The organism is Caloramator sp. E03, assembly GCF_006016075.1.
In the GTDB taxonomy this organism is placed as follows: Bacteria; Bacillota; Clostridia; order Clostridiales; family Caloramatoraceae; genus Caloramator_B.
In genome coordinates, this window is record NZ_CP040093.1 from 1,441,787 (window position 1) to 1,499,457 (window position 57,671).

59 protein-coding genes, 1 tRNA gene, 1 riboswitch and 1 other annotated feature (2 of these 62 running past the window's edge) are annotated in these 57,671 nt (G+C 31.7%); of the genes, 32 read left to right on the forward strand and 28 right to left on the reverse strand.

The window, feature by feature from the left end; all coding sequences use genetic code 11:
• From FDN13_RS07145 to FDN13_RS07150, 3 genes are all read right to left on the reverse strand, one after another.
• Positions 1–192: the 5' portion of a hypothetical protein gene (locus tag FDN13_RS07145; RefSeq protein WP_138979579.1), read on the reverse strand. Its footprint begins 78 nt before the window's first position; only the first 192 of its 270 coding nucleotides appear in the window; its start codon is at positions 190–192; its stop codon lies off the left edge, out of view.
• A gap of 22 nt (positions 193–214) precedes the next feature.
• Positions 215–388 carry a hypothetical protein gene (locus FDN13_RS14200; RefSeq protein ID WP_168190103.1) on the reverse strand — a complete coding sequence of 58 codons (174 nt, stop codon included), beginning with the start codon at positions 386–388 and terminating at the stop codon, positions 215–217.
• 147 nt (positions 389–535) lie between these two features.
• Positions 536–742 carry a helix-turn-helix transcriptional regulator gene (locus tag FDN13_RS07150; protein ID WP_168190104.1) on the reverse strand — a complete coding sequence of 69 codons (207 nt, stop codon included), beginning with the start codon at positions 740–742 and terminating at the stop codon, positions 536–538.
• Positions 743–875: 133 nt separating this feature from the next.
• Between FDN13_RS07150 and FDN13_RS07155 the strand changes: the two genes are divergently transcribed.
• The 4 genes from FDN13_RS07155 to FDN13_RS07170 all read left to right on the forward strand — a co-directional run bounded on the left by FDN13_RS07155 (position 876) and on the right by FDN13_RS07170 (position 4,565).
• Positions 876–1,712 (forward strand): helix-turn-helix domain-containing protein, encoded by an 837-nt coding sequence (locus tag FDN13_RS07155; RefSeq protein ID WP_168190105.1) that lies wholly within the window; start codon positions 876–878, stop codon positions 1,710–1,712.
• A 779-nt stretch (positions 1,713–2,491) separates the two neighbouring features.
• Entirely contained in the window at positions 2,492–3,070 is a 579-nt protein-coding gene (locus tag FDN13_RS07160; protein WP_138979582.1) for a Uma2 family endonuclease, read from the forward strand.
• Positions 3,071–4,255 (forward strand): tyrosine-type recombinase/integrase, encoded by a 1,185-nt coding sequence (locus tag FDN13_RS07165; RefSeq protein WP_138979583.1) that lies wholly within the window; start codon positions 3,071–3,073, stop codon positions 4,253–4,255.
• 61 nt (positions 4,256–4,316) lie between these two features.
• Positions 4,317–4,565: a hypothetical protein gene (locus FDN13_RS07170; RefSeq protein ID WP_138979584.1), complete on the forward strand. Its 249-nt coding sequence runs from the start codon at positions 4,317–4,319 to the stop codon at positions 4,563–4,565.
• Between the two features lie 652 nt (positions 4,566–5,217).
• Here the strand turns inward: FDN13_RS07170 and FDN13_RS07175 are convergent.
• The 4 genes from FDN13_RS07175 to hcp all read right to left on the reverse strand — a co-directional run bounded on the left by FDN13_RS07175 (position 5,218) and on the right by hcp (position 7,638).
• A tRNA-Arg gene (locus FDN13_RS07175) sits at positions 5,218–5,294 on the reverse strand.
• A 24-nt stretch (positions 5,295–5,318) separates the two neighbouring features.
• Positions 5,319–5,456: a hypothetical protein gene (locus FDN13_RS14205; RefSeq protein ID WP_168190106.1), complete on the reverse strand. Its 138-nt coding sequence runs from the start codon at positions 5,454–5,456 to the stop codon at positions 5,319–5,321.
• A gap of 93 nt (positions 5,457–5,549) precedes the next feature.
• Positions 5,550–6,278, reverse strand: a complete 729-nt coding sequence (locus tag FDN13_RS07180; protein WP_138979585.1) for a 4Fe-4S binding protein — start codon at positions 6,276–6,278, stop codon at positions 5,550–5,552.
• A gap of 67 nt (positions 6,279–6,345) precedes the next feature.
• Positions 6,346–7,638 carry a hydroxylamine reductase gene (gene hcp, locus FDN13_RS07185; RefSeq protein ID WP_138981047.1) on the reverse strand — a complete coding sequence of 431 codons (1,293 nt, stop codon included), beginning with the start codon at positions 7,636–7,638 and terminating at the stop codon, positions 6,346–6,348.
• A gap of 111 nt (positions 7,639–7,749) precedes the next feature.
• Here hcp and FDN13_RS07190 point away from each other — a divergent pair, with 111 nt between their 5' ends.
• Positions 7,750–8,433, forward strand: a complete 684-nt coding sequence (locus FDN13_RS07190; RefSeq protein ID WP_138979586.1) for a Crp/Fnr family transcriptional regulator — start codon at positions 7,750–7,752, stop codon at positions 8,431–8,433.
• A 40-nt stretch (positions 8,434–8,473) separates the two neighbouring features.
• Here FDN13_RS07190 and lepB read toward each other — a convergent pair whose 3' ends face one another.
• Positions 8,474–8,992, reverse strand: a complete 519-nt coding sequence (lepB, locus tag FDN13_RS07195) for a signal peptidase I (RefSeq protein ID WP_243120282.1) — start codon at positions 8,990–8,992, stop codon at positions 8,474–8,476.
• Positions 8,993–9,172: 180 nt separating this feature from the next.
• Here lepB and FDN13_RS07200 point away from each other — a divergent pair, with 180 nt between their 5' ends.
• A complete protein-coding gene (locus FDN13_RS07200; protein WP_138979588.1) occupies positions 9,173–10,060 on the forward strand; it encodes a DUF2156 domain-containing protein in 888 nt (295 codons plus the stop codon).
• Positions 10,061–10,074: 14 nt separating this feature from the next.
• Here FDN13_RS07200 and FDN13_RS14315 read toward each other — a convergent pair whose 3' ends face one another.
• On the reverse strand, positions 10,075–10,473 hold the full coding sequence (locus FDN13_RS14315; protein ID WP_207670916.1) for a hypothetical protein: 399 nt from the start codon (positions 10,471–10,473) through the stop codon (positions 10,075–10,077).
• 72 nt (positions 10,474–10,545) lie between these two features.
• Entirely contained in the window at positions 10,546–11,049 is a 504-nt protein-coding gene (locus tag FDN13_RS07210; RefSeq protein ID WP_138979589.1) for an SEC-C metal-binding domain-containing protein, read from the reverse strand.
• Positions 11,050–11,185: 136 nt separating this feature from the next.
• Here FDN13_RS07210 and FDN13_RS07215 point away from each other — a divergent pair, with 136 nt between their 5' ends.
• Positions 11,186–11,845 (forward strand): DUF4397 domain-containing protein, encoded by a 660-nt coding sequence (locus FDN13_RS07215; protein ID WP_256372273.1) that lies wholly within the window; start codon positions 11,186–11,188, stop codon positions 11,843–11,845.
• 16 nt (positions 11,846–11,861) lie between these two features.
• On the opposite strand, the gene FDN13_RS07220 is transcribed toward FDN13_RS07215, so the two are convergent.
• A complete protein-coding gene (locus FDN13_RS07220) occupies positions 11,862–12,449 on the reverse strand; it encodes a hypothetical protein (RefSeq protein ID WP_138979590.1) in 588 nt (195 codons plus the stop codon).
• Positions 12,450–12,545: 96 nt separating this feature from the next.
• On the opposite strand from FDN13_RS07220, the gene FDN13_RS07225 reads away from it, so the two are divergent.
• Positions 12,546–13,016: a methylated-DNA--[protein]-cysteine S-methyltransferase gene (locus tag FDN13_RS07225; protein ID WP_207670917.1), complete on the forward strand. Its 471-nt coding sequence runs from the start codon at positions 12,546–12,548 to the stop codon at positions 13,014–13,016.
• Here the strand turns inward: FDN13_RS07225 and FDN13_RS07230 are convergent.
• Positions 13,013–14,371: an MATE family efflux transporter gene (locus tag FDN13_RS07230; protein WP_138979591.1), complete on the reverse strand. Its 1,359-nt coding sequence runs from the start codon at positions 14,369–14,371 to the stop codon at positions 13,013–13,015. The two genes, FDN13_RS07225 and FDN13_RS07230, sit on opposite strands and share 4 nt — an antisense overlap.
• Positions 14,372–14,467: 96 nt before the next feature.
• Positions 14,468–15,703, reverse strand: coding sequence for an MFS transporter (locus tag FDN13_RS07235; RefSeq protein WP_138979592.1), 1,236 nt, complete (start codon positions 15,701–15,703; stop codon positions 14,468–14,470).
• Positions 15,704–15,983: 280 nt separating this feature from the next.
• On the opposite strand from FDN13_RS07235, the gene FDN13_RS07240 reads away from it, so the two are divergent.
• The 3 genes from FDN13_RS07240 to FDN13_RS07250 all read left to right on the forward strand — a co-directional run bounded on the left by FDN13_RS07240 (position 15,984) and on the right by FDN13_RS07250 (position 18,485).
• Positions 15,984–16,580 carry a metallophosphoesterase gene (locus tag FDN13_RS07240; RefSeq protein ID WP_138979593.1) on the forward strand — a complete coding sequence of 199 codons (597 nt, stop codon included), beginning with the start codon at positions 15,984–15,986 and terminating at the stop codon, positions 16,578–16,580.
• 10 nt (positions 16,581–16,590) lie between these two features.
• Positions 16,591–17,601: a hypothetical protein gene (locus FDN13_RS07245; protein WP_138979594.1), complete on the forward strand. Its 1,011-nt coding sequence runs from the start codon at positions 16,591–16,593 to the stop codon at positions 17,599–17,601.
• A 326-nt stretch (positions 17,602–17,927) separates the two neighbouring features.
• Positions 17,928–18,485, forward strand: coding sequence for a hypothetical protein (locus tag FDN13_RS07250; protein WP_138979595.1), 558 nt, complete (start codon positions 17,928–17,930; stop codon positions 18,483–18,485).
• Between the two features lie 18 nt (positions 18,486–18,503).
• On the opposite strand, the gene FDN13_RS07255 is transcribed toward FDN13_RS07250, so the two are convergent.
• The 4 genes from FDN13_RS07255 to FDN13_RS07270 form a co-directional block, all read right to left on the reverse strand.
• Positions 18,504–19,052: a DUF5317 domain-containing protein gene (locus tag FDN13_RS07255; RefSeq protein ID WP_138979596.1), complete on the reverse strand. Its 549-nt coding sequence runs from the start codon at positions 19,050–19,052 to the stop codon at positions 18,504–18,506.
• Positions 19,053–19,061: 9 nt separating this feature from the next.
• Positions 19,062–20,315 (reverse strand): HD-GYP domain-containing protein, encoded by a 1,254-nt coding sequence (locus FDN13_RS07260; RefSeq protein ID WP_168190107.1) that lies wholly within the window; start codon positions 20,313–20,315, stop codon positions 19,062–19,064.
• A 220-nt stretch (positions 20,316–20,535) separates the two neighbouring features.
• Positions 20,536–21,153 carry a hypothetical protein gene (locus tag FDN13_RS07265; protein WP_138979598.1) on the reverse strand — a complete coding sequence of 206 codons (618 nt, stop codon included), beginning with the start codon at positions 21,151–21,153 and terminating at the stop codon, positions 20,536–20,538.
• Between the two features lie 91 nt (positions 21,154–21,244).
• A complete protein-coding gene (locus tag FDN13_RS07270) occupies positions 21,245–22,396 on the reverse strand; it encodes a DUF362 domain-containing protein (RefSeq protein WP_138979599.1) in 1,152 nt (383 codons plus the stop codon).
• A gap of 280 nt (positions 22,397–22,676) precedes the next feature.
• Between FDN13_RS07270 and FDN13_RS07275 the strand changes: the two genes are divergently transcribed.
• Complete coding sequence (locus FDN13_RS07275; protein ID WP_138979600.1) at positions 22,677–24,599, forward strand: carboxypeptidase regulatory-like domain-containing protein; 1,923 nt, start codon at positions 22,677–22,679, stop codon at positions 24,597–24,599.
• Between the two features lie 19 nt (positions 24,600–24,618).
• Here FDN13_RS07275 and FDN13_RS07280 read toward each other — a convergent pair whose 3' ends face one another.
• Positions 24,619–25,497, reverse strand: a complete 879-nt coding sequence (locus FDN13_RS07280; protein WP_138979601.1) for an MSCRAMM family protein — start codon at positions 25,495–25,497, stop codon at positions 24,619–24,621.
• A gap of 136 nt (positions 25,498–25,633) precedes the next feature.
• Here FDN13_RS07280 and FDN13_RS07285 point away from each other — a divergent pair, with 136 nt between their 5' ends.
• The 6 genes from FDN13_RS07285 (at position 25,634) to FDN13_RS07310 (ending at position 33,977) form a co-directional block, all read left to right on the forward strand.
• The gene (locus tag FDN13_RS07285) at positions 25,634–29,053 is read left to right on the forward strand and encodes an isopeptide-forming domain-containing fimbrial protein (RefSeq protein ID WP_138979602.1); all 3,420 of its coding nucleotides are present in this window, start codon (positions 25,634–25,636) and stop codon (positions 29,051–29,053) included.
• Between the two features lie 13 nt (positions 29,054–29,066).
• The gene (locus tag FDN13_RS07290) at positions 29,067–29,876 is read left to right on the forward strand and encodes a beta-sandwich domain-containing protein (RefSeq protein WP_138979603.1); all 810 of its coding nucleotides are present in this window, start codon (positions 29,067–29,069) and stop codon (positions 29,874–29,876) included.
• Positions 29,877–29,987: 111 nt separating this feature from the next.
• Positions 29,988–31,511: a spore germination protein gene (locus FDN13_RS07295; RefSeq protein WP_138979604.1), complete on the forward strand. Its 1,524-nt coding sequence runs from the start codon at positions 29,988–29,990 to the stop codon at positions 31,509–31,511.
• Between the two features lie 2 nt (positions 31,512–31,513).
• A complete protein-coding gene (locus FDN13_RS07300) occupies positions 31,514–32,656 on the forward strand; it encodes a Ger(x)C family spore germination protein (RefSeq protein WP_138979605.1) in 1,143 nt (380 codons plus the stop codon).
• Between the two features lie 2 nt (positions 32,657–32,658).
• Positions 32,659–32,892 (forward strand): hypothetical protein, encoded by a 234-nt coding sequence (locus FDN13_RS07305; RefSeq protein WP_138979606.1) that lies wholly within the window; start codon positions 32,659–32,661, stop codon positions 32,890–32,892.
• A complete protein-coding gene (locus FDN13_RS07310) occupies positions 32,889–33,977 on the forward strand; it encodes a GerAB/ArcD/ProY family transporter (RefSeq protein ID WP_138979607.1) in 1,089 nt (362 codons plus the stop codon). The genes FDN13_RS07305 and FDN13_RS07310 overlap by 4 nt, the downstream gene beginning before the upstream one ends.
• A 6-nt stretch (positions 33,978–33,983) precedes the next feature.
• Here FDN13_RS07310 and FDN13_RS07315 read toward each other — a convergent pair whose 3' ends face one another.
• Positions 33,984–34,790, reverse strand: coding sequence for a TPM domain-containing protein (locus FDN13_RS07315; RefSeq protein WP_138979608.1), 807 nt, complete (start codon positions 34,788–34,790; stop codon positions 33,984–33,986).
• Positions 34,791–34,799: 9 nt separating this feature from the next.
• Positions 34,800–35,363 carry a LemA family protein gene (locus FDN13_RS07320; RefSeq protein ID WP_207670918.1) on the reverse strand — a complete coding sequence of 188 codons (564 nt, stop codon included), beginning with the start codon at positions 35,361–35,363 and terminating at the stop codon, positions 34,800–34,802.
• Between the two features lie 233 nt (positions 35,364–35,596).
• On the opposite strand from FDN13_RS07320, the gene FDN13_RS07325 reads away from it, so the two are divergent.
• From FDN13_RS07325 to FDN13_RS07345, 5 genes are read left to right on the forward strand one after another with little or no spacing between them, the layout of a single operon-like run.
• A complete protein-coding gene (locus tag FDN13_RS07325) occupies positions 35,597–36,619 on the forward strand; it encodes a LacI family DNA-binding transcriptional regulator (RefSeq protein WP_138979610.1) in 1,023 nt (340 codons plus the stop codon).
• A complete protein-coding gene (locus FDN13_RS07330) occupies positions 36,600–37,463 on the forward strand; it encodes a carbohydrate ABC transporter permease (protein ID WP_138979611.1) in 864 nt (287 codons plus the stop codon). Before FDN13_RS07325 ends, FDN13_RS07330 begins: the two co-directional genes overlap by 20 nt.
• Positions 37,453–38,274, forward strand: coding sequence for a carbohydrate ABC transporter permease (locus FDN13_RS07335; RefSeq protein ID WP_138979612.1), 822 nt, complete (start codon positions 37,453–37,455; stop codon positions 38,272–38,274). The genes FDN13_RS07330 and FDN13_RS07335 overlap by 11 nt, the downstream gene beginning before the upstream one ends.
• A 44-nt stretch (positions 38,275–38,318) precedes the next feature.
• On the forward strand, positions 38,319–39,545 hold the full coding sequence (locus FDN13_RS07340; RefSeq protein ID WP_138979613.1) for a sugar ABC transporter substrate-binding protein: 1,227 nt from the start codon (positions 38,319–38,321) through the stop codon (positions 39,543–39,545).
• A gap of 53 nt (positions 39,546–39,598) precedes the next feature.
• Positions 39,599–41,929, forward strand: coding sequence for a glycoside hydrolase family 65 protein (locus FDN13_RS07345; RefSeq protein ID WP_138979614.1), 2,331 nt, complete (start codon positions 39,599–39,601; stop codon positions 41,927–41,929).
• Between the two features lie 65 nt (positions 41,930–41,994).
• Here FDN13_RS07345 and FDN13_RS07350 read toward each other — a convergent pair whose 3' ends face one another.
• The 3 genes from FDN13_RS07350 to FDN13_RS07360 all read right to left on the reverse strand — a co-directional run bounded on the left by FDN13_RS07350 (position 41,995) and on the right by FDN13_RS07360 (position 44,763).
• The gene (locus tag FDN13_RS07350) at positions 41,995–42,186 is read right to left on the reverse strand and encodes an aspartyl-phosphate phosphatase Spo0E family protein (protein WP_168190108.1); all 192 of its coding nucleotides are present in this window, start codon (positions 42,184–42,186) and stop codon (positions 41,995–41,997) included.
• A 256-nt stretch (positions 42,187–42,442) separates the two neighbouring features.
• Positions 42,443–43,621, reverse strand: coding sequence for a DegT/DnrJ/EryC1/StrS family aminotransferase (locus tag FDN13_RS07355; RefSeq protein WP_138979616.1), 1,179 nt, complete (start codon positions 43,619–43,621; stop codon positions 42,443–42,445).
• Between the two features lie 20 nt (positions 43,622–43,641).
• Positions 43,642–44,763, reverse strand: coding sequence for a DegT/DnrJ/EryC1/StrS family aminotransferase (locus FDN13_RS07360; RefSeq protein ID WP_138979617.1), 1,122 nt, complete (start codon positions 44,761–44,763; stop codon positions 43,642–43,644).
• A 256-nt stretch (positions 44,764–45,019) separates the two neighbouring features.
• Here FDN13_RS07360 and FDN13_RS07365 point away from each other — a divergent pair, with 256 nt between their 5' ends.
• The 6 genes from FDN13_RS07365 (at position 45,020) to FDN13_RS14585 (ending at position 49,205) form a co-directional block, all read left to right on the forward strand.
• The gene (locus FDN13_RS07365; protein ID WP_207670920.1) at positions 45,020–45,466 is read left to right on the forward strand and encodes a ferritin family protein; all 447 of its coding nucleotides are present in this window, start codon (positions 45,020–45,022) and stop codon (positions 45,464–45,466) included.
• Positions 45,467–45,519: 53 nt separating this feature from the next.
• Positions 45,520–45,617: riboswitch (TPP riboswitch) on the forward strand.
• 72 nt (positions 45,618–45,689) lie between these two features.
• Entirely contained in the window at positions 45,690–46,496 is an 807-nt protein-coding gene (gene thiD / locus FDN13_RS07370; protein ID WP_138979618.1) for a bifunctional hydroxymethylpyrimidine kinase/phosphomethylpyrimidine kinase, read from the forward strand.
• Positions 46,497–46,598: 102 nt separating this feature from the next.
• The gene (thiM, locus tag FDN13_RS07375) at positions 46,599–47,399 is read left to right on the forward strand and encodes a hydroxyethylthiazole kinase (protein WP_138979619.1); all 801 of its coding nucleotides are present in this window, start codon (positions 46,599–46,601) and stop codon (positions 47,397–47,399) included.
• Positions 47,390–48,010, forward strand: coding sequence for a thiamine phosphate synthase (gene thiE, locus FDN13_RS07380; RefSeq protein WP_138979620.1), 621 nt, complete (start codon positions 47,390–47,392; stop codon positions 48,008–48,010). The genes thiM and thiE overlap by 10 nt, the downstream gene beginning before the upstream one ends.
• Positions 48,011–48,082: 72 nt before the next feature.
• The gene (gene ytaF / locus FDN13_RS07385) at positions 48,083–48,694 is read left to right on the forward strand and encodes a sporulation membrane protein YtaF (protein ID WP_138979621.1); all 612 of its coding nucleotides are present in this window, start codon (positions 48,083–48,085) and stop codon (positions 48,692–48,694) included.
• Positions 48,695–48,905: 211 nt separating this feature from the next.
• Positions 48,906–49,205, forward strand: coding sequence for a YmaF family protein (locus tag FDN13_RS14585; protein ID WP_138979622.1), 300 nt, complete (start codon positions 48,906–48,908; stop codon positions 49,203–49,205).
• Positions 49,206–49,370: 165 nt separating this feature from the next.
• On the opposite strand, the gene asnS is transcribed toward FDN13_RS14585, so the two are convergent.
• From asnS to FDN13_RS07410, 4 genes are all read right to left on the reverse strand, one after another.
• Complete coding sequence (gene asnS / locus FDN13_RS07395) at positions 49,371–50,762, reverse strand: asparagine--tRNA ligase (protein WP_138979623.1); 1,392 nt, start codon at positions 50,760–50,762, stop codon at positions 49,371–49,373.
• Positions 50,763–50,809: 47 nt separating this feature from the next.
• Positions 50,810–51,047: a binding site (T-box leader), on the reverse strand.
• Positions 51,048–51,099: 52 nt separating this feature from the next.
• Positions 51,100–51,546: a DUF2383 domain-containing protein gene (locus tag FDN13_RS07400; protein ID WP_138979624.1), complete on the reverse strand. Its 447-nt coding sequence runs from the start codon at positions 51,544–51,546 to the stop codon at positions 51,100–51,102.
• Positions 51,547–51,601: 55 nt separating this feature from the next.
• Entirely contained in the window at positions 51,602–51,862 is a 261-nt protein-coding gene (locus tag FDN13_RS07405) for an alpha/beta-type small acid-soluble spore protein (protein ID WP_138979625.1), read from the reverse strand.
• A gap of 107 nt (positions 51,863–51,969) precedes the next feature.
• On the reverse strand, positions 51,970–52,806 hold the full coding sequence (locus FDN13_RS07410) for a DegV family protein (protein WP_138979626.1): 837 nt from the start codon (positions 52,804–52,806) through the stop codon (positions 51,970–51,972).
• A 290-nt stretch (positions 52,807–53,096) separates the two neighbouring features.
• Between FDN13_RS07410 and FDN13_RS07415 the strand changes: the two genes are divergently transcribed.
• The 3 genes from FDN13_RS07415 to FDN13_RS07425 all read left to right on the forward strand — a co-directional run bounded on the left by FDN13_RS07415 (position 53,097) and on the right by FDN13_RS07425 (position 56,710).
• A complete protein-coding gene (locus FDN13_RS07415) occupies positions 53,097–53,600 on the forward strand; it encodes a nitroreductase family protein (RefSeq protein ID WP_138979627.1) in 504 nt (167 codons plus the stop codon).
• 238 nt (positions 53,601–53,838) lie between these two features.
• Complete coding sequence (locus FDN13_RS07420) at positions 53,839–55,038, forward strand: SH3 domain-containing protein (RefSeq protein ID WP_138979628.1); 1,200 nt, start codon at positions 53,839–53,841, stop codon at positions 55,036–55,038.
• Positions 55,039–55,528: 490 nt separating this feature from the next.
• Complete coding sequence (locus tag FDN13_RS07425; RefSeq protein ID WP_138979629.1) at positions 55,529–56,710, forward strand: O-antigen ligase family protein; 1,182 nt, start codon at positions 55,529–55,531, stop codon at positions 56,708–56,710.
• A 410-nt stretch (positions 56,711–57,120) separates the two neighbouring features.
• Here the strand turns inward: FDN13_RS07425 and araD are convergent, their stop codons facing one another.
• Positions 57,121–57,671, reverse strand: partial view of an L-ribulose-5-phosphate 4-epimerase gene (araD, locus tag FDN13_RS07430; RefSeq protein WP_138979630.1) — the 3' portion only. The gene runs 139 nt beyond the window's last position; 551 of the gene's 690 nt are visible here — the last part of the coding sequence; its start codon lies off the right edge, out of view; its stop codon occupies positions 57,121–57,123.

Genomic DNA, 57,671 nt, shown 5'->3' on the forward strand with positions numbered 1-57,671 from the left:
CCAATTTTTCAATACAATAAAAGTTAATCCCCCATCGCCATTATCTTTTTTAAATTTAACTCCTTCTGGATTCGCCTCTGCATACTTTTTAAGCTTTCTTATCAAAGGCTTATTATAGGTGAAAATTTCTGCTTCCTTGTCCTTCTCGTTAAATATGATAATTGTTTCCTTTTCTTCAAGTGTTAAACTCATGATATAACCTCCCCATTCGCTTTTATTGCTGCTCTTTGCAATGTTCCCCGATATTATCAGATAAGCTTTTTAAATACCTGTTTTCCATCTCTAAGATTTTAAGCCTTATTGTTAATTCTGCATTTTTAGAAGATAATTCCTTGATGTCGTTAATAAGTGCATCAATTATCATATCTTTTCTTTGGCACTCACACATTTTAAACCCTCCTTCCCTTATTTGGGGATTTACAAAATTTTAATTCCTTTGTTTTGCTTTATGATTATGGACAGCGGTGTCGTTAACCATTTTTAAGAATAATTAACTTTCTTCCTGTGATAGCTTGGACACTCCAATTTTGGATACTCATACAATTTTAAATATTTCGTCAAAGTCAACTTCTAATGCCTCAGCTATGGCTTTAGCGGTTTTAGGAAAAATATTTTTTCCCTCCTCCGCTCTAATAATTGATAGATAGCTAATACCTGCTTTTTTACCTAATGCTCTATAAGTAAAGCCCTTTTTAATTCTAATTACCTGCAAATTATTTGGTTTAGCAAGAACTTTCTTCATTTTTATACCTCCTAAATTCTTCATTCTTCATCTTTTATTTTATTATATTCTTCGTTTTTATCACTGTCAATAAAAATGTTTCAATTTTATTCGTTATTGTGATATAATATTCTTAAATGAAGAATTCAAAGGGGTGATAATTATTTTTAAAGAAAGACTTAAACAATTAAGAGAAGAAAAAGGACTAACCCAACAAGGATTAGCAGAAGAACTAAAAATAGGACGTGCTTCAATAAGCAATTATGAATTAGGAACAAGAACGCCAGATATTGAAATTTTATCTAAACTTGCAGACTTTTTCGGCGTAACAACAGATTATTTAATAGGGAAAAGTGATTATAGGACGTGGGAAGAGGAATATATTATAAAAAACTTTGAAAAAAAATATAGTTTTTGTGAATTTGATGATTTTAAATGTAATAACGAAAGAAAAGTTATATTAAATAAAATTATTTTAAATAATATTGAACCTTTAAGTAAAAACATAATAATTTACTTTAAAAATCATTTAGAAATAGAGCAATCAAAAGAACCATTAGAAATTAGCTTACAAATGCAAAAATTAATTAAAGATTTATTAAACTTCTTTGAAAAGTTAAATGAATTTACTAAACATGATAATTATTTTTATGCTATTTCCCCTAATCTTGCAATAAATACATTTAAGAATTATATTAATAGTAATTTTAATAAAACAACTCAAAAAACATATAATGATATTCAATTTTACGAATTTATTGATATGACAAACTTTTTAACTAATAACCTTTACCCATTATCAAAAGAAATTTATTCTGATATACAAAAAATAATAGGTCTTTATATTAGTAATTTATCCGTTAGTTCTAAAATCTTAAATTACATAATCTTAAAAAATTCCGATAATTTGCCCCTAAATTATAAAGAAAAAATAGCTAAAAATATAGAAGAAATTATACAAAAAATTTCAAATGATAAAGAAAATAAATAATTATATTCTTAATGTTTTATACTCTCCCACCCCCTAACCTTTATATACACAGCCCTTTAGCTTTAACTTCTTTTCCCTAAGTATAGAATTAAAAATTTTTTATTATGGCATCGATAACTTATCGACCCCTTATAGTACATTCTACTAAGGTATAGAAGTTAAAAATTTTTTATTATGACTGCAAATACAAAGGAAAACAGGGAAGAAAACAAAGAAGATACTTCTATATTTTCCCCGTGGAAAACTCCGAAGAAACGGGGTAAAGTAAAGTAAACGAAAGTAAATAATAATAAAAAATATTATTATCAATCCCCCAGCTTAAAATGGGAAAAATAATATAATGGTGGGAACGGTGCAAAGGAACTTTTTCCAATAGGGTAACTTATGAAAAAAAGGGGTAATTAAAAATGATATACCCTCAATTTGAGATAGGTTGAAAATTCATCATTTGGTTATTCTCACCGCTGCGAATAATCAAATTTTTTAAACCATTTTTAAAAACTTATCGCAGCAATGCGAAAGGTATTAACTAATTACTCAAACCATATATTAAAATGCTTTTCGCAATGGTGCGAATTGCAGGTATACCAAAAATTGAGAGGACAGGAGATATAAAAAATTTGAGTTTTTTCTCTAATTTGTTCAAGTAACGGATTTTCAAGTACCCACAATTTGTGGGTAGGGGGTATAAAAAAGTTTGAGTTTTTCAGCAATACCGTGCGTCCCCAGCTTCACTTATAAAAAATTTGTAAAATGAAATTTTAAGGGAGGTATTATAAATGCCGCTTATTAACCCTTCACCCATAACCTATAAAGACTATATAAACATGAATGTTAAAGATACACTCGAAGTAATAGACGGTATTCCTTACAATATGTCGCCGTCCCCTTCAAGGATTCATCAAAAAATTATTATTGAACTTGTAACTTTAATAAACAATCACTTAAAGTTGAATAATATGCCCTGTGAAGTCTATTCTTCACCTCTTGATGTTATATTTATTAACGAAAATGAAGATATTTATTCTTCAAGAAACATTGTGCAGCCTGATATTCTTGTTATATGCGATAAAAATAAACTCTCGGATAAAGGAATTATAGGCAGTCCTGATTTTATTATCGAAATTGTATCTCCTTCATCGGCTGCACTTGATTATATTAAAAAGCTTAACCTTTACAATCAATACAAAGTTAAGGAATACTGGATTATTAACCCTGCAACATTAAAAATACTTGTTTATAAGCTCATGGAAAACAATGAATACGGTCAACCTGAACAGTTTACCTTTGATGATATAGTTAAACTGGATCTGCTTAATTTAACTATTGACTTTAACTTAATTAAAGAGGTGTTATAAATGCCTAAAAAAAGAGGAAACAACGAAGGTACTATTTACAGGCGTCCTAATGGGCTTTGGTGTGCCCAAATTACCTTAGGAAGGGACGAAATGGGAAAATTAAAGCGAATGACATTTTACGGGAAAACAAGGCAAGAAGTATCGGAAAAGATTAATAAAGCTTTAACTTCATATTCAGCGGGTATTTTAGTTGAACCTTCACAAATAACCTTAGGGAATTGGCTTAATACTTGGCTGTTTGAGTATAAGAAAAATAGTTTAAGACCTTCAACGCTACAAAGTTATGAATATTTAATTAGATATCATATTAATCCTGCATTAGGACATTATAAATTAAAAGAGTTAAGGTCTGAACATATACAACTTTGTTACAACGAAAAACTTAAAGAAGGTTTATCACCTAAAACTATAAGAAATTTACATAACGTTATAAATGCAGCATTAAAGCAAGCTGTAAAAAATAACTTAATTACCCGTAATGTAACCGAAACAACAAGTTTGCCAAAATACAAGAAAAAAGAAATTAAAGTTTTAACACTTGAAGAACAGGACAAATTCATTAAAGCCCTTGAGGGGGAACGTCTTAAAGCTGCTTTTATTTTAGCACTTTCAACTGGACTTAGGCAAGGTGAATTATTAGCTCTTACATGGGATAATATAGACTTTAAAGAAGGCACTTTAACGGTTAAAAAGTCATTGAAAAGAGTTAAAAACTTTGATAAAAGCATAAAAAAGAATACAGTTTTGATATTTCAAGAACCTAAAACATCATCTGGTATTAGAATTGTACCAATCCCTCCCTCTGTAATTGAAGAACTTAAAGAACACAGGAAGGCACAACTTCAAGAAAAGCTTAAAGCTGGTGAAGTTTACGAAGATAATAACTTAGTCTTTGCAAGTGAATTAGGTCGCCCTATTGAACATAGTCATTTATTAAGAGTTTTTTATAGAATAACTGAAAAAGCTAATATTGATATAAACTTTCATGCTCTGCGTCATACCTACGCTACACGACTTTTAGAAACAAACGAACATCCTAAGGTAGTTCAGGAAATTTTAGGGCATAAAGATATAACAACAACATTAAACATTTATTCCCATGTTATGCCTGAGGTTAAAAAAGCTGCCGCAATGAAAATTAATCACTTATTCGAAATTGATAAGAAAAATAAAAAATCTAATTAATTATTTATACCCTTTACCCTTTGTGTTATAATATAAATACCACTTTCGGAGGTGTTTTAATATGGATAATCAAAATCTTTTGGCTGCAATTGAAGAACTACTTGATAAAAAGCTTGAACCTATTAACAACAAACTTGATAACATGGAGAAAAAATTAAATGCAGTATTTGACCAAGTGGTCGACCTTACAGAGTTTAAAACCGAAGTTAAAGAAAAACTTGATAACATTAGAGATGATATTAATGCTATCGAATATGTAACATCTAAGAACTGGAATGAAATAACTAAGCTTAAAATAAAAGCTGTATAAAAACTAAGCCAAAATTTAGGCTTAGTTTTTTATTTATGTTTTCGAAAGTAAACGCTCGGTTTTATTGTCTTTACTTTTAAATTTAACATAGGATGTCGTAAAACACGACTCCCTTAACCATTTTCCAAGAAATAACTAAAATTGCACCGACCGAAATAGTCGGCACAAATTCAATGACAATAGAAAAGAAATTCAAAAATATTATGCTCTGCAATTCACCCCGTACCTTTTAGTACGATCTCCTTTAACCAATACAAAATTGGATTCGTTTAATTTGTGAACAGTATCCCGTTTTAAGATACCTTTAACCTATGTAATTATATTATATTTCTTAGTTATAAAATTTTAAAAATGAATAGATGACTTTCCAAGTTAGGAAGTCACCTTTGCAAAGGTACTAAGGTATTATCCTAACATTTTCCCCTCTTGTCCATCTATATTAACTCGATTTAGCTAACTTTAAAATCGATTTTAAAGTTATACCTCAATCCCCCTCCAAAGTTATAATTTTAGTTTGCCGATTTAAAAACGGAAAAGCAAAAAATAAAAAAAGCAGGAATGAATTTTATCCTGCATTTTTTGGGTTGCAGTACGGTTGCAGTACTAAGACCATTTTTTGAAATCTCACAATCGTTGCAAGTCTTGATTTATCTGGTGCACCTGACACGATTCGAACGTGCGACACACGGTTTAGGAAACCGTTGCTCTATCCTGCTGAGCTACAGGTGCATATTAAGAACACTTATTATTATATTAATTAATTTTTCTATTGTCAATGTTATATGCAGGAATTTTAAAATTCATTATTCTAATTTTGTTTATTTTTACTCCTTTTAAAATGCTAAAGCCTATAATACTGTTTAATAAACTTTCAGTCTGCTTAAAAAGCATTATTCTTTCCTACAGTATTATAGGCTTAGCATTCTTTATATAAAATATAATCTCCATTTTATATCACTTATAGAAGCAGATTCATATTTTGCTTTATATATATTCTTTACCTATAACTTCACCTTCGATGCCTATTGTCACAACCTTAATAGGTATATTAACACCTGATCTGTCCCTGGCAGTTTTAGCTGCCATTGAAATTCCTCCACAGCATGGAACCTGCATTCTTAGAACTGTTATGCTCTCTAAATCGTTTATCCTTATAATCTCCTCAAGCTTTTCTGTGTAAAATTCTATATCATCAAGCTTCGGACACCCTACTACAACAGCCCTGTCCTTTAGATAATCGTTGTGATAGTTTCCGTAAGCAAAAGGAACACAGGTTGCAGTTATTAATAGATCAGCACTTTCAAAGTAAGGTGCGTTAGGAGGAACTAATGCAAGCTGAACAGGCCACTGTCTTAATTTTGATGAAACCTTCACATTTGAATCATTAGAGTCATTTCTATTAATCTGCCTCATCTGGCTTCCCGGGCACCCCGTATGATGCTTATGTGCGTGTGGTTTTTTTGCATCATCCTTTTTCCCTAAATACTCCTTTACAGCCTCTTCATCAAACTCTGCTGCTTCCCTCTCTATAATTTTTATTGCATCCTTTGGGCAATGTCCAAGACAAGCTCCAAGCCCGTCGCAATAGGTATCGCTAACAAGCCTTGCCTTCCCATCTATAATCTGAATGGCTCCCTCTGCACAGTTTGGCACACAAAGGCCGCAGCCATCACACTTTTCTTCATCTATATGAACTATTTTTCTTTTTGCCATACTAATACCTCCTTTCTTTTATATTAATATAATAAATATTTTACAGGCTAAAAACAACAATTAAGTGTTATCCAAGCATCTTTGCTAAGTCTGCCTTTGCATCACCACTTATAAGGTTGAGGTTGAAAGTTTTAACAAGAACATCTACAACCTGTGGTGATAGGAATTCTGGAGCCTTAGGTCCTATATATATATTTTTAACATTAAGGCTGAAAAGCCCAAGAAGTATTGCAACGGCCTTTTGCTCAAACCATGAAAGAACTATAGTTAAAGGCAAGTCATTTACTGTGCAGTTAAATGCTTCAGCTAGGGCAAGAGCAATTTTAACAGCTGAAATTGAGTTATTGCACTGTCCAAGATCTATATATCTTGGAATATTTGTACCCGGTACTGTTCCATAGTCCACATCGTTAAACCTGAACTTTCCGCAGGATGTTGTAAGAAGTACGCAATCCTTTGGAAGTGATGTTGCAAGCTCCCTATAATAATCCCTTCCCTTTGTTGGTGCATCACAGCCTGCTATTGTAAAGAACCTTCTTATCTTTCCTGTCTTTACTGCATCTATTATTTCAGGTGCTATACTTAAAACTGTGCTATGATGAAAACCTGTAATTAAAGTCTTATCAGATTCTATATTTGCCTTTGGAAGGGATAAAGCCTTTTCAATTATTGGTGTAAAATCGTCGTTTTCTATTTTAGTAACTTCTTCAAGCCCTATCACATCATAAGTGTATATTCTATCTTTATAATTTCCATTTAAAATAGGCATTACACAGTTTGTTGTAACAAGTATTGCCCCTGGAAACTCTTCAAATACTTTTCTCTGATCATACCATGCTTTCCCTACATTGCCTTTAAGGTGAGAAAACTTTTTAAGATGAGGATATCCATGGGCTGGAAACATTTCTGAGTGCGTATACACATTTATTCCTTTGCCTTCAGTCTGTTCTAAAAGCTTTTCAAGTGCATAAAGGTTATGTCCAGTTACAAGTATGCAGTTTCCTTCAACCTTATCCTCTGAAACTACAACCGGAGTTGGGATTCCAAGTTTATCTGTATGAGCTTTATCAAGAAGCTCCATAACCTTAACTGTTGCCTTTCCTACTTTAAGTGCCATATTTATATGATCTTCAAGGTTAAAATTAACATTCGTTAAAGTCGTATAAAGAGCTTCATGAGTTATTGCATCAACCTCTGGATCTGTATATCCCATCTGTCTTGCATGAACTGCATAAGCAGCAACCCCTTTAAGCCCAAGTATTATTGTATCCTGAAGGCTTGCAATTGTTGGGTTCTTGCCGCAGACTCCAAACTTTGTACATCCTCCCTTTGGTGTTTGTTCACATTGATAACAGAACATATCCATTAAAATTCCTCCTTAATTAGTACTTTTCTTTACTTTCTGATTAGATTATAATTAATTCTAAGATTAAACTCGGTAACCGATGTTACCATCAAAAGGAGGATTTTTATGAAGCTTGAAAGATTTATTAGCAGCCTTAAAAACTTCGATCTATTTAAGGAATATGATGAAAAGGGCCTCCTTAAAATATTCAAAGAATTAAACTACAAAATAGTTGAATATAAAAATGAAGATGTGATATTCTTTGAAAATGAAGAATGCAGAAATTTAAGTTTAATACTTGAAGGTGGAGTTAGAATTCAAAAGATAGACTCTTTAGGAAGAGTTCTAACTGTTGCTGAATTTGATGCTTTTGACATTTTCGGCGAAAATCTTATATTTGGAAATAGGGATAAATACCCTATGACTGTTGTTTCTAATGGAAATTCAATAATTTTGCATATTGAAAAGCAGTCTGTAATAAAACTATGCCTTGAAAACCAAAAATTTCACCTTGAATTTTTAAAAACAATTTCAAATAAAGCAATAGTACTAAGTACAAAATTAAAAGAGGTAACTTTAAAAACAATAAGGCAAAGGATTTGTGAATATCTTCTTTGGCAGTACTCAATTCAAAAAACTAATACAATATATATAGGCATGTCTAAAAAAGAATGGGCTGATAAAATAGGGGTTCAAAGACCTTCGCTTTCAAGAGAACTTATAAAAATGAAGGAAGAAGACCTTATTGATTATGATAAGGATACAATAACAATTAAAAATATAAAAGAGCTTGAAAATTATATTGTATAAAAAGCCTATAACTGCACTTATAAGCAGCTATAGGCTTAATTTACTTTAATAATCCCATCCTATTAAATGGGAAAATTATATATATTGCCTTCCCTTCAATTTTATCCGCCTTAATATAGCTATAATTCCAGTACCTGCTGTCCTGTGAATTTGGTCTATTGTCCCCAAGAAAAAAATACTCCCCAGAAGGTACTATAAAGCTTTCCATACTTGTATAATCATCTTTATTTACAACATAGGGCTCATCATACTTTTTACCATTTATATATACAGTTCCATCTTTTATGTCTATTTTATCTCCTGGAAGACCAATAAGCCTTTTAATAAGCCTTTCATGAAGTTCATCAGAATAAAACACAACTATATCCCCTCTTTTAAGTTTCTCAGGATGATAAACCCTTGTAACAAATATTCTGTCCTGTGGCTTTATTGTAGGATACATAGATTCTGTTGGAACTAATATCTTAAAAAATAAAAATTTATTTATTGCAAGTGCAATTATAAAGGCTATTACTATTGGTACAACCCATTCCTTTATAAATAATTTTATATTATCCAATGTCTTTCCTCCTCTTATTGCATTTAAATACTTCATTAATTATCGTACCATTACTTTAAATATTTTGCATCAAAAATTTTACCTTATTTCAATAGTTAATAATTATTTAAAACAATATTCCAAAATTCAACATATTATGATTATATAAAACGACACTAAATAAAAGCAAGGTGATATACCATGCTTCATTTTAAGCCACTATCTTTAGAAGACAAAAAAATATTTGACAAATATACTAATCCCTATAAATTCAAAACAAGCGACTTTTCTTTTATAGACATTTTTATGTGGAGAAATGCATTTGATATTAGTTATTGTATATATGATGATGCTTTAATAATTAAAAAAATAGACTTTGATGGCTCAATTTGTTTTTTGCAGCCTCTTGGCTACCGATGCGATAACCTTGAAAAAATATTAAAAAAACTTGAGGAGCTTAAAAAGTACTATGATTCACCATGGCTTATTAAATATGCAGAAACATCCTTTATAAAGGATTTAACCTATCTATATCCTAACAAATATTTTATCAAAGAAGATAGAGATAGTTTTGATTATATATATGATTCTAAAAAACTTATCTCTCTTTCTGGAAATGTGCTAAGTAAAAAAAGAAACAACTATAACCATTTCATTAAAAACAATAATTATAAAGTTAAGATATACAATAATAAACTATTAGAAGACTGTATTTATATATCTAAAAGCTGGTATGAAAAATGCTCTGAAGTTCCCTATCTATCTTTTGAAGCTGAAACTGTAAGAGAACTTCTTGAAAATTCTTCAACTCTTTCTTTCGAATGTATAGTTATATATGTAGACGATATACCCTGTGGCTTTTCAATTGGTGAAAAATTAAATAAGGATATGGCACTTATCCATATTGAAAAGGCCGATAGAAGTATAAGGGGGCTTTATTCATTTATAAATAAGTGCTTTGTTGAAACTTTCTACAAAAATATACCATATATAAACCGTGAAGAAGATTTAGGAGTTAATAATTTAAGAAAATCTAAACTTTCCTATAATCCACTTTGGCTTGAAAAAAAATACTTTATATGTTCATAGGGTGCTTAGCACCTCTATGAACATATAAAGTATTCAATTCTATCAGTATCTAATCCAAAATAAACCCACCTTCTGCCATTCCATCTCCAGCCTGCAATAGAATTCCTACCAACAAAGGTAAGATACATCCAAAAAGCTCTGCCATTTCTTAACCAAATATATACAAATCTATAAAGGCAGCGCCTAATTGCTCCTGTGTCAACTGCTGATGGAGCAGGCCCAAATCCTGGACCTTTTGGTTTTGCTGGTGCCTGCATAGGGGGTACACTCTTTGGAGGTCCTAAAGGAGAAGCTCCTGGGAATTGACGATAGTTATCCTCCTGTTGTCCATTTAAATTTTCTTCCTCTTCAAACCCTGTTCCAAACCTTTCCATTATATGGCCTATTGGGACTTCATAAAATTCAAAATCCATACTTTCTCCCCTTTTAAATAATTACATTACATAATCATAATATGAAGTAACTATTTAAATGGTTAATAATTTTTATTCATTTTTTCCGCAACACTTTTTATATTTTTTACCGCTTCCACAGGGACATGGTTCATTTCTTCCTATCTTATTTTGATTAACAACTGTATGATCTATGTTGTACTGCTTTCTTATTTGTTTTCTTTTTTCTAATGTTAATATATTATCCCATGATTTTAAATCATAGAGCCAGTTTGCCTTAGCATCAATCATGTTATAATAAAGCTTTTCAAAATTTATATCAAGTTTAAAGCTTGAATCCTCTTCTAAACTTTCAAGATCAAGCATTTCATTTAAACTTGTGTTTATCCCTTGAAGAAATCCTAAAACTTCCTCATTGCTTAAACCATATTTTTCTCCGAATTCCTTTACTGTACTTTCTATTATATTAGCACCATTTTTTAATATGTCGTCATAAATATCCATTTCTTTTTTTAAGTATTCTTCCCAAAACTTATCATATTCTTCCTGTGTTCTTGGCTTTGATGCAAGTTCTTCCCATTTCTTAAATAATCCCATATCTATTCCCCTTTTCTTATAATATTCCTTTGATATTATAACATCTTTTTATTGCTATAACCATTTAATATTTATAATCACATACAAAAAATCTTCACATATAATATTATAGTAAAACAAATTATGAGGTGATCAAATGAATTTTTTCCCATTTGAAGAATGTCATGACTGCCCCTACTATAGGATGAAGTCAGGAATATCTTATATACGAATACTTCATGCCTCTCCTAACTCCCCAGCAGTTGATGTATATGCTAATGATAAACTGATAGCTAAAAATCTCTCCTATAGAGGCTTTACGCCATATATAGGAGTTCCAGAAGGCCAGTACAGAGTTAAAGTTTTTGCAACAGGAACAAAGGAAAAGCCTGTATTAGATACTGAATTAAGTCTTCCCGGCAACGCATCCTACACTATTGCTGCTATTGGGAATCCTAATGAAATAAGCCTTTTTCCTATTGTAGAACACCAAAAATCTTTAAGCCCAGGCAAACTTTTTTTAAGGTTTGCTCATTTATCCCCCAATGCTCCTTCAGTTGATATTGTAACTACTGATGGAAAAAAGCTCTTTGAAGATATATCTTACAAAGAAGTAGATGATTATATAGAAGTTAACCCCGGTACCTATTCAATTAAAATCAATCCTTCTGGTACAAATAATACTGTTCTTTTTGTGCCTAACATTAGACTTTTACCAAATAGGTACTATACTATATATGCTGTAGGTCTTGTTGGCGGTAAACCATCTCTTCAAGTTTTAATACCACTTGATGGTACTTCTTATTTAAGGGAATAGGAATACTCTATTCCCTTCATTTTGTGTTATATTTAAAATATACATCACAGTGTGCAAAACGGTCAAAAACGTTAATTTCGTTTATTATGTCTTTTCTCTTTGAAATAAAAAAGGATATAGCCTCCCATAAAAGAACCCATCCTCCAATATTAAACCCTTCAAGTGCCGTATTTAAAAATATATTTGATTTAAATTGTTTTTCCAATACAAGGGCTGAAAACAAAAGAAAAAAGGAAATCATAGTAAACAAAATTGTTCTCCTATAGGATTGTTTAAGTAACCTTAACTCCCCTCTTAAATATAAGGAATAATAATTTTTAAGCTTTAATGATATCAATCTTTCAGCTTCTTCATTCCTTACCTCATTTGATATGTAAAAGCATATTTCTATATTATGTTTAAAAGGTATATCATAAGAGCAGCTCCTTAAGAAAAAATCAAGGTCTGGATCAAGATCTCTTTTTTGAAATGGTGCATTATCCCAATCATTGAATATATCTGTATACTTATTTAAAGATACTTCAATTATATAATTCCCTGTATTCGGATTTTTCTCATATATTTTTTTTAAATAATCATCCCATTTAAATCTTCTTAATGCCATAAATTCACTCCTTAGGACAAATCATTACAATAGTATATATTTATCTTTTCCATTTTTTAATATAAAATTATATATATAATTTATTGGGGGTATATTATGAAAATATATAAAGCATATTATATGTCAAAAATCGGTATGATTGAAGTTTCCGGAAATGAAGAGGGTATATTATCAGTATCTTTTATTGACATTGAAGGCGTTGCTGAAACCGCAAGGGAAAATATCCACTCAAGTCTTATAAACTGTATAGAACAGCTTGATATGTATTTTAAAGGAAATCTAAAAGAATTTAACATTAAGCTTAATATTAAAGGAACAGAATTCCAGAAAAAGGTTTGGAGTGAACTTTTAAAAATACCCTTTGGTAAAACAGTCAGCTACTTAGATATTGCAAAGGCAATAGGAAATGAAAAGGCTGTAAGGGCTGTTGGCGGGGCAAATAACAAAAACAAAATAGCAATAATCATACCCTGCCATAGAGTAATTGGAAAAAACGGTGAGCTTGTAGGATATGGTGGTGGATTAGATAAAAAGGAATGGCTTTTAAAACATGAAGGGGCACTTTAATGTGCCCCATTTTTTTGAATATGATTAAGGTTTCTTATTTCAACGTATAAAAATATTGCTGTGATAAGAGATGATAAAAAGTCTGCTGAAGGCCCTGCAAGCCATACCCCCTTCAATTTAAATATCCTTGGCAATATAAGCAAAAGCGGTATGAGTATGATTACTTGTCTTGAAAGGCTTAAAAACATTGAATGTTTTGGTTTCCCTACGGCCTGAAAATAGTTTGAGCTAACTATTTGAAAGCCTATTATGGGAAGCATTGCAAGGAAAATCCTTATTCCATTTGAACCAATTTTTATAAGCTCATTATCTGTTCTATTAAAAATACTTATTATTGATACAGGGAATAGCTCAACTATTATAAATCCTACTATACAAATAGAAGTTGCTGCAATTATTGCAAGCTTTAAAGTTTTCTTTACCCTGTCATATTTTTGTGCCCCATAGTTATAGCCTATTATTGGCTGAGCCCCCTGATTTATTCCAAATATAGGCATTAAAATTAGCATTGATACACTGTTTATAATTCCCATTGCAGCTATTGATATATCCCCACCATACTTTGCAAGGCTCCTATTAAGAATTATAGTAACAACGCTTGCTGCAAGCTGCATAGAGAAAGGGGATATGCCGATAGAAAATATTGAAAGGATTATTCTCTTTTTTAAATATAAATTTTTTCTATGAATCTTAAGCATACTTCTTTTGCCAAAGAAATACAACAAAACCCATGCTGCACTTAAAGCCTGGGATATTATTGTGGCAATAGCAGCTCCTTTTATTCCCTGATGGAATACAAATATGAATATAGGGTCAAGTATTGTGTTAGCTATAGCACCTATAAGCATAGTAAACATTGCTGTCTTTGGATTAGCATCTGCTCTTATTAGATTATTCATTCCAAAGCCAACGTTTTGAAATATAACTCCTAATAGTATTATAGTTATATAATCATCTGCATATTTTATTACAGCCTCCCCTGCCCCAAAACTTCTCAATATAGGCCTTTTATATAAAAGTCCAAATACTGTAAGTATCAATGAGATTATAACAAGAAGTATTAAAGCATTGGCTACAATTTTTTCAGCTTCATCTCTTCTTTGCTGCCCAAGCCTTATTGAAACAAGAGCTGTTGATCCTATTCCAACAAGCATTCCAAATGCCATTATCACCGTAGTAATAGGAAAAGTTATTGCTATTCCTGATATAGCAAGGGAACCTACTCCCTGTCCGACAAATATCCTATCTACAATATTATATAAAGCATTTACAATCATTCCTACTATTGCTGGTATAGAAAACTTTAAAAGCAGCCTCCCGATTCTTTCTTCACCAAGTTGTTTTGCTCTATCCATAATTACCTCCTTACATCCAAAATATAAGCAAATGTGTAAACATATACTATAATATCATAAAAACCTATATAATTAAAACTTTACTTTATATCTTTTCTATACATAAGCTGAATTTTTATCATCATAAACCTCAAGGCATCTCATAAATAATGATGCTACAAATACAACTCCTCCAAGTATAATCCATCCATTTTCTATGCTTATATAACTTAAAGCCTTTCCCATTCCCATAGGTCCTAAGGTATGTCCAAGTCCTAAAATCATAGGTAATACTGCATTCATTCTACCTCTATGAGATATTGGAGTATGATTAGCAATAAAAGGAGATACATTTATTGAAAGAATTATTTCTCCTATTGTAAATATGAAAGCTGCAACAAAAAAGAATGGAAGTGATTTAATAAGCCCAAGCATTCCAAACCCCACAGCATACAAAAGGCCTCCATAAAACATACACCTTATATTTTTTATTTTCTCAGTTAATTTTGTCATTATTGGAGTAAAAAGCATAACTATAAGACCATTAAAACTTGCAATTAATCCATAATACCTTGGTCCAGCATCTTTAAAATTCTGACTTGTTTGCATTGGAAGCATAAATGACCATTGGGAATATACAAAATTGTATCCAAAAATAATTAATGCAAAATATAAAAGTATTGGTCTTTTTAAAAGTATTGAAATCGTAGAGCCTTCCTCTCTTTTTTCAAGTATTCTTCTTTCATCATTTATATCCTGTTTTGTAAGATATATTGTTTCCTTTACAAACAATCCTATAAGAATAAGGGATACTATCGTCGTTGCAGCATCTCCTATAAATACTATTGGGAGATGATTTTGGAACAAAAATCCCCCTATAATTGGGCCTACTGCAAAGCCTATATTCCATCCCATGTAAACTAAAGCATAAGCCCCTTTTCTATTCTCAGGGGTTGTAAGGTCTGCAAGAAGGGCATCATAAGCAGGCCCTGAAATCGAATGACATGCACCTGCTGCCATAATAACATACATCATTTTTGTTGAGGGCTCCATAAAACCACATATAATGTACAAAATCGTTCCAAAAAAACCAAAGAACATTATAATGAACTTTCTTCCTATTGTATCTACAAGTTTGCCTCCTATAATTGACATTGGCATAAACAAAAAACCAGCTATACTAATATAAAAACCGGCCTGGGCCTTTGAAAGTCCTATTTTTTGCGTAAGTATAAGTGTCATTAAGGGCATTACAAAACTCCCCATAGAATTTACTATTCTTGATATAAATATTACATATATCTCCTTTGGCAAACCTTTATAGGGATTTAATAGATTCGCTGTTTTTCTCATGATTTTTCCTCCAAATTTTAGATAATCAAAAACTTATATCATAGATATTAAAATAAATTTTGATAGCTCCCCCCTAAAATAAAAGACTATAGATGATTACCGCCACCTATAGCCTTAGTCTTAATATTTAAAATAATAAATTTCTTTCTATGCCTAATGTTAAGTATATGCTATAATATTCTTTTTGTCAACACTTCCTTTTAAAGGAAAAACTTTTTAGTTGATATATATATGTATTCTGCTATAATTTATTTAAATATTCTTTATTTGGGAGAAGTTTATGGATAATATAAAAAAAATATTATTTAATTTAAGTGGAAAAATATACACCCCTAAATATGCGTTAGGTGATTACACTAAAATACTTCATATAAGTGATACTCCAACAACTATATACGGAAGTATTATAAATCTTGCAAAAAAAACAAATCCAGATATATTAATTCATACTGGTGATGTAGCTGATGACATAAAGCTGCAAATGGCCCCTCAGCTTTTAAACAGCTATAGAGTTAAAGTTACAAGATTTTTATCATCATTAACACCATACATTAAAGATAGGATTATAATCGTTCCTGGGAACCATGATAATATAGATATACTAAAATCTATAAATTCAGTTGAAATATTAAAAGAAGGAAGTATATTGAATATAAATGATTTTAAAATTGGGCTTTCCCATAGCTTTAATAATCTCCCAAAGGAATGCACATTTTATCTCTATGGCCATGACAAAACATTATCAAACAAAAAAGAATATTTGAATGGAATCTATTATATTAATATAATAGATATAGAAAGAAAAAAAGTAATAGAACTCAGCTATCCATCAGGGACAGACGCATATAGAACAAGGAAAAAGAAAACAGGTATTTAGGAGGATTTTTATGTTTTCACTTGTAAGAACGGGTCCTAAACTAATAGTTTTTGGCAGCAATAACGTTTGTGATTTGTCAAACTTGTTAAGAGATAATTTTAATGGAGTTGTAATGGGTCTTGACCAGGCCCTTGAAATTTCTCAGGAAGATAGTACTATAATTTTTATTACAGATCCTGATAAAAAAATAGCCCATCTTAGTGACGTAAAATCAATAGTTTTAGTCCCTCAAAGATCTGACTTTCTTTTCTCTTCAATATTAAATTTTAAAGCTTATTCATATATTCAGGATTCCCATATAGCTCCTGGAACAATAATAATGAGAGTATTAGGAGATACACAAAAGATTATTGAAAGCATAAGACAAACCTACGATGGAAAAGTAATGTCAATTTATGAATGCCTTGATAAAGGAATATCAAATCAGTCTATATTGAGCTTTACAGAAAATCCCATAAACAAAAACTTAACCCTTAAGGATTTTAAAAAGGAGCATATACTAATAGATCTTCCCCCACATATACTTCATAAAAGGTTAGTAATTCAAGCATTAAGATTTTTAAACGAAGGTCTTGTTGATAAAGAATGGTATGATCTTCAAATTAAAATATATGATAGATACAGTAAGTACAAGCTTCATTATGAAAGACTCTCAATTATACTTGACAACCTTGAACTTGGTCTAATACTTGGTGAGTCATGGACAAAGGACTATCCAAGGTTTTTAATGAGTGTACTTGTATATCAGGTAAGGCTTTTTACCCTATTAAATCCTATTGAAATTAAAAAGCTACTCCTCGGTATGGAATATCTTGAAGATGGAACAAGGATTTGCGATTTAGACCTTATATATAAGGGGAAAAAGGTTGATTGGGTTGAAACCCTTGACCATTCAACTAAAGGATTAACAAGACAGGAAGTGGGCTTAAAATATAGAGAAGAAATTTATAATAAGCTATCAAATGAATATATAGAAAAGATAAAAAAATATGACCAGGAAATTATTAAAATGAGGGATTAATAAAATTAGAACCTTACTTTTATCAACATGAGCTGTTATTACATCTATTACATTAGGGCTGTCTATTCCATCAATCGGAGGAATAATTGGTTGTGCACCTGTACCAACTATAATATTATCAGCAGTTGCAAGTTCAGGAGTATCCTCTGTGGCCTCAGTAATAAGCCTTATGTCTACGTTTTATTTTTTAATCTCTTTATTTTGTCCAATTTGTAGTTTAAATTTAAATAATAAGTAATTGTCCCTTTTTTGCTTCTATCCTTGGGATGGAAATTATGGTATAATACTCATGTATTTTGAACTTAATAAATAAGGGGAATAAAGATATGAATCCTAACAAAAAATCACTCTTAACTTCTATAATATTAATTTTAATTTACATAGTTACAGTTAAAGCAATGTTAAATAAATCTGTAGATAGAAAGTTAAATGCTTTATTAGATTTATCAGGCTATGGAAGTGACTTTTATATGATAAATGAATATTTTTCAAAGCTGGGATATAAAGCAAAGACTACTAAAATTAAAGATAATATATATAATGTAAAAGTATATTACGGCCCTTTTTCGGTAGATAAGATTTTTAAATGGGATTATTCAACAAATAAAGATGAAGAAAATGATATAAAAAATTTAATTAAAAGTTATTGGGAGAAAAATAAAAATAAAAGCGAAGAAGACAGAATGTATGAAATAGAAAGAATGATGAAAAATTACTATCCGTATAATGGCAATAGTATGTATATTGATGTTAAAAAAGAGAATAACAAAATTATTGTTAAAATGCCAAGTGATCTTTATTCAGGCTTCTCAAAGGAAATAGAAAGAACTAATTTTTTAAAAAGTTATCTATATAAAAGCGTATATATATTTGAAGTAGATTAAAAGCTGCCCTCTGGCAGCTTAATTTGTTTTTTTACCTTTCATGCCCTGTATTATAAACATCATAAATCCAATTGCGGCTATTATATCTCCTATGCTTATAACATAATGCCTAAGATAAGTCTTTGGTATTATATCGCCTAAAAAACAAAGCCTTGTTCCTTCATTTTGAACAACATAAAGCCCCTCAGATGATGCCCTAACAGCATCAATAGAAGGTGCAAGCCCTGCTGCAACAGCAGCTTTTGCACTAACAGGCATAGCGCCACCATTTGAAAAAATTGCAAGGGCATTTAATAAAAATCCAAATCCCATAATTAAAATATATTTATTTTCCCTATTTAAATATATGAATAAAAATATAAGTGCGTATTCAATAATATAAATTAGTGTTGTTAAATATCCCCTTGATAATATTCCTCTTCTTACAAGAGAAAATAAAATAAATTCAACAAAAAATGCCCCAACAGCTAAATACAAAGCCTTTAGTTTTATATCTTCAAAATTTTTAAGGCTTCCTTTTAATATATATCCAATTATTATTCCAATAATTAATGCTTCAAGAAACATAATTTTACCTCACGCTTTTTTACTTTTTATCTTTAAAAAAGTATTTACTATATCCGGATGAAATTGTGTGCCGCTATTTTTAATAAGCTCATCTTTTATTTCATCCCAAGGCATAGCTTTTCTGTATACTCTGTCCGTTGACATAGCATCAACTGCATCGGCAAGCTGAAGTATAAAAACGTCCTTTCCAAGCTCCTCAGCCTTTTTACCCCAGGGATATCCTTTGCCATCGTATCTTTCGTGGTGATATCTTACAAGATGGGGTATATCTCCAAAATCCTTAATATCCTTTAATATGTTGTACCCAATTTCTGGGTGGGATTTTATTAAATTATATTCTTCTTCAGTAAGCTTACCTGGTTTATTTAAAATGCTGTCTTCTATTCCTATTTTTCCTACATCGTGAAGATAGGACGCAATTATTAGCTGCTCTACTCTGCTCTCGCTATAGCCAAGCTCCCTTGCTATATCTTCTACTATCTTTGCAACATTTCTTGAATGTCCCTCGGTGTATTTGTCCCTCGCTTCAACAGCATGCATAAGGGCTTTCACAGTTTCCAAATACTTAGTTTTTACCTCTATATATAAGTAATATGTATATCTTGCAAGAAGAACTGGTACCATAAGTATCAATATTCCTGCTACGTTATAGTTTCTATAAAGATAAGCAAGTAAATATCCAAAGGGTGCCATTGCTATTATATTTAAAAGGCCAAATCTAAATGTGTTAACAAATTCCTGGAGGATGTTGTTGTTTGATAAAGAGTACATAAGTATAGCCATTATTAAACTATTAACCGTTAAAAATACAATTATAAAAGAAAATATCTGCAAAAACTCAAGTATGAATATATTATTACTAAATGAATAACGAATAAAACTATTATAGGCAATAGATGAGCTATATGCAGATATTGCCATATTAGATATATTAAACAATGTTATATATACAGGTGTGTTAAAAACATGTATATATCTGTCAGGTTTCTTATAAATTCTGAATGCCATACCTAAAGATATTATTACCATCGTCCAAAAACCGCCAAAAAGAATAATAGATGCAACTGTAATTGCAAATCCAGAGCTAATCCTAATCTTTTTAAAACCAACAGAAAGGGATTCAGTTATTATTGATAATATAATAAAAAAAGCAATGTCAATTAAATCTACATCAACTTTTAAGTATTTATATGAATTATAAAAAGAATATGCTGCAATTAAATATAACATTGAAAGATATATTACTAATCTTTTATTTTTCATATTTACCTCCATAATAATAAAAAGGCCGATTTATTTATATTATATTCCCCATGAAAAGTGTGATCCACCTGCAAGAACAAGTGTTAAAAGAGCGATTAATAATGGTAAATACTTTTTCACAGCAATTCCCCCTTTATACGTGTTCACAGGGCTTCGCTATAACCTGTGCCAAATTCTCCGCTAAAGGAAGGTAAAAAAATTTAATCGGCCTTTTTTTCAGCTATAAAGTTATTCTCTGTATGCGCCTGTTTATTGCATCGAGTGTTGCCTTTGCTATTGTTTCGTTTATATCCTTTTTAATTATTGCAGATCCTACAAGGGTTTCCTCGTTTCCACCAAGCATTACGTTCACTAAAACTGTAGCTATATTGATATTATTGCTTGAATTTATTATTACATCTTGTACATCGAATATATATGCTTGTCCCAAAATTTGCTCAACAGTTTTTACGGTTGCTGCTGCTACTATTTTCTTCCTGTTTGCTGCTGTATTGATTCCTACTTCCTTTGTTGAATATTCCTTTTCATCATATATTAATGTTACACTACATTCTATAACATTATCCTTCGATATAACTGATACCCCACTAAGCCTTATCCTTTTTACTACTACACAATCTTCACTTTGTATTGCGGCAATGCTTATCTTATTCTTATCTATTCTATAATTAAATTGGGCATATAGGGTTGATTCAATATCCCTTACTATCTGCTTTGGAGAGCGAATATTATTAGCAAGTATATGTATCTCCTGTATTTCTTCTTTTTCTGCAACAACTTTGGAATTTATAACCCCTTCAATTTTATTCAAAATTTCCTGAATTGCATTAATATCCATAATCAAACCCTCTTTCACCAACTTTATTAATATAATAACATATTTTTACATTGCCTACAATTGTTTATATTGTAATTTTAAAGGTAAAATATTATTTATTTTTACCTTCTATTATTCTTCTTATAAATGGAACCTTAATACTAATAGCACTCTCTGGGCAAAGTTCCTGACAGCAATAACACCTTATACATTTTTTATAGTTATGAACTGGAGCTTTCTTTCTGTCATTCTTATCCCAATTTACTGCTTTTGGCTCAACAGGACATATATTAATACATACTCCACATTTTACGCATTTATTTATATCTATATATGGTTTTGGAACAATATAGTTTCTTAAATGCCCCCCTATAAAATTAAGAGGCTTAAAAGGAGTAACAGGAGTTCTATTTACGCTAAAACTATTATCAATAAACTGCTCTAAGTCATCCCCCACAAGTTCAATTTCATTTTCAATATAAGTCCCAAGTCCCATTTCTTTCCCAAACTTTATAGTAGGAACATATTCAGGATTAACATTCACCATCCTGCATACAACACTGTCAAGGGCAACAGGATCAGAGGATATTAGAATAACATTCATCTTTTTAGGAGTTCCTCCCCTGGGGCCGTTTCCTTCCATTGCATATATTCCATCCATTATATAAAGCCTTGGCTTTAAGAATTTATTTAAATCAATAAGCATCTTAGCAAAATCATTTACATTAGGAAGCTTTACATGAAACTCTCCCTTAAGCTTTCCTGGAATACATCCAAACTGATTTTTAACTGCTCCAGTTAGTTTTGTAAGACCGTGGGTTTTAAGCTTTGGAAGGCTTATAATGCCATCGCACTCCAAAACTCCCTTTGCAATAGTAAACCTTTTATTCTGTATTCCTTCTTTAAAGGTTACTTCCTCGCCGCTATTAAAATCTGCAAATTTTATATCAAGCTCTTTAGCTACTTCTTCTATCCCGCACTTTCTTGCCGCAAACTCAGGTGTTTGAAGCGCGGGAGAATCGCCATAGGATAAAACTGCCCCACCTTCTCTTAAAATCTGTGCAACAGCTTTAAAAACCACAGGATGAGTAGTGACGCATTTCTCAGGAGCCTCCCCTGTAAGCATATTAGGCTTTAAAAGTATTCTCTCCCCTTCTTTAACAAAACTCTCTAAAGTACCAATTAGTTCTATCCCCCTTTTAATACTCTCTTTTACCTTGTCGTAATCATAACTGTCACATCTTATTACCGCAACCTTTGACATACCAACACCTCAACTTAATTAAAATCTATATATATTATAACTATTTTAACACATTTTATTTCCACATTGTAACAGGGACAGTTACTTATTTACTCGACTTCTGAAACAATTAACTAAAAAGTTTTCTCCGTCTCCGGTGCCAGGCACCAAGGATGGAGAAAGCTTTTTCACACTAACTGTCCCCTAATATACCCCCCTAAGATACCCTAAGAATATAAGTATTTTGTCACATTTTATCGAAACTTCATATATTATACTAAGAAAACTGCGAGGTGATATTATGTATAGAACCTTTGCCATATATGTTGCAAATATGAACTCTAATACCGTAAGTGTAGTCGACAGCGGCTCAGATAAAGTTCTTTCAACAATCCCCGTTGGCTCTGCACCATACAGCATAGCTAAAACATCCGACGGGAAATATATTTTTTCTATGAATTCAGGGGATGGAACTGTAAGCATGATTGAAACAACAACAAGCAATGTTATCTCTGTAATAAACGTAGGAAGTTTTCCTATTGCAGGAGTAGTAAGCCTCGACAATAGATATTTATACGTTGCATGCAGAGACAGTGAGATGGTGTCAGTAATAGATATAAGTTTAAGAACCGTTATCGGAAATATTGTATTAAACTTTAAACCAGTAAAACTTGAACTCTCTCCTGATGGCAGAAAAATATTTGCATTATGCATTAACTCCCTTTCAATACCTGTAATCGATACGGAAACTAATACAATTATTAAAAGAATAGCTCTTCCTGGGACATCCTATTACACTCCTACGGATTTTAAAATATCTCCAAATGGAAAGACTGCCTTTTTCGTAAGCTTTCAAAGACCTGCAATAGTTGGAATCGATGCTGAAAATCTGACAGTAATTGAGCCTATAATATCTTTCTCCTCAGGAGTTTTAAATCCCACATCTGTTTGTATTTCACCAGACAGCAATTATGTTTTTGTAACCGGTGTCAGCAAAAGCAGCGGAGTTATAATGCGTATAAAAGAAACCCTTCCAACAAAAATATTAACAACAAAAATCGTATATGCAGTTCCTTACAAATCAATTATAACTTCCGATAGCAGCAGACTTATAGTGCTTAATAATATATCGGGGAGCATAACTATATTTGATACAAATAATCTCGACAAATACACAAGCCAATATCTCGGAGGAGCACTTACGGATATAGTATTAACCCCGAGCTGCAAATATGCCTATATAACTAACCAGCCTCTTAAGGCTATTATTAAGATGGATATAATTAATAAGGTACCACTCCTTGCGCTTCCAATAGGAGATTTTCCAATAGCATCACAGGGAACCTATATAGACCTTCCAACTCCTCCTTCTATGAAACTTTTTAGGCCCCTTGTTAAAGATACAGAGCCCTTTGACTTAGCAAAGGACGGAACTGCAACAGTTGACATTAACCCTTCTCTTATTATGGATGCTGAAGGGAATATATTCGGAATTGTAACAGATCCGGATAATAACCCTATTTCCAATGCAGAAGTCAAAGTCATAGATGAAGATAACCATACAGTGAACTTTGACTATACAGACTCAAGGGGTAAATTTATGTTCAGGCTCGTACCTTCAAAAGAATACTCCCTTGTTGTGGTCTCTCCAGACCATCTGTTATCAAAAATAATACCCTTTTCATTAACATCAGGAGAGCAGAAGGAAATGGATGTAAAACTTACAGAGGCCGAAATCTCTTCCCTTGGAGTGCTGCTTGGAGAAATGATTGATGAGAATATGCTTGGTATTAGAAACGGTGTTGCAAATCTTTATAAAAAAACAGATGGAGGCGATGCCTTTTTTGCTCATGGATACTCTGAAGTAAAAGGACTTTACAGGATACCCTATATACCTTTAGGATTATATACTTTAAAAATACAAGTTCCTGGATATGTCCCCTATGAAAGTCTTGTAATATTTGACAGGGAATATCTTGTTGCAATAACAACTTCAAGACTATCCTTAGATACTTCAAATCCAAAGGGAAAAATTTCTGGAAGAGTAATGTATTACAACGCCCCAGTTGCTAACTCTTTGCTTGAACTTTATAAAAAGGACGGAGAATCCTATATAACTGTTTCAGTAACTTCAACTGATGAAAATGGATACTATGAATTTAAAAATTTGCCCGCAGGAAACTACTTTATTGAATGCAAAAAACTTGTAGAAAGTCAAATATAAAGAGTGCCTTTGGCACTCTTTATATTGTAATGCTCTTTGTTGATTTGATTTTGTATTCTCCCTGTGGAACCTTTGTAAAAAGGTAAACTCCTTCATCGTTAGTTCTTGTAACTGCAATAGGTGTAAGACTTCCATCAGCTTCTACTCTGTAGAGAACTACATCTGCATCTAGTATTGGAACGTTGTTATTATCTGTAATAACACCGCTGATTGTACCCTTTGAAGCCTGAGGATCAACATTAAGGGTTGCCATAACCTTTGCAATTGTAGAATCAGCGCTTATTACAACAGAAATTGCAACAGGTATATATCCAAGCCCGCTAATCCTTATAATATAATTTCCTTTCTGTAAATCTCTAAAAGTAAACTGACCAAATTCGTTTGTATAAGTTACAGCAATAAGGGTTTCATGCCCAAGTTCATCCACCTGATAAAGGTTAATAATAGCTCCCTTTACAGCACGTGGAGGAGTCTGGTTATCCATTACTTCACCTGCAATTATTGATAAAAGAGCATCAGGATCCCTTGTTAAAATAAAGTTCTTTTCAACCTGCTGCCTTGGAAGGAGCGCAAAGGGAAGCTGCTCAGCAAGCAAATACCCATCTGCCTTGGCATATATATGGTACTCCGGTCCTGGAGGGAAGGGAGATATTATATAGCTACCATCTGGTCCTGTAACGGTGTGGGCAAGGGGGTTGTGATCCCTATCCATGATCTTTATCGTTGCGCCAGATATTGGATTCCCCTGAGTATCCTTAACCGTTCCAAATATAGTTCCTGCTTCAAGGTTAGGATTGGGTTTTAAACTCAAGTCAAGCCTTATCTCCTGACCAAGCTCCGATAGCGACTTTTTAATAGACTGGCCAAGTTCATACTGGTCCTGTATAACTCCAGCCATAGTATTACCTCCTCTTCAATTTTCTAATATATATTATGAAATTCGACATTATTTGTGAAATCAACCCATATTATTCTTATATGTTACATAAAAATCAAAAAAAGCATATTATATTATAGAAAACGGGGGTGATAATATGGCTTTTGATATAGATAAACTTGAAGTAACAATATCTCCTTACAATATTCCAATGGTCATTGGCAAGTATAAAAAAATAAGAATAAATATAAAAAACAAAAATGCTTCAGATTGGGCATATAACCTTTCTATAACTTTAAATTTAGCTGACGGTCTTACAGTATATTCAAGCGATATACCCTACTCAAACTATAATTTTAATATTGATGGAACAAGCAAAATAGAATGGATAAATATTAAAGACATTGCCCCAAATGAAACTGATTTTAATTTTGATATTGAAATAAAGTGCAGTGAAAAATTTAAGGATAACAGCTATATACCCTTTGACTATGCTTTTTCAGGCTGCTATATTAAAACTTCTATAGATACCAAACCAAGAGGAAGCTTTGATACAGGAAATCAAAAACTAAGTAAAACTTTAAATATAAATCCTTATACAGTAAGATATTCAATTACTATACAAATGCCTTCAAAAATGCCAAAGGGAGCAGGGTATAATCCTAATCTTTCAGATTATGCCTACCCCTTTACCTGCAGCATAACAATAGATAACAATACAAGAGAATCAACTTTAACCAATATTAGATTTATCGCAGGAAATGGGCTAAGATATTTAGGAAATTTAACTGCAAACGGAGCTGACAGAGAAAAATTTTTAAATCCATTAATATTTTATCCAGCAGGAAATAACAATAATGTAAAACTTGTATGGTTTAATGTAAATTTGAGCCAAGGCTCATTAAACAATATATCCTTTAATCTTGCTATATGGGATAGATATACAAATAAAGGGATTGAAAATACCGGGGATGTTATAACCCATGGAAGCATAATAACATCTACAGCAGAGGGCTTTGGTGAGTATAATATTGAAAGCACTTATGATATTAGAGCAATGGATATTATTATAGACAAGAGCTCTGATAAGTATACAATAGATGTGGATGATATTTTAATAAACACTTTAAACTTAAAAGTTAACCAATATCACTCTATAGATTCTGTTTTAGCTTTTGACATGCTCCCTGATGGGCAGGAATATATAGATTATGTAGAAACAGAGCCCTCAGAAATATTTAAAGATACTATAACAGGAATTACAAGAATAACCTATGACCTTTTAAGCCTTCCCCCTTTATACTCTAAAACTATTATATTTAAAGCTAAGGTTTTACCCTCTTATATTTCTACAGTTTATCCTGTATCCTGCGGTGATGTTTTTATAAACAGCTGCAGCATTGAAGGTATAAACCACGATTTTAGTGAACCCGTATCAGATTCATCCTCAATAAAGCAAAGCATTAAAAAACCCTTCGTACAAAAAAGCATAATAAATCTTTATTACAGGAATGATATTGTAAAAAACATTTCATCCCTATGTCCCTTTGACAAAGTTGAATTCCAATTAACATACAATGCAGAATCTATAAGGGCTTATCAAAGGCAGATAAAAATTGATGATTTCTTCCCCACCCTTTTAGATATTGAAAATATTAATTTTCAATATGAAGGCTATGTACCCCTTAGCCTTACGCCCTATAAAATAGACCCCTACGGCTTAAGATGGGAATTAGGAGATGTCCCAGGAAACAGCTACTTTAAAGTTAGATTTATATGCTCTGTTTTGGATATAAACTATGTACCCTCCTTTAAGTTTAACCTTTTGAAAATGAGCGGTATAAATAAGGATAATAAGTCTTACAGCAGCCGCTCACAAGCTAAGGTTTCCTTTGGAATTCCAAATATAACTTTAACTAAAACAGTTTCAGGACCAAATATAAATGCTGTTAAAATAGGTGAAAAATACTCTTTTAATATAACAATATCAAATATTGAGTCTACAAACTTAAATGCAACGGATGCCTTTGATTTTGAACTATTAGATAACTTATCTGAATATTTTAATCTTGATGTATCTTCAGTAAAAGTTACAGGAAGCGGGCAGTATTTAGAGCCTGTAATAGATTCTTCATATATTAAAATCCCAATTAAAAAGCTTCTCGTAAATCAGTCTTTAACTTTAAAATACGATTTTGTAATAAATGATAATTTAACTGCTGGAACAATAATTACAAAAAGCTGCAATAGTACTTCACCCTATTCACAGCCCTACAACCCTTCAATTCCTAATTACAGATATGAAGGACTTGACAGGAGTTTTTCAGTAACTTTAAAAGCTCAAAACGTTACAATAACAAAAAGCTATGATAACAACATCAAAATGGCAGGAAGCAGTATAGACTATCTTATAAATATAACTGTCCCAAAGGGAACAAAGGCATTAAACCTTTCAGTTTCAGATACTATACCCCAAGGTCAAATCTTTTTAGGAAATTATACAAGAAATGGAGAAATTGTTAGCGTAACTCAAAGCGGAAATAAAATAACTTATCCTGAAGAATCCCTATTAGATGCATCCTTAACACCTATTACTATACAATATGGATTTACTGCAATGATTATAGACGTTTCCTATACAATAGGGCAAATAACAACAAATCAGACAAACTCTGCATCGGTTAAATGGAAAACCTTTGAGCAGAATATAATTACTAAAAGTGCAAGCAAGACTGTAACTGTTAACAATCCTAATATAGTTCCTTCAGTTTTGCTTAAAAATATATCACTAAATGACTTATCCTTCTTACCTTACACCAATATAAAGGATGAAAATATAGTAGATATTCAAATAAAAGCTTACAACAATAGTAATATAGGGGCAAAAAATATAAAACTTGAAGGGATGCTACCTGACATTTTAAATTTTATATCCTTCCTTTCTATTGAATCTGGAAGAGCTGTTTTTGATGAGGAAAATAAAAAGTGGTTGTGGGAAATAGAAAGCATTAATAAAGGCTTATCTTCTATTCTATTAATAAGATGCAGGACAGCTAAAAATCTTTCATCAGGATACAATACAAAATTTATCTGTAAAGCCCTAAGCTATTTAAACGAAATATCATACAGCAAAATTTACGGCCCTTCCCTGTCGAGTGATGCAGAATTATATGTTCCTGCAAATTTAAGCTTTACTCCCCATCCTCTTTATAAAATAAAGGAAAACAGTGCTTATATAATAGCCTACAGAGGAGGATATGCATCGGTAGAATGCAGCATTGTAAACAAAGGATACGGTATTGACAGTTTTAACCTTTCAATAACTCCTTTTTCCTATTCCTATAGCATATTTATAGATAGAAAAAAGATTGCAGATGTTCCAAAGAATACTCCTTTCTCACAGGATATACCTGAGCTTTCAAGCCTGCCTCCTGAAAGCTTAAAAAGATTATACCTTTCAATATATATACCTTATGACGCTCCTTTAAATAAAACTGAGACCTTTAATATGACATTAAAATCTCTATCAACTCCAAGCATATATAAAACTATAACAACAACGATTTTGGACCCGTAAACGGGGTGATTATATGAATAAAAAAACAGCAAAATCCAAAAATAAAAAAATAAACTACAAAAAAAGTGAGATAAAAATTGATTTATGTTTAGAAGAAGTTAAAACTTCAGGAAGGATTATAATAAAAGGGAAAATAATCGATGAGAATTCAAAGGCAATCAAGGGGGCTAATGTAAAAATAACTGATGAGAATTTTAATCCATTAAATCACACAAAATCAAACTGCCAGGGAGAGTTTTCGTTATATACAAATGAAGAAAAAATAATTATAAACGCAGAGCATAAGGGTTTTTATACCTTTACAAGCAGGATATATTTGAAAGATGAAAAGGAGCTTCAAAACCTTTTAATAAAACTTTCTAAAATAAAACAAGTACAAAATATATTAAAGGGAACGTATGTTTGTGGTTTTAAACCCATAAAAGAAACAGAAGTTGTGCTTCAAAACACAAAAGATAAAAATATAAAATATACAGCAACAACAAACGAAAATGGAGTTTTCTTGTTTAGCAATATACCTTTTGGAAAATATATTCTTTCTTTGAATTCAAATGAATACTGCACTAAAAACATAAAGATTTGTATAAATCGCTGCAGGCAGTTTTATAATATAGGCATAATTTGTACAAAAAGAAAAATGAAATTTGGCACTGTAAACGGCGTAATTACTGATAATTCAGGAAATCCAATAGATAGTGCATTAGTAGTTTTGTTCGATGCTAAAAATAATATCCCTCTTTATACAACCTATACAAACGAAAAGGGTGTATACCTTATTGGAGGGCTTTTACCCGGAAAATATTATATAATAGCTCAAAAATAAACCTCTTTTATAAATAATTTTGTAAAAGAGGTTTGTTTTATGCATAATAAATCAAAACTTGGTAACTACTAACATATAAGGAATACATAATCTTACGAAAGCAGGATGTATATGATTAAATTATTTAAAAACAAAAATATTAATGATAAAAATATACCCGAAAACCTTTCTAAATCCTTAGATAAAAACATTGATACTTTTAAAAATATTTTCTCCTTTGATGATACTGTAATATTTAGAAGCATAGAAAATATATACGATAAAGACTTTAAAGCTTGTCTTATTTATATCTCAGGAATGATAAGCCCTGAAATAGTAAACTCTAATATAATAGGGCCATTAATGAAAATTGATTTTAAGGAAACAGAAAACAGCTTAATTTTAGACACCCTTAAAAACAAAGTGATTTCCTCCTGCGAAATTTTCGAATGTGAAGCAATAGATGAAATAACTTTAAGCCTTTTTAACGGGTGCACTGTACTTCTTATTGAAAACTTTGAAAAGGCTCTTGTTATTTCATCAAAGGGATATAAAGAAAGATCTATTATAGAACCGGACTCCGAAAGAGTAATAAGAGGCCCGAGGGAAGGTTTTACAGAAGGAATACTAACAAATCTTTCTCTAATAAGAAGAAGGATTAAAACCCCTAACCTGAAATTTAAATTCATGAAAATAGGCAGAATAACAAAGACAAAGATATGCTTATGCTATATTGACTCAATCGCCGATGTCAGGATAATAAATGAACTTGAAAAAAGGCTCAAAGATATTGACATAGACGGAATCCTCGACTCTGGATATATTCAGGAAATTATAAAAGACAGCCCAATATCTCCCTTTAAGACAATAGGAAGCAGCGAAAGGCCGGATTCTATCGCTGCAAAACTTTTAGAAGGAAGAATCGCTGTTTTTGTTGATGGTTCTCCACTTGTTTTAACCCTTCCATATATTTTTATGGAATACTTCCAGTCAAATGAAGATTATTATTTAAATTATTATTATGCGTCTTTTAATAGAATATTAAGAGTTTTTGGTGCTTTTTTGTCCGTAAGCGTTCCTGCAGTTTATGTAGCTCTTATGACCTATCATCAGGAATTAATACCAACACCTCTACTGCTTAGTATTTCAGCAGCAAGACAAAAGGTTCCACTTCCTACTATATTTGAAGTCCTTGGACTTTTATTAGTTTTTGAAATAGTAAGGGAAACAGGCTCGAGGCTTCCTGCCACAATAGGTCAGACAATAAGCATAGTTGGAACCTTAGTTATAGGTCAGGCAGCTGTTGAAGCAAGAATAATAAGTGCCCCTGTTATTATAATTGTAGCATTAACAGGAATAACTGAGCTTTTAATACCAAAGCTTATGAGTGCTATGATAATAATACGTTTTATACTTATAATTCTGTCATCAATTCTTGGACTTTACGGCTATATATTTGGTACAATAGGCGTCTTTATTCATATATTCAGCATACGCTCATTTGGAGTACCTTATATGCTTGGATATGGTTCAATAAAGCCGCAGGATATAAAAGATACATTTATAAGAGCTCCCTGGTGGTATATGATTTACAGGCCAAACCTTATTGCAAAAAAGAATTTAATAAGGCAGTCAAAAAAAAGTGAGGATAAATAGTTATGAAGTTTAAAAAAGCCTTACTTATATCAATAATATTTAATTGCCTTTTTTTATCAGGCTGCTGGAACTATAGAGAAATAGAACAATTTTCTATAGTCTCAGGATTTGCAATAGATAAATCAGAAAACAAATATATTTTAACAGCTGAAATAATTGAATCAACAGGAGGAAGAGATACAAAAACAAGTACAAAGCTTATAAGTTCAGAGGGAGTAACTATATTTGATGCAATAAGAAACATGATTAGATATCCAGGCAAAAAATTGTATTTCAGTCATACCAAAGTAGTTATAATAAGCAGCGAAACAGCAAAAGAAGGCATGATACCAGTACTTGACTTAATAAACCGCGATATAGAACCAAGATATACAATGAAAATTTTAATTTCAAAGAATATAGAAGCAAAAAAAATACTTGAAGCAGGAAGCGGCTCTGAAATATTTTCCTACACATTAGATGATATGCTTGATGCACAAAAAAATCTCTCTAGTGCTCCAGCGGTTGAAGTATGGGAATTTATAAATGATTTATGCAAAGAAGGTGTTTCTGCAACTTTGCCTACAGTAACATTAGAGATGATGAATGATAAAGCTACTCCTAAAGTTGAAGGTAGTGCTGTTTTCAAAGGCGATAAGCTTATAGGGTATCTTAATGGAAAAGATACAAAGACTTTCCTTTTTATAAAAAATAAGATTAAGGGAGGTCTAATCACTAAAAAAATTAACATAGAAAATAATTCTGCAAATATGTCTCTTGAAATCTTTAGCAATAAAACAAAAATAAAACCTAAATTTAAAAACAGTAAATTAATAATTGATATTTCAACAGATACAGATGTTTCAATAGGAGAAGTAAGTGGAGATATGGATTTTTCAAAAGAAGAGGTACGGGAAAAAATAAAATCTTATTTTGAAGAAGAATTGGAAAATCAAATAAAAGATTTAATAAAAAAAGTGCAAACTGAATACGACAGCGATATATTTGGATTTGGAAGCACCATTAAAATAAAAATGCCTTCCCTGTGGAAAGAGATTGAACCTAAATGGGATGAAGTATTCAAAACAGTTGATGTTAACGTTAAATCAAATATAAATATTAAAAATACTGCATACACTTCAAAACCAATTAAAATGGGTGATTGATTATGCTTTTTATGTGTACTTTAGTTTACATTTCTTTTTTATTAATAGATTTTATTCCTATACTCAAAAGCAAGAATTTAAAAAACATAATATTATATTCAGTAATAATATTGACTGCATATACATTTACATTTTTAAAAGATATTGGTGTCAAAATTCCAAGCATAGCAAATTTTTTAAAAGAAATAACTTTATTTATAGTAAACAGCCTTTTTAAGGGGGCAGGTACAGCATGATAAGAGAAACTGTTTCAGACAAACAGGCTATTTCAATGATGACTATGTTTATTATAGGAAGCAGCGTAGTCCTTGGTGTTGGCTCCGAAGCTAAGCAGGATATATGGCTTGCTATAATTATTGGTATTCTTTTTGCCTCAATTATTATATTTGTTTATGTAAAAATTCATTCTATGTTTCCTGAAAAAAACCTTTTCGAAATACTGAATACTATTTTGGGAAAATATATAGGTAAATTTATATCCCTATTATATATTTGGTATTCCTTTCATCTTGGGGCATTGGTATTTCACAACTTTTTTCAATTTATTAAGGTTGTTTCCTTCCCTGAAACTCCTGAATTTGTACCATTAGTATTTATGGGAATAGTTTGTATTTGGGTAGTGAAGGAAGGAATAGAAGTTTTAGGAAGGATGTCATTTTTTTTTACTATTATATTAACTATAATCATAATATTAGTAATCTCTTTAAATTCTACTGTAATGAATATTAACAATATATGCCCTATGCTTTATAACGGAATTAAACCTGTACTTAGCAGCGCTTTTGGGATATTCTCCTTTCCCTTTGCAGAAACTGTAATATTTCTTGGAACTTTTAATTTTGATAAAAGTAAAAATAATCCATTTAAGATTTATTATATATCCCTTTTATTTGGAGGAACCATTATTTTGTTGGTTTCTCTAAGAAACATATTAGTTTTAGGATGCTCTTTGTTAGAATCTCTTTATTTTCCAGCCTATACTGCCGTAGAACTTATAGAAATAGGAGAATTCATACAAAGAATTGAAGTTGCAGTTTCAGTTGTTTTTCTATATGCTGGATTTATAAAAATAAGCGTATGCCTTTTTTGTACATGTAAAGGTATTGAGAATCTATTTAATCTTGACAGTTATAAAGTAATAGCAGCACCTGTAGGTCTTTTAATGATGACCTTCTCCTGCAATCTATATGAGAGTATAATGGAAATGCAGGAATGGGCTTTTATGGTATACAAATATTATGCCTTTCCCTTTCAGGTTATTCTTCCTTTAATCATATTAATAGCAGCAAAGATTAAACTAAAAAAACAAAATAGCAGTTAGTTCATATTACCAATCCCTCGAGGAGCCTCCGCCTCCAGAGGAACCACCTCCAAAGCCTCCAAAGCCTCCTCCAGAACCTCCGAAGCCTCCGCCACCGAATCCACCTCGTCCTCCTCTTCCTCCTCCAAAGAGTAAGGACATTATAATCCTAAGTATCGTCCACCTGAAAAAGAAACCATCAAGGGACAAAAGAATAATAATAAGAATCATAAGAACAAATGGATTCACGCTAACACCGTTTATATTGACATCCCTGCTTTTGTAAATATTTCCATTGCCTTCAAGAGAGGTTAAATTTATATTATATTCCTTTGCAACTTCGCTGCAAATTGCTGCATATCCCTTTAAAATTCCTGTCTCATAATCTCCATTTTTAAAATAGGGTATCATGTAATCATCCTGAATTCTTCCAGTTTTGCCATCAGGAAGCACTCCTTCAAGCCCATACCCCACTTCAATCCTCGACTTTTTAAGAGAACTTGGGTTTTTAAAGGCAACAAGTATCAAAACACCGTTATTCTTATCCTTACTTCCTATTCCCCACTTTCTAAAAAGTCCCGTTGCATAATCTTCAATAGGAACATCATCAGTGTTTTCCATTATAACCGCAGCAACTTCAGCCCCAGTTTTTCTATAAAGCTCATCACCAATTTCCACTATTTTATCTTCAACGTTCTCTGAAATTACCTCTGCATAATCGTTTATATATTTTTTACTTGTAGGATTAGGATAATTAATGTCTGCAAATCCAAGGGAGGTTAAGATTATTATAAACAAAAACAAACTTAATATTATTTTTTTAAAACGCTTCATTTTCCTCACCTAAAAATTTACTTTAGGAGCATTTTGTGACTCAGGAGATGCTTCAAAGTACGGCTTCTCACTAAATCCAAAAAGTCTTGCTATTATTACCGTTGGGAATCTTTTTACCTTTAAATTATAATCCTTTACAGCTTCGTTATAATCCCTTCTTGAAGTTTTTATCCTGTTTTCAGTACCAGCGAGTTCATCCATTAGCTGCCTGAAATTAGCATCAGCTTTTAAATTAGGATAGTTCTCAACTACAACAAGAAGCCTTGATATTGCACTATTTAGCTCATCATTTGCCTTTGCCTGCTCGCTTATTGTTTTTGCACCCGCAAGCTTTGCTCTTGCATCAGCAATATTGCTTAGAACTTCCTTTTCATGGGAAGCATATCCCTTAACCGTATTCACAAGGTTCGGTATTAAATCTGCCCTTCTTTGAAGGTCGGTCTGTATATTGCTATAGGATTGGGAAACTTTCTGCTCTGATGATACAAGACTGTTATAAGAACCTACAACCCAAAAAACTATTACAGCAATTATAGAAATTATTATTATAGTTGATTTTTTCATAGTCTTCACTCCTTAAAATTACTGCTATTTTTTTAGTATTATATTAGTATTTTAACATTTTATTTTTAATTAGAATATATTAATTTTTTACTGATATTATTATTACTAAAAACGCAGCATATAATTTTAATAATTTTTTATATATCATTTTCTGAATTTTTTAATTTTTTATAATTATATATTGAAATTCATATAATATTGTGATAATATAACTTAAGGAAACGTTTCCAAGGAGTGATATTATGACTGCAACAATAAAAGACGTAGCAAAAAAAGCAGGAGTTGGTCTTGGGACTGTATCGAGAGTTTTAAATAACCATCCGTCGGTTTCAAAAGAAACAAAAAAAAAGGTTTTAGATGCTATAAAAGAGCTTGAATATAATCCAAACGCAATAGCAAGGAGTTTAAAGATAAAAACTACTCACTCTATTGGTGTTATGATACCAGATATTTCAAGCGGTTTTTATCCTGAAATCGTTAGAGGAATTGAAGATGTGGCTAACAAATATAAATATAATATATTGCTTTTAAACACTGACCTTAAAAGGGAAAAAGAAAAACAAGCCCTTATAATGTTAAAGGAAAAAAAAGCTGACGGTATACTATTTATAAGCAATACCATAGATTATAAACTTAAAAAAGAATTTCAAAACATAAATATACCTATAGTTTTAATTGCAACTAAAGATGATAATGATGAATTTTACAGCGTAACTATAGATAACGAAAAGGCAGCCTTTGAGGCTACAGATTATCTTATAAAACTTGGTCATGAAAATATAGCTATTCTTGCAGGAAAAAAGGAAGACCCAAATGCTGGAATTCCAAGAATAAATGGATATAAAAAAGCTCTTATTGAAAACAATATAAAAGTTAATGAAAACAATATTTTTTATGGAGATTATAAGTTTAAAAGCGGATATGAAAATATGCTTAAAATTTTAAAGCTAAAGAAAAAGCCTACTGCAATTTTTGCAGCCTCAGATACTATGGCAGTTGGTGCTGCATCCTGTGCAATGCAGATGGGTTATAAAATACCTGATGACTTCTCAATTATAGGCTTTGACGGTATAGAACTATCGGAGTATTTTTACCCTCCTTTGACCACTATTAAACAGCCGAGATATGAAATGGGCGCAAAGGGTATGGAAAAACTTTTAAAAATAATAAGGGGGGATACCGTAGAGAAATCTACTGAGCTTGAATTTCAGCTCATTAAAAGAAGTTCCTGCAAGTTTAGGGGGGATGAAATTGAAACTTATTAAAAAACATTATTTTGAAATACTGCTAGTACTTCCACTTTCAGCATACATCTTAGGATTTACAATTCTTCCGATTATAAAAACGATACTTTTGAGTTTTCATGATAAGAATACAGGAGCTTTAGGATTTTCAACCTATCAATATCTATTTTCTAAAAAAGATTTTAATATGGCGATAATAAATACTGTTGCAGTAACATTAGTTGGTCTTACCTTTCAGCTTATAACAGGTCTTTTCATTGCAATGTCATTAAAAACTGATTTTAAAGGAAAAGGCCTTATAAGATCCTTAGTTCTTCTTCCTATGGGAGTTCCTACATTGGTTTCAGGTGTAACTCTTTTGTATATATTTGGTACCCAAGGATATCTTAACGAACTTTTATTTAAGCTTGGAGTTATAACAAAACCTATTGCTTGGACTTCTGGAGGCATAAAAAATATATTCGTAATTGCAATAGCGGATTCATGGAAGGTTCTACCTATTGTGGTACTTTTGTTATTAGCCGGTTTGGAATCGATTCCAAGTGATGTGTATGAAGCAAGCGCAATAGATGGAGCTTCAAAATCCCAAACCTTTTTTAACATAACCCTTCCTCTTCTAAAACCCTCTATAACAATGACGATTATACTAAGGGCTGTTGATTCCTTTAGAATCTTCGAACTGCCAAAGATACTTGCAGGAAGAGTTACTCCTTTCCTCGCTACCTATGCCTATGATGAGTATGCATACAACAACGCCAATGCTTCAGCAGCAGCATCAACAATACTTCTTATGATTATAGTTATATTTATGATTCTCTATTTTAAGTTTGTAGATAAAGGAGGAGGTATGAAGTATGGCAAGTAAAAAGATATACAAAAAACTTCTATTCTACCTTGGAATAATACTAATAATTCTGTTTATGACTATCCCTGTTTATATACTATTTAGAGTTTCCTTTGCCGTACCAGAAGATGTTTTAACCTCTTATCCTAAGTTTTTTATAACACGATTTGAATTTAAGCATTGGCAGCAGGTATTTAGCTCAGGCAATCTTTGGCCTCCTCTTTATAAAAGCTTTATAGTTGCAACCTTTACTATGATATTTGCCCTTGTAATATCGGCACCTGCCTCCTATGCTATTTCAAGATTTGATAAAAAGATAAAATATGCAGTAATACTTTCTCTATTCTTTACAAGGATGTTCCCAAACGTTGGTATCGCTCTGCCTATATCAGTAACATTTTTAAAATGGAATCTTACCGATAAAAATATAGGCCTTATAATGGCACACCTTATAGAGCAGCTTCCCTTTATAGCCTGGATTTTAGTTTCAACCTTCGAAACTATTCCCTTTGACCTTGAGGAAGCTGCATCGATTGATGGTGCCGGAAGGATAAAAACCCTTTTAAAGGTTGTTCTTCCTGTTGCAGCCCCAGGGCTTGCTGTTGCTGCAATGTTTACATGGCTTAATTCTTGGAATGAATTCACCTATGCCCTTTATTTGTCACTTTCAACTAAGACATTACCTCTTCAAATTTACTACTACGTTTTAAGAGGAGGTTTTTTTCAGCAGGCTGCTTATTCAACAATACTTACAATACCTGTTTTAATTATAACCTTTGCACTTCAAAGATATATAAGATCAGACTATCTTGGCGGAGCTATAAAAGGTTAATCACTGCCACAGGCAGTTAAAATAAAAATTTAAGGGGGATATTTATGAATTACAAAAAAATTACTGTATTTTTACTTTCATTAATAATGGCTTTAAGTTTATTTGCAGGCTGCGGTAAAAAAGAGTCTGGTCCTGCAACGCTGAGAATTACAATGGGGCTTGGAGAAGAAGAATGGAAAGTTATGAGGGAAGATGTTTTTCCAGCCTTTGAAAAGGCCAACAACTGTAAAATAGAAGCTATACAAATTGAAGCATCTGATGTAGTTAAAAAATTAGAAGCGATGAAACAAGCTAACAAAATGGAAATAGACCTTATAGCACAGGATAACATGGCTCTTGCTCCTCTTGTTGATAAGGGACTTGTAGAAGATATATCTGAATTTAAAAGTAAAATACCTGCAGAGATTATCCCATCCCTTATTAGCGTTGGAGAATTTGAAGGAAAACTTTATTTCTTCCCATTTAGACCAAACGTTGAAATTAATTTTTACAACGAAGCAAAACTAAATCAATATGGTTTAAAACCTCCTGCAAACTGGGATGAACTGTTAAACCTTGCAAGGACATTGAAGGAAAAGGAAGGCGTTGGCAAAGTTGGTATTAAGGCTGTTTTTGATGGAAATACAACTGTTCAGCTTTTTGAATTTATAAGACAGGCAGGAGGAGATCCTCTCGTATTAAATGACGAAGGAAGCGTTAAGGCCTATACTTTCTTAAAGCAGCTTTGGCCATATCTCTCTCCTGATTCCCTAAAGGCTGACTGGAATACAACCAACCGCTTCCTTGCTGAAGAATCTATGTATCTTGCTGCAAACTGGCCCTTTGGAGTTAATGTAATAGTTAAAGACGGCGGCAAGAAAGAGATTAAGGCATACGGAGGTTTTTCAGGACCAGTTAAAGCATCAAAGGTTTTAGGTGGAGATGTTCTTGGAATTCCAAAAGGTTCTCCAAACAAAGAACTTGCTCTTAAATTTATTGAGTACTTAATGTCAAAGGATGTTCAGGAAACCCTCGCTTCAAAACTTGCTTGGCCATCTGCAAGAACCGATGCCTATGCTAAAGTTGAAGACTGGCAAAAACCATATTTTGATGCTATTAACGAAGCTATGAAGGTTGCACAGCCAAGACCAAATCTTGTTTATTGGGCAGATGTTGACAAAGCATTAAACGATGCTCTTAAGGAAATAGTTGTGGACGGAAAGGATATTAAGGCAACATTAGACAAATATCATCAAAAGATCGAAGAAGCAAAACAAAATTCTGGCAAATGATAATATGGCATGCTTTTGGCATGCCATACTGCTAAAAGAAGGGAGACACTGCAATGGATGAAGTAATAAATAATCTTATTTTAGATGAATGGAAAATAATTGAAGATAAATTTATTCAGGAAAACAATCTTAAAAACGAAACTCTCTTTTCAATAGGAAATGGATACATTGGAATGAGAGGCAATTTTGAGGAAGGAATATATAATAAAGAATTTACAATAGAAGGGACATATATAAACGGTTTTTATGAAACCCATAAAATAAGTTACGGCGAGAGAGCATATGCTTTCCCAGAAACTGGCCAATCCATGATAAATATAATAAACAGCAAAACCATAAAGATATTTGCAGATGATGAGGAGCTTTTAGTTGATAAAAGCAAGATAATAGATTATATGAGAGTTTTAGACTTTAAAGAAGGAACATTAAAGAGAAGTATAATATACGAAACTAAAAAAGGAAAAAGGATAAGCATAGAATTTGAAAGGCTTGCAAGCTTTACCCAAAAACATCTTTGCATTATAAGGCTTTCTTTAAACTCAATAGATTTTGAAGGGAAAATCAAATTAGTGTCTTTGATTGATGGAGATGTTAAAAATTCTATATCTATCGACGATCCAAGATCAGGTTCAGGAATATTAGACAAAGCTTTTATAATTAAAGAAAGTAAGATAGATAAAGATATACTGAAAATGAAAATAAAAACAAAAAATTCAGGGCTTGAGCTTTTGTGTACATCCAAAAATATATTAAAATTCAGCAAGGATTATATTTCTTATGACTATAAAGAAGAGTATAAAATAGGTATCTGTTATGAATTCAATATAAAAGAATCTCAACAAATATTTTTTAATAAATATATAGTTTATATAACTTCAAGGGACTGCTGCGAGCATGATATGGATGATATCAGCAGTGAAATATTGAATACAGCCTATAATAAAGGATTTGAAAAAATCAAATATGAGCAGATGGAATATCTAAAGGATTTTTGGTACAAATCAGATGTTGAAATAAAGGGAGATTTGCATCTTCAGCAGGGAATAAGGTTTAATATGTTCCACCTTTTACAGTCAACAGGAAGGGATGGAAAAACAAATATAGGTGCAAAGGGTTTAACTGGGGAAGGATATGAAGGACATTATTTTTGGGATACAGAAATGTATGTTGTTCCATTTTTTACATTTACAAAGCCTGAAATAGCAAGAAAGCTTTTGGAATATAGATATAATACTTTAGATAAGGCACGAGAGCGGGCAAGACAGATGTCCCATAAAAAAGGAGCTCTCTTTCCTTGGAGGACTATAAATGGGGAGGAATGCTCTGCATATTTTCCTGCATCTACCGCACAGTATCATATCAATGCGGACATAGCTTACGCTATAAAAAAATATGTTGAAGCAACAGAAGATTTTGATTTCTTAAGGGAAATGGGAGCAAAGATTTTATTTGAAAGCGTTAGGATTTTTGCTGATATAAGCCACTTTGTTGAGAATAAAGGCTATTGTATTGATGGTGTAACTGGTCCTGATGAATATACAGCAATTGTTAATAACAATGCCTATACAAATATAATGGCAAAGGAGCATTTAAAATACGCATTTGACACAGCAATTCTTTTAAAAGAAAAATATATAAGCGATTTTAACAATATAAAAAGTGAAATAGGTCTTGAAGATAATGAAATAGATAATTGGAAAACTATATCTGATAATATGTATATACCCTATGATAATAATCTAAAAATTCACCCACAGGATGATACATTCCTTAGCAAAAAAATATGGGATTTTGAAAATACTCCAAAGGAAAAATATCCTCTACTTTTAAATTATCATCCTCTTATAATATACAGGCACCAAGTGTGTAAGCAGGCTGACTGGGTTTTAGCACTATTTTTATACAGCGAAAAATTCGACATAGAACAAAAGAAACGGGACTATGATTATTATGAAAAAATCACAACTCATGATTCTTCACTTTCACCCTGTATTTTCAGCATAGTTGCCTGCGATATAGGGTACATCGATAAAGCCTATGATTACTTTATAAAAACCGCTAGAATGGATTTAGATGATAATCACGGAAATACAAAAGACGGCATTCATGCTGCTAACATGGCAGGCTCATATATGGATATAGTATTCGGATTTGGAGGTTTTAAAGTTTCAGAGGATAAAGTCTTCTTCAAACCTGCACTCTTAGGTTCATGGGAAGGATATTCATTTAAAGTAAATTACAGAAAAAGACTTATAAAAGTATCCGTTGATAAGAAAAATATTTGCTTTGATTTACTTGAGGGAGAGGATTTAACTATTTTCTGCTATGATAATGAGTTAAAACTCTCAAAGAACAAATCCTATATAGTTGATTTAGAGCGCTAACCCCTATTTAAAGTATATTTTAAAGGCTGCCTAAATTTTGGCAGCCTCTAATAATATGCATATATTTATTTTCTATGGCTTGTACTAATATATTTCAAAATCAGATCATCGAGTTTCTGGCTTATGGATATAATTTGAGGTACAACAAGTTTATCGCTTCTGCTTATAAGTTCCTCAAGCTCCATCTTTAGACTTTCTATCTGGGTTTTGAAATATTCCGGACTATTGTCTTTTGACATATCTCTAAAGTCCTTCATAATCATTCACCCCTTTATATTTTTATACAATTTTTTCTTCTGCTATTAATTTAATTATATACGATAATTATTATTAAATAAACATGTTTTTCTTTTTAACATATACTTAACATTCATGGAAATTCGTTATATATTTTTAATTTATTTAATAACTCTTTACAGCAGCAAAACGAAGCTTCCTGATGCACAAATTTACACCATGAAGCTTCGTTTATATTCTATTATGCCATATTACTATGCTTTTTATAAATATACATTACATTGTTTTTTCTACGCATTCAACGAGTTTTTCAGCTACATACTGTGCATCCTCTAATGTAAGGATTGAATATAATGGTAAGGATATTTCATTCTTGTATTGATCATAAGTGTTAGGATAATCCTCTATCTTATATCCAAGATTTTTGTACAATGTAAGCATCGGAAGAGGAATGAAGTGAACATTAGTTGCTATATCCATATCAGCCATCATTTGTATAACAGTATTTCTCTTTTCTTCATCGAAGCCCCTTATTCTTAATGGATATAAATGATAGCATGTTTCCTTAATACTATCTTTCGCAAATGGAATAATAGCCCATTGCTTTTTAGAGAGTATTTCATTGTATACCTCAACAATTTCTTTACGCTTTTTTAACATATCATTAAACCTTTTAAGCTGCACTAAACCTATCGCAGCCATAATATCTGTCATGTTACACTTTAATCCATCAGTTACTATATCATATTTCCAAGCTCCCGCTTTCATCTTTGACAGAGCGTCCTTTGTCTGTCCTTGAAGTGATGTGTATTTAAACTCTTTGTATAAATCCTCTTTTCCTTTAAAATTATTATCATTGTAGGTTATAGCTCCTCCTTCTGCAGTAGTCAAATTCTTTACTGCATGAAAAGAGAATACATGAAAATCCATCTGTCCTCCAACCTTTTTGCCTTTATATTCTGCCCCAAAGGAATGAGCAGAATCTGCTATTAATATTATATCTTCCCTTTTTTTAGCTTTTAAAACCTGTCTTAGCCTATCATAATCAACTGGAACGCCAGCAATATCAACAGCTATTATAGCCTTTGTTTTTGATGTTATAGCATCATATACTCCTTCTTCATCTATTAAGAAGCTATCTTTTTTTACATCAACAAATTTCGGTTTTATGCCTCTATGCAAAATTACATTTGCAGTTGCAGCGTATGTATAAGGAGTTGTAATAACTTCATCATCCCCTCCAATATTGAAAACCTTTAATATAAGTTCAAGACCTGCTGTTGCACTATTTAGAGCTACTGCATGTTTTGTACCACAATAACTTGCAAGGTTATTTTCAAATTCATAAGTCTTAGGCCCTGTTGTTATCCATCCTGATTTTAAGACTTCAACAACTGCATCTATTTCCTCTTGAGTTATATCAGGAGGCGAGAAAGGTATCTTTTTATTTTCCATTAAAATCATCCTTCCTAATCTTATTTTCTATAGAAATTCTTTATAGTTTCGCATACATATAAAACTTCATCCTCTGTTATCTCTGGGTATATCGGAAGAGCAATAATGCTTTGAGAGATTTTCTCTGAAACTGGGAAATCACCCTTTTTATATCCAAGGTGCTCAAAACTCCTTTGAAGATGAAGAGGCATAGGATAATATATGCTATAACCTACTTCCTTTTCTTTAAGATAATTTGCTAAATTATCCCTATCTTCAGCTAATATATTAAATACATAATATACTCCCTTTTGCTCATACTTAATCTTAGGAAGCCTTATATATGAGCAATCCTTTAAATTTTCCATATAAATATTTGCAACTTTATTTCTTTTTTCGATTGCATCATCTATATATTTTAGTTTAACGCTAAGTATAGCTGCCTGAAGAGTATCAAGCCTTGAATTATAGCCTATGTAATCATAGTGATATTTTTTAGATGCCCCATGAACCCTATAGCTTTTTGCAAGTTTTGCAAGGCTCTCATCATTAGTAATAATCATTCCCCCATCACCATATCCTCCAAGGGTTTTGGTTGGGAAAAATGAAAATATACCAAAGTCCCCTATTGTTCCTGCATGCCTATATGTATTACCATTGCCCTTCCATCTCATTCCAAAGGCCTCTGCAGCATCCTCAAGTACTCTAAGGTTATACTTTTTAGCAATTTCCATTATTCTATCCATATTTGCCATCTGATCAAATAGATGTATAGGAAGTATACCAACAGTATTATTATTTATTTTTTCCTCTATCATATCTGTATTAATCTCAAAGGTATCCTCATCAATATCAACAAATACAACTTTACCACGATTTCTTAATACACAAGAAGCTGAAGCTAAAAATGTAAAGGGTGATGTTATAACTTCTTTTCCATCTTTAAAACCTAAAATATCCGCAGCAATGGTTAGAGCATCAGTTCCAGATGCAACACCTATTGCATACTCTGCCCCTGTATAATCTTTTATTTCCTCTTCAAATTCTAAAACCTTACCTCCAAGTATAAAATCACCTTTGGAAACTACTGACTGTATTGCATCATTAAATTCACTTTTTCTATTATTATATTCCCTAACCGATGTATAAAAAGGAACCTTCATCTATATATCCTCCTTAATAATTATTATACTGTTAATTATACTACTTTTTTTATTTGTTTTTCAGTTTTAACACAATATTCTTAAATCATTAATAATTATTTTATAAATATATCTTCATACAACATGATCTTCCATATACATTACATCATCTTTATTTTAAAACTTAATTTTTAATTTAATTTTTTATCTGATTTTAAACAAAAAATCCTTCAATGCATATTATAATATTGTATCTTAAATTAATAGGAGGTTAAAAATGAACATTTCCCCTCTCCCTGGAATGCTTTGTAATTATGATTTATTTCAAAAATCCCTTATGCTTATTAAGGAAGCTGTTCAGGACGAAAGAAAAGATGAACTTTTTTACGATTATTTAATAAGCGTTGCTCCAAACCAAGAAGCAAAACAGATTATCGAATCTATAAGAAACGATGAAAGAAGGCATAATCAAATATTTAGAGCAATTTATAAAAACTTTACTGGTCAGGACATTCAATCAGTTGATGAGCCTTTCGAAAAACCATCCTCTTATCTTGATGGTCTTAAAATGGCCCTAAAGGGCGAACTATCTGCTGTTGTTAAGTACAGACAGATTAAAGAAGGCCTTCCTCTTGGGTGTTATCAAGATCAGGTATTTAATATTATAACCGATGAACTTAGACACAGCTCATTTTATAATTATCTTATAACTTTTGCAAAATAATATGTTCTCTTTTTAAATTTTATATTTTATAATGTTAATAGAATTGAATATTAAGCAATTACTAGGGGAGCATTTGCTGAGAAGGCTGCAAAGCCTGACCCTTTGAACCTGTTTGGGTAATGCCTGCGTAGGGAAGTAATTGCATCTATTGATATATTTAAGTATATAAAAGATGCAATTATTTGCATCTTTTTTTGTTATTTAAAAATAAAGGAGGAATATTATGAAAAACGTATTAACAATTGCAGGATCTGATTCCTGTGGAGGAGCTGGAATTCAAGCTGACATCAAAACCTTTAGTACTCTTGGTACTTATGCCATGAGCGTTATAACTGCTGTAACTGCTCAGAATACAAAGGGAGTTTTGAGTGTTGTCGAACTTGATACTGAAATTATAAAAAAGCAAATCGACTGCCTCTTTGAAGATATCGAAATTCATGCATTAAAAATAGGTATGGTATCGAGTATAGATATTATCGAAACAATAGCTAATCGTATTAAATATTATAAATTTAAAAATGTTGTATTAGATCCAGTTATGGTATCTAAAAGTGGTTATCACCTTCTAAGAGATGAATCAAAGGATGCACTTATTAAAAACCTTTTTCCACTATCACTTATTGTAACACCAAACCTTTTCGAAGCTGAAGTTATTACTGGAGATAAAATAGAAACCATTGATCAAATGGAAAATGCAGCAAGAAAGATATATAACCTTGGTGCCAAAAACGTAGTTGTAAAAGGCGGTCATTTAACTGGTGATGCAATAGATGTATTCTTTGACGGAAAGGATTTTATACACATCAAAGGAAAGAGAATTAATACTAAAAATACCCATGGTACAGGATGTACATTTTCATCTGCAATTGCCGCATATATCGCAAATAGCTACTGCGTATATGATGCTGTAAAAAATGCAAAGGAATACATAAACGGCGCAATAGAAAATTCCATAGAACTCGGACATGGAGTTGGTCCTGTTAATCATTTTTATAGTTTATATAAAAAGGCAGGAATAACAAATAAATAGATATAATAGTTTTACCACTGCCTTATATGCTTATATGTTTATTACAACATTTATATATAATGCTAAGCCTATATATAAATTTTAAGTTGGGAGGAAATAAAAATGTTAAAATCAATTGCTAATGTTTTAAAAAAAGTTCGTGAAAATACCCCTCTTGTTCAATGCATAACAAATTACGTTACAATCAATGATTGTGCAAATATTCTCCTTTGTTTTGGTGCTTCTCCTGCAATGTGTGAATCTAAGTATGAAGTCGAAGAATTTGTAAATCTCATCTCTGCACTTTATATAAATCTTGGAACATTAACCGCGGAGCAGGAAGAAGCATCTATAATTGCAGTAAAAAAAGCAAAAGAATTAAATAAACCTGTTGTACTTGATCCTGTTGCCTGTGGAGCAATAAGCAGAAAAATGGATATAGCAAGGAAACTTCTCCAATATGGAAATATTTCTGTAATAAAAGGGAACATAGGAGAAATAAAATCCCTTGCAGGGTTCTCTGGAAAAGTAAGAGGAGTTGATTCAATAGACGATGGCGAAGATGCAATAGAAGCCTGTATATCTCTTGCAAATCAGTATAATACTGTTGTTGCAGCTACAGGTAAAAGGGATATTATAACAGATGGAAAAAGGACATGTCTTATTTACAACGGCACACCAATATTAACATTAATCACTGGAGCAGGCTGCATGGTTGGTGCCTTAACTGCTGCCACTTCTATATGTAATGATAGGTTTACATCAACAGCAGCTTCAATACTTGCTATGAACCTTGCGGGAGAAATGACACAAAATTCAATGGAAAAAGTTTTGCCTGGAACATTTAAAGTAAAACTATTTGACTTTATATATAACCTTACTGAAGATGATATATTGAATGGAGGTAAAATAGAATGCCTATAGATTATTCTCTTTACCTTGTAACCGATAGAAAAATATTAAATGGGAAGGATATCTTTAAAGCCGTTGAAGAAGCTATAAAAGGAGGAGTTACTATAGTTCAGCTCCGCGAAAAAGATATATCAAGCCTTGAATTTTATAATATAGCAATTAAAATGAAAAAGCTTACAAGTTATTATAATATTCCTCTTATAATAAATGATAGGCTTGACATTGCTCTATCCGTTGATGCTGACGGACTTCATATAGGGCAGGAAGATTTACCCCTTAAAGTTGCAAGAAAATTAATTGGCGATAAAATATTGGGGTATTCTGTCAGTAGCATTGAAGAAGCAATATATGGAGAAGAAAGCGGAGCTGATTACCTTGGTGCAGGTCCCGTGTATCCAACTTTAAGCAAAGCTGATGCTAAAGCTCCTATTGGAGTAGAAACACTTAAAAAGATAAAAGATAGTGTTTCGATTCCCGTTGTTGGAATCGGCGGAATAGGAATTTCAAATATAGAAGAAGTTAAAAAAACAAATATAGATGGTATCTCTTTAATATCTTCAATATTGGGAAGCAGCTCCATTGAAGAGGCTTCCAGAAAGTTAATAAGCCTTTGGAGAAAATAGAATTTTCCAATATCGAACCTTTTCTATAAAATTGCATAATATAATCTTGTACTAATCTTTTTGAGGTATAACATGGATTTTATTTCTGTTTTTCTTTTTGCAGTCTCTACAAGCACCGATAATTTTATTATTGGATTAAGTTATGGGATTTTAAAAATCAAAATCAATATAATGAGCAATTTAATTATAGCCTTCATCTCTTGTATTGGTACTTTTATTTCAATGCTAATTGGAAAAACATTCGTAAACTATATTCCTTCAATTTATTCAAATTATTTAGGGAGTGTATTGCTAATATTACTTGGATTATATATGTTAATAGGCTCTTTAAAGAAAAAAAGCCTTGCTTCTTGTGATAAAGGTAAAAAAAACAATTACTATGAAAATTTTATTGAACATCCTGAAATAATTGACTCAAACAATTCTAAAAACATTGAATTTAAAGAGTCAATCCTCTTAGGCATCATACTATGCATAAATAACTTTGGCCTTGGTATTGGTGCAAGCATTACTGGATTAAATATATATTTAACATCCTTTTGTTCAATGATATTTAGCATAGTATTTATTAAATTAGGCTTTTATATTGGTAACAAATCTCTTCCTAAAAATTTGTCAAACTGTTGTGAGATTGTATCATCATTAATAATAATCATTCTTGGAATATACGAATTAATTATATAAAATATTCATATTGTCCACAAACCATTTTTGTGTTAGGAACTTTTTCAGCAGTCTAAAACAGGTTTTGAACCTGTTTTTTATTCATAATATAGTGAACTACCCCACTTATAGAAGTGGGGATTTTTGTCGCTAATTAGTTAAAAAGATTGTTTTGTGTCATTTTTTGTCATACAACATAATATATATCAGAACAATATATTGAGGTGATAATGTGAGAAATTGTGGATATAGCTGCCATGTACACCGTTTCTCTGGTTGTACTACAGTCTGCAAATGCCACAGTCATTATTATAACTGCATATCCGACACTAACGAAAACTGTAGATGCCACAAACACTGTCTATACGGCAAAACTGATTCTGCCTGCGGTCACTGCCATGAGTTTAAATTTTTAACCTGCTTTGATATTCCTATATGGGGTGGACGCCATATTCACTATTACTGTGGAATTACAAAAAAAGAAAAGGGACACCGCCACTATATAATGGGCTATACGCTTAAGGATTGTTAATTAATTCAAAAATATTAAAAGCGCCAATGCATTAAATGTTTTGGCGCTTTCCTCATTTAGCAGCAGGAAACTCCCACTGCCATCCAGATTCTTTGTGAACTACCCCACTTATAGAAGTGGTTGACTCCTGTCGCTGATTAGTTAAATAATACTATACTACATAAACTAAAATTCTGCATTTTTTGGCGTTCTTGGGAAAGGTATAACATCCCTTATATTGCTCATTCCAGTTAAATACATAATCATCCTTTCAAACCCAAGACCAAAGCCTGCATGCTTTGTTCCACCATATTTTCTAAGCTCTAAGTACCACCAGTAGTTATCCATGTCCATTCCAAGTTCCTTCATCCTTCTTTCAAGTACGTCAAGCCTTTCTTCTCTTTGACTTCCACCTATTATCTCTCCAACCCCAGGAACTAAAAGATCCATCGCAGCAACGGTTTTATTATCATCATTAAGCCTCATATAAAAAGCCTTTATTTCCTTTGGATAATCAGTAACAAATACAGGTTTTTTAAACACCTTTTCTGTTAAATACCTTTCATGTTCAGTTTGAAGATCTATTCCCCACTCAACAGGGAACTCAAACTGTTGTCCTGACTTTTTGAGTATATCTATTGCCTCAGTATAGGTTACATGTCCAAATTCAGAATTTACAACATTGTTTAGCCTATCAAATAAAGTGTTATCTATGAAACTGTTAAAAAATTGCATTTCCTCTGGAGCGTTTTCCATTACATAGTTTATTATATATTTAACCATATCCTCTGCAAGCTCCATATCATCCTTAAGGTCTGCAAAGGCAATTTCAGGCTCTATCATCCAAAATTCTGCAGCATGCCTTGGGGTATTTGAATTTTCAGCCCTGAAAGTTGGTCCAAAAGTATATACATTCCTAAAGGCTAGAGCAAAAACTTCAGCCTCAAGTTGTCCACTTACTGTAAGGCTTGTTGTTTTCCCAAAAAAGTCTTTTGAATAGTCAATCTCTCCACCTTCAGTCCTTGGAAGGTTATCTAAGTCAAGTGTTGTAACCCTAAACATCTGCCCTGCACCTTCACAGTCACTTGCTGTTATTATAGGAGAGTTTACATAAACAAAGCCTCTTTCTTGAAAGAACTTATGGATAGCATAAGCTGCTATGGAACGTACCCTAAACACGGCTGAAAAGGTGTTACTCCTTGGTCTTAAGTGGGCTATAGTTCTTAAATATTCAAAGGAATGTTTCTTCTTTTGCAAAGGATAATCAGAACTTGAGGTTCCTTCAACTATTATACTATCAGCTTTAATTTCAAAAGGTTGTTTTGCTTCTGGAGTTAATATAACTTTACCTAAAACAGTTATTGAAGTGCTTATTGGGAGCTTTTCAACATCCTTAAAATTTTCAAGCCCCTCATCAAATACAATCTGAACATTTTTAAAGAAAGTTCCGTCATTTAATTCTATGAATCCAAAGGATTTTGATGATCTTAAAGTCCTAATCCAACCTGATATCTTTACCTCTTTGTTTTCAAAACTGTCTAGCTGCCTATATAAATTCTTTATTGTAGTTCCTTCCATCTTTACCCTCCTCCTTTTGTTGTTCAAAAATAAAAACCTTCGCCACATAAAGGGACGAAGGTTAATTCGCGGTACCACCCAATTTGCCAAAAGGCCACCTCTAAAGTACAGGATTTATATCCGATACTCTTTAGATATAAGGTTCTAAACACCCCCAAGCCTACTCTTTTCATTTCGGTTGGGAACTCCGGGATGTTCTTCAATACAGCTGTGATGCCGAACTTCCACCCTCATCGGCTCGCTTAAATCCATTTCTGTATCTACTCTTCCCTTCATCGTCTACTTAATATTTTATTCGTAAATTATAATATTATTAATCAATATTGTCAAGATATACTTACTGCACATTGCCTACCTCTCGAATTAAATTGTTTAATGTATCAAGATGATTCCTATCTTCATTTAGCATTTCCTTTACAAGCACTGCACTATTACCATCAAGATCCCCTTTTACAACTTCAGTTGCCATTCTAATTCCAAAGTCCTCCCCGTCATAGGCCTGTTTTAATATTTCAATATCACTTTTTTTGTTAATATTTTTTATATTAGATGCAACCTCTGCTATTTTGCCAATAAAGCCAACTCCATTTACAGGCTCCCCACCTAAGTCTTGTATCCTTTCAGCAATCTTTATAGCATGGTTTTTGTGATCTTTTTGTATATTTTGAAGTTCATGTTTTACATGCTTGTTTTGAACCTTTTGGATGAATTTTTCATAAGAATCTATTCCCATATACTCTCCTTTAAGCAATGTATTAAGTTCGTCGATTATCTTACTATTCATTAAATCACCTCTAAATAAAAAGGGAGCAAGAATACTCCCTTTTTAACTATTTATATTACTTTCCTGCTAAGTTTCTCTCATAAGCCTCAACCATTTTCTTTACCATGTAGCCACCTACAGTACCACATTCTTTAGAAGTCATATTTCCCCAGTATCCAGTTGCTGGTACCTGTACTCCTACCTCTGCTGCTACCTCTTCTTTGAACTGGTCAAGCCCCTTCTTTGCTTCTGGAACAACACTTTGGTTCTTTGAACCTGCTGCTGCACCATAGCCAGCTGCTCCTGCAAATCCTCCATAGAATTTGTTGTCTGCCATTTCATTCACCTCCTGTTCCTGTTCTACTATTAATTTAACCAATATTCGAACTTATAATCAGGGAGTTGGTGGATGAAATGATTAATATTGTTAATATATCATTTATATTAAAAAGCTATTATAATTCCTCCTTCGTTAGCATACACTGTACTTATTCCTGCTGTTGGAACTATTATAATATCTTTAAATTTATACCTTTTTAAAACTTCATTTTTAAATTCAATTGCTTTATCAAGGCAATTACAATGGGCAATTCCTAAAACTTTATTTTCTAAGTTGACTCCCTGCTCTCCTATTATTTCTATAAACCTTCTAAATGCTTTTTGAGCGCCTATAACCTTTTCTTGTATCTTTATAGTTCCTTCCTCAGTTCCTGCCATTATAGGTTTCAATGAGATTAAAGATGTAACCTTTGCAATAATAGGGCTTATTCTTCCTGCCTTAACAAGATTTTCTAAGGTATTTAACATAAAAAACGTCTTCATTTCCTTTATATATTCTTCAACTTTATCTACTATCTCAAGTTCACTAATGCCTTTTTTGCTAAGCTCATCTATTTTTAAACTTACAAGTGTCTCCCCAACAGAAGCACTTAATGAATCAAAAACATGTATAAATTTTTCTTTAATTTCTTCTTTAAACATATCCTTTGCCATTACAGCACTTTTATACGTTCCACTTAAGGCTGAAGATAAAGTTACAACAAATACACTTTCATCACCATTATATTGTTTCATAAAATCTACTGGAGAAGGACAGGATGTTTTAGGACATTCTTTACTTTTTCTCATAACATCAAGAAAATCGTTAATATTTAAAGTTTCATCATCCTTATACACTTTCCCTTCAATTTCTATGGTTAAAGGAACAATACTGATATTCGTGTTCCTTTTTATCTCATCGTTTAAATCACAGCAGCTGTCAGCGATAATTTTAACAGTCATAATAATTCCTCCTACTTTCATATTAATAGACTATATTAATTAATATACATTGTATACTAAATATAGAAATATTAAAATTGTTTTTCTCATTAAATATTTATGTTTTTAATAAATATTTCAAATAATTAACATAATTATTGCATAAATAATGGTGAAATTTTTCGAATTTTTGAATAAATCAATATATAGACTTGCTATTGTAAAAAATATATAATAAAAGGAAATATTAAGTATATAATAACTATACTTATAATAAATTTATACTACATATTATTTTAAGGAGGTGTTCTATGGAATATTTTGACCTAATAAGGAAAAGATGCAGTATTAGAGCTTATAAAAAGGACAATGTTGAAGAGGAAAAATTAAAACTTATTCTTGAAGCTGCAAGGTTAGCTCCTACAAGTGCAAATAAACAAGCTTTTAAAATACTCGTTATAAAAACAAATGGTAGAGAAAACGAACTTAAAAAGATATATAATAGGGAATGGTTTGTTGAAGCCCCAATAATCTTAGGAATATGCTCAATACCAAGCAAGGCATGGACAAGGGCTGATGGCAAAAACTATTGTGATATAGATGCTGCAATTGTTATGGATCATATAATACTTGCTGCAACTGAGCTTAATCTTGGCACCTGCTGGATTGGAGCTTTTGATAATAAAGCTGCAAAAGAAGTTTTAAAGCTTGACAGCAATCTTGAGCCTGTTGCTTTTACTCCTTTAGGATATCCAAAGGAGCATAACTATAATAAAATTAGAAAAGATATAGAAGAACTGGTTATTTGGTACTAACCTTATAATATTTGAATAATGGATTTTCATTTAAATCTTTATAGAAAAGCTACTCTAAAATAAAATTTCAGAAAAATAATTGTTTTACAATTAGGGAGCCTATATAATTCAAGAGATTATATAGGCTCCCTTTTGTATTACCACATTTTATTCATTGAAAACAGTTAAACCTGCAAAGTATAATTATGTTAACCAATATATTTTTTATTCTATTCATAAAGCGCAAAGGAGGAACTATATGAAAAAAACTTTGTCAATTCTATCTGTAACAGTATTTCTATTAACATTTCTTTTTATGCCTTATAAAAAATCCTTTGCAGCTCCTCAAAACCCAATTACAAGGAGTGAAGCTGAAAAAAGAGCTCTTAACATTATTAATCTAAAATGGACCTATTCAAAAAATAAAAACGGTAATATAAGTGCTGACAAATCTTTTTATGTAACACAACCCTCACAGTTTAAAGATGTAGTCAGCGGGGTATTCACAGGCATCCCCTACAACTGGGGAGGATTAGATAGCATTGACACCTATTCCTACAATGCACCGTGGACAAGTTTTCTTGATGCAATAGAAAAAGGTGCATTCGCTGGAAATGTTAATACTCAGTCAGGCATGGGATACATTTCACAAACTGCTGGACTTGATTGTTCAGGATTTGTACAAGCTGTATTTAATATAAAGGATTGGAAACTCTCTACTTCTACCCTTTTTAATAGCTATTTTACTAAGATAGATATAAAAGATTTAAAGCACATGGATATATTAAATAAACCTGGCGATCACGTTGTAATATTTGATAGATGGGGAAGTTTAAATGGAGTTGATGGTGCCTTTACCTATGAATCTACTACCGATACATTCTACGGTGGAATTCAAGGTACAAAGTGTTACTTTTTAAGCATGAAAGAAATAAACAATGGCTATATAGCTGGAAGATATAACTATATAATAGATGATTCACAGCAATCTACAATACAAACCACTTCCTCACTTAGTGGAACTACACAGTCTGAAACTCTTCCAAAGCCAGTTGACACAGGAATATTTGCTCAAATATCAGATAGCGTATCTCTCGCTAACCTAAGAAGTGCTCCTTCAACTTCTGCAAGCATTATAACAGCACTTCCAAAGGGAACAATAATATATATAGTAAGCTATTCCTCTGGTTGGTACCAAGTTAGCGTTAATGGACAAAAAGGCTACGTATGGGGAAGTTTAATATCTCCTATACCCAGTGGAAAATATGTGACAGTTAAGGGTGTGACTCAGCTTAATATAAGATTAAATCCTTCATCAACATCACCTATAATAGGAGTTTTAAAACAAGGACAATATGCTATGGTTCTTGATTACTCCTCAAGTGGCACCTGGTACAAGATAAATATAAATGGAACCGTAGGCTGGGCCTATAGTTCATATCTTTCATACATTTATTAATTATTAAAAGCCCTATACTTTTTATAGGGCTTTTAATAATTTCAGGCTGTTGAAAAAGTTTGTTTTTGTTAAGCCCCCTGAAGACTTTCCCTGGTACTTATTCATTTTACTAAGCAATTCTAAGCTCATGAAAGATGCCTTTTTAAAATCCATTCACGGGGCTCTTGCAAAGTTCTTAACCCAAAATGGGTTGTCTAAAATCCGTTTTGAGTTAATGTAATCACTGTGAGCTACCACCACTTATAGAAGTAGGCGACTTCTCTTGCTGATTAGTTAAATAAGATTTTAAAATTAATATATTTTTAAAATCTTATTAATTATTGCTCAATAATTAATGGTATATTATTTTTTTGTAAGTTTAATATAAAAATAAAAGAATCATTTTAGTATGTAAACATTTTTTTAAATTTACTACTAAATGTTTGAAGTTTACTACTTTATGATTTACTATAAGAAATGGTATGGAAAAATATAATAAAGGGGTCTTAAAATGTTTACATCAGCACTATTTGTAGTAATTTCTCCATTTACGTCTTTTATACCGATTATTTATATGATATATAAAACAATAACAAACAAAGACGTCATACCAATGAATCCTTGGAACAGAGGACTATTAGTTCTCTTTATATGGTCGTTAATAGTCGGGATTATAAATAGAAATATTATATCAACCCTATTGTCAGTAGCTTTTCTTCTTTACTTTTTCTTAAGCGTTTTTATAGAAAACTACTATGATAGTGAGTATAAAATTGAAGAATTATTTAAACTAATTTTGAAAATATCTTTTTTCTCAGCTCTTATTGGAATAGCTGAAAAAATAGCCTTCAGCTATTGGTCTAACCCTTTTTGGGCAAAGATATTATCATGCCACCCTTGGCCAGATAAGAACCATAGAATATACAGTACCTTTGGTAACCCAAACGTTGCAGGGGCATGGTTCTGTTGTATGATATTAGTTTGTATTTATTTCATTAATAAGAACCAAAAAAATAAATTATTTTACTATATCGCATTAACTCTTTTTATTATAGCCTTTTTCTTAACAGGATCTCGTGGTGCTGCCTTTGGACTTTTTGCTGGTATATTTATATATTTCTTTTTAAGCAAAAACAAAGAAACCTTTAGTTTCTTATTGTTATCTTCTTTGATAATTGTAGCAATGGTTTATGCTCCGCTATATTTACCAAGTTTAAAATTTATCGTAGGCCATGAAATAGATAACTCCATAAATAGCCGCCAAGCTATATGGGATGGATGTTACAGAATGTTTCAGCTTAAACCAATAACTGGATGGGGACTCTTAGGAATATATAAAAATGGAATTTATTATATTAATTATTATAAGAGAGAAGTACATGGTCATAATATATGGATAACTCTTGCAACCACCTTGGGAATAGTTGGACTAACTGTGTATATCTATATGAAGCTATATATATTTGAAGGTATAAGAATTCTTTATAATGATAATTGCAGGCTTGTTCCTCTTCTTGCTGCAATACAGGCATCAATAATAGTACATGGAATAGTTGACTTTACTATAATGGCTCCTCAAATGGGAATTATGTTTATAATATCTTCATCAATGATAGCCTCTCTTTCAATGCAATATAACGACTCTACAGTTAAAAATCCTATACCAGTACCTTCATACAATTCTCTTCTATAACAAAAAGGATTATTTCAATATATGAAATAATCCTTTTTCAAATTCAATTAAATTTTCATGTTCGTCAATTTATTAACAAAATATTAACACACAACTTCTTATTTTATGCTATAATACATTATGATGACATTTAGGAGTCATGATATATAATGTAATGGCTCCTAATCCCCCTCTTTTTTTATATTCAAAAGCTTATCAAAAATACTAATAAATATAATCACTTATCATTCAAATACTTCAAACTCTATTCTTCATGTTTTCAAAGTTAATCCATTTTGGAATAATAATACTTATTTAACTTTATATAAAATTATAATAGTTTCATGTTTTATATTAAAAAATAATGCATTAGATACAGAATTTAAACTCAAATACCTAATGCATTCTATTTATAACAATATTATGTTATATTATTTTTGCCCATAGTAAGCATTTTCTCCGTGTTTTCTCATAAAATGCTTAATTATTAGTGTATTTTTTGCACCAGAGTCTGCTGGATTTAAGATTTTTGTATGATATGCCATACTTGCTATCTCTTCTAATATAACTGCATTGTGTACAGCCTCCTTTGCATCTTTACCCCAGCAGAATGGCCCATGATCATTTACAATAACACCTGGAGTATGCATAGGATTCTTCCCTTTAAGAGTCTCTACTATAACCTTACCAGTTTCCTTTTCATAGCTACCTAATATTTCTTCATCTTTTAAGGGCCTTGTACATGGAATTTCTCCATAAAAATAATCTGCATGAGTTGTTCCCATAGCAGGAATTGACATTCCTGTTTGAGCCCAAATAGTTGCCCAGTGAGAATGAGTGTGAACAATTCCTCCAATCTCAGGAAATGCTTTATAAAGCTCAATATGAGTTGGAGTATCAGAGGATGGTCTAAGTTTTCCCTCTACAACATTCCCTTCCAAATCAACAACTACCATATCCTCTGCAGTCATATTTTCATAAT

What these genes read in the sequence shown, in the direction of transcription:
- FDN13_RS07365 (WP_207670920.1), top strand. Translation starts at nt 45,020, where the DNA reads ATGAACATTTCCCCTCTCCCTGGAATGCTTTGTAATTATGATTTATTT.
- FDN13_RS07255 (WP_138979596.1), bottom strand. Translation starts at nt 19,052, where the DNA reads ATGTTTCTTGAAGCATTAATTATTGGAATAATAATTGGATATATATTA.
- FDN13_RS07400 (WP_138979624.1), bottom strand. Translation starts at nt 51,546, where the DNA reads ATGAATAGTAAGATAATCGACGAACTTAATACATTGCTTAAAGGAGAG.
- FDN13_RS07295 (WP_138979604.1), top strand. Translation starts at nt 29,988, where the DNA reads ATGATTAAATTATTTAAAAACAAAAATATTAATGATAAAAATATACCC.
- FDN13_RS07315 (WP_138979608.1), bottom strand. Translation starts at nt 34,790, where the DNA reads ATGAAGCGTTTTAAAAAAATAATATTAAGTTTGTTTTTGTTTATAATA.
- asnS (WP_138979623.1), bottom strand. Translation starts at nt 50,762, where the DNA reads ATGGAAGGAACTACAATAAAGAATTTATATAGGCAGCTAGACAGTTTT.
- FDN13_RS07250 (WP_138979595.1), top strand. Translation starts at nt 17,928, where the DNA reads ATGAATCCTAACAAAAAATCACTCTTAACTTCTATAATATTAATTTTA.
- FDN13_RS07220 (WP_138979590.1), bottom strand. Translation starts at nt 12,449, where the DNA reads ATGGCATTAAGAAGATTTAAATGGGATGATTATTTAAAAAAAATATAT.
- FDN13_RS07165 (WP_138979583.1), top strand. Translation starts at nt 3,071, where the DNA reads ATGCCTAAAAAAAGAGGAAACAACGAAGGTACTATTTACAGGCGTCCT.
- FDN13_RS07350 (WP_168190108.1), bottom strand. Translation starts at nt 42,186, where the DNA reads ATGAAGGACTTTAGAGATATGTCAAAAGACAATAGTCCGGAATATTTC.
- FDN13_RS07420 (WP_138979628.1), top strand. Translation starts at nt 53,839, where the DNA reads ATGAAAAAAACTTTGTCAATTCTATCTGTAACAGTATTTCTATTAACA.
- FDN13_RS07235 (WP_138979592.1), bottom strand. Translation starts at nt 15,703, where the DNA reads ATGAGAAAAACAGCGAATCTATTAAATCCCTATAAAGGTTTGCCAAAG.
- FDN13_RS07355 (WP_138979616.1), bottom strand. Translation starts at nt 43,621, where the DNA reads ATGGAAAATAAAAAGATACCTTTCTCGCCTCCTGATATAACTCAAGAG.
- FDN13_RS07310 (WP_138979607.1), top strand. Translation starts at nt 32,889, where the DNA reads ATGATAAGAGAAACTGTTTCAGACAAACAGGCTATTTCAATGATGACT.
- FDN13_RS07180 (WP_138979585.1), bottom strand. Translation starts at nt 6,278, where the DNA reads ATGGCAAAAAGAAAAATAGTTCATATAGATGAAGAAAAGTGTGATGGC.
- FDN13_RS07285 (WP_138979602.1), top strand. Translation starts at nt 25,634, where the DNA reads ATGGCTTTTGATATAGATAAACTTGAAGTAACAATATCTCCTTACAAT.
- FDN13_RS07215 (WP_256372273.1), top strand. Translation starts at nt 11,186, where the DNA reads ATGAATTTTTTCCCATTTGAAGAATGTCATGACTGCCCCTACTATAGG.
- FDN13_RS07190 (WP_138979586.1), top strand. Translation starts at nt 7,750, where the DNA reads ATGAAGCTTGAAAGATTTATTAGCAGCCTTAAAAACTTCGATCTATTT.
- FDN13_RS07275 (WP_138979600.1), top strand. Translation starts at nt 22,677, where the DNA reads ATGTATAGAACCTTTGCCATATATGTTGCAAATATGAACTCTAATACC.
- FDN13_RS07300 (WP_138979605.1), top strand. Translation starts at nt 31,514, where the DNA reads ATGAAGTTTAAAAAAGCCTTACTTATATCAATAATATTTAATTGCCTT.
- FDN13_RS07330 (WP_138979611.1), top strand. Translation starts at nt 36,600, where the DNA reads ATGAAATTGAAACTTATTAAAAAACATTATTTTGAAATACTGCTAGTA.
- thiE (WP_138979620.1), top strand. Translation starts at nt 47,390, where the DNA reads ATGCCTATAGATTATTCTCTTTACCTTGTAACCGATAGAAAAATATTA.
- FDN13_RS07425 (WP_138979629.1), top strand. Translation starts at nt 55,529, where the DNA reads ATGTTTACATCAGCACTATTTGTAGTAATTTCTCCATTTACGTCTTTT.
- FDN13_RS07345 (WP_138979614.1), top strand. Translation starts at nt 39,599, where the DNA reads ATGGATGAAGTAATAAATAATCTTATTTTAGATGAATGGAAAATAATT.
- FDN13_RS07410 (WP_138979626.1), bottom strand. Translation starts at nt 52,806, where the DNA reads ATGACTGTTAAAATTATCGCTGACAGCTGCTGTGATTTAAACGATGAG.
- FDN13_RS07270 (WP_138979599.1), bottom strand. Translation starts at nt 22,396, where the DNA reads ATGTCAAAGGTTGCGGTAATAAGATGTGACAGTTATGATTACGACAAG.
- FDN13_RS07240 (WP_138979593.1), top strand. Translation starts at nt 15,984, where the DNA reads ATGGATAATATAAAAAAAATATTATTTAATTTAAGTGGAAAAATATAC.
- FDN13_RS07210 (WP_138979589.1), bottom strand. Translation starts at nt 11,049, where the DNA reads ATGGGATTATTTAAGAAATGGGAAGAACTTGCATCAAAGCCAAGAACA.
- FDN13_RS07305 (WP_138979606.1), top strand. Translation starts at nt 32,659, where the DNA reads ATGCTTTTTATGTGTACTTTAGTTTACATTTCTTTTTTATTAATAGAT.
- ytaF (WP_138979621.1), top strand. Translation starts at nt 48,083, where the DNA reads ATGGATTTTATTTCTGTTTTTCTTTTTGCAGTCTCTACAAGCACCGAT.
- FDN13_RS07170 (WP_138979584.1), top strand. Translation starts at nt 4,317, where the DNA reads ATGGATAATCAAAATCTTTTGGCTGCAATTGAAGAACTACTTGATAAA.
- FDN13_RS07335 (WP_138979612.1), top strand. Translation starts at nt 37,453, where the DNA reads ATGGCAAGTAAAAAGATATACAAAAAACTTCTATTCTACCTTGGAATA.
- FDN13_RS07415 (WP_138979627.1), top strand. Translation starts at nt 53,097, where the DNA reads ATGGAATATTTTGACCTAATAAGGAAAAGATGCAGTATTAGAGCTTAT.
- FDN13_RS14200 (WP_168190103.1), bottom strand. Translation starts at nt 388, where the DNA reads ATGTGTGAGTGCCAAAGAAAAGATATGATAATTGATGCACTTATTAAC.
- FDN13_RS07360 (WP_138979617.1), bottom strand. Translation starts at nt 44,763, where the DNA reads ATGAAGGTTCCTTTTTATACATCGGTTAGGGAATATAATAATAGAAAA.
- FDN13_RS07290 (WP_138979603.1), top strand. Translation starts at nt 29,067, where the DNA reads ATGAATAAAAAAACAGCAAAATCCAAAAATAAAAAAATAAACTACAAA.
- FDN13_RS07245 (WP_138979594.1), top strand. Translation starts at nt 16,591, where the DNA reads ATGTTTTCACTTGTAAGAACGGGTCCTAAACTAATAGTTTTTGGCAGC.
- FDN13_RS07405 (WP_138979625.1), bottom strand. Translation starts at nt 51,862, where the DNA reads ATGGCAGACAACAAATTCTATGGAGGATTTGCAGGAGCAGCTGGCTAT.
- FDN13_RS07230 (WP_138979591.1), bottom strand. Translation starts at nt 14,371, where the DNA reads ATGGATAGAGCAAAACAACTTGGTGAAGAAAGAATCGGGAGGCTGCTT.
- FDN13_RS07340 (WP_138979613.1), top strand. Translation starts at nt 38,319, where the DNA reads ATGAATTACAAAAAAATTACTGTATTTTTACTTTCATTAATAATGGCT.
- FDN13_RS14205 (WP_168190106.1), bottom strand. Translation starts at nt 5,456, where the DNA reads ATGCTTTTTAAGCAGACTGAAAGTTTATTAAACAGTATTATAGGCTTT.
- FDN13_RS07265 (WP_138979598.1), bottom strand. Translation starts at nt 21,153, where the DNA reads ATGGATATTAATGCAATTCAGGAAATTTTGAATAAAATTGAAGGGGTT.
- FDN13_RS07260 (WP_168190107.1), bottom strand. Translation starts at nt 20,315, where the DNA reads ATGAAAAATAAAAGATTAGTAATATATCTTTCAATGTTATATTTAATT.
- FDN13_RS07150 (WP_168190104.1), bottom strand. Translation starts at nt 742, where the DNA reads ATGAAGAAAGTTCTTGCTAAACCAAATAATTTGCAGGTAATTAGAATT.
- hcp (WP_138981047.1), bottom strand. Translation starts at nt 7,638, where the DNA reads ATGTTCTGTTATCAATGTGAACAAACACCAAAGGGAGGATGTACAAAG.
- FDN13_RS14315 (WP_207670916.1), bottom strand. Translation starts at nt 10,473, where the DNA reads ATGGATTTTGAATTTTATGAAGTCCCAATAGGCCATATAATGGAAAGG.
- FDN13_RS07225 (WP_207670917.1), top strand. Translation starts at nt 12,546, where the DNA reads ATGAAAATATATAAAGCATATTATATGTCAAAAATCGGTATGATTGAA.
- thiD (WP_138979618.1), top strand. Translation starts at nt 45,690, where the DNA reads ATGAAAAACGTATTAACAATTGCAGGATCTGATTCCTGTGGAGGAGCT.
- FDN13_RS07160 (WP_138979582.1), top strand. Translation starts at nt 2,492, where the DNA reads ATGCCGCTTATTAACCCTTCACCCATAACCTATAAAGACTATATAAAC.
- FDN13_RS07325 (WP_138979610.1), top strand. Translation starts at nt 35,597, where the DNA reads ATGACTGCAACAATAAAAGACGTAGCAAAAAAAGCAGGAGTTGGTCTT.
- FDN13_RS07280 (WP_138979601.1), bottom strand. Translation starts at nt 25,497, where the DNA reads ATGGCTGGAGTTATACAGGACCAGTATGAACTTGGCCAGTCTATTAAA.
- FDN13_RS07200 (WP_138979588.1), top strand. Translation starts at nt 9,173, where the DNA reads ATGCTTCATTTTAAGCCACTATCTTTAGAAGACAAAAAAATATTTGAC.
- thiM (WP_138979619.1), top strand. Translation starts at nt 46,599, where the DNA reads ATGTTAAAATCAATTGCTAATGTTTTAAAAAAAGTTCGTGAAAATACC.